The organism is Streptomyces atratus (assembly GCF_040655115.1).
Taxonomy (GTDB): domain Bacteria; phylum Actinomycetota; class Actinomycetes; order Streptomycetales; family Streptomycetaceae; genus Streptomyces; species Streptomyces atratus_D.
The window spans coordinates 168,513-226,183 of sequence record NZ_JBFAJH010000005.1; the positions used below are offsets into that span (position 1 = coordinate 168,513).

16 protein-coding genes (1 of these 16 only partly in view) are annotated in these 57,671 nt (G+C 69.5%); 9 read left to right on the top strand and 7 right to left on the bottom strand.

The genetic code is table 11. The features are described 5' to 3' along the window. Positions 1 to 8 precede the first annotated feature (8 nt). The 3 genes from AB0I23_RS09210 to AB0I23_RS09220 all read right to left on the bottom strand — a co-directional run bounded on the left by AB0I23_RS09210 (position 9) and on the right by AB0I23_RS09220 (position 6,373). Positions 9 to 2,909, bottom strand: a complete 2,901-nt coding sequence (locus tag AB0I23_RS09210; protein ID WP_359108314.1) for an ATP-binding protein — start codon at positions 2,907 to 2,909, stop codon at positions 9 to 11. Positions 2,910 to 3,291: 382 nt separating this feature from the next. Continuing rightward, positions 3,292 to 3,975 (bottom strand): alpha/beta fold hydrolase, encoded by a 684-nt coding sequence (locus AB0I23_RS09215; protein ID WP_359108316.1) that lies wholly within the window; start codon positions 3,973 to 3,975, stop codon positions 3,292 to 3,294. A 130-nt stretch (positions 3,976 to 4,105) separates the two neighbouring features. Continuing rightward, positions 4,106 to 6,373: a helix-turn-helix domain-containing protein gene (locus AB0I23_RS09220; RefSeq protein WP_359108318.1), complete on the bottom strand. Its 2,268-nt coding sequence runs from the start codon at positions 6,371 to 6,373 to the stop codon at positions 4,106 to 4,108. Between the two features lie 589 nt (positions 6,374 to 6,962). On the opposite strand from AB0I23_RS09220, the gene AB0I23_RS09225 reads away from it, so the two are divergent. Next, entirely contained in the window at positions 6,963 to 7,499 is a 537-nt protein-coding gene (locus tag AB0I23_RS09225; RefSeq protein WP_359108319.1) for a RidA family protein, read from the top strand. Positions 7,500 to 7,793: 294 nt separating this feature from the next. Here the strand turns inward: AB0I23_RS09225 and AB0I23_RS09230 are convergent, their stop codons facing one another. Continuing rightward, on the bottom strand, positions 7,794 to 8,555 hold the full coding sequence (locus tag AB0I23_RS09230) for a DeoR/GlpR family DNA-binding transcription regulator (RefSeq protein WP_436846900.1): 762 nt from the start codon (positions 8,553 to 8,555) through the stop codon (positions 7,794 to 7,796). A 385-nt stretch (positions 8,556 to 8,940) separates the two neighbouring features. Between AB0I23_RS09230 and AB0I23_RS09235 the strand changes: the two genes are divergently transcribed. From AB0I23_RS09235 to AB0I23_RS09265, 7 genes are all read left to right on the top strand, one after another. Further along, the gene (locus AB0I23_RS09235; RefSeq protein ID WP_359108324.1) at positions 8,941 to 9,702 is read left to right on the top strand and encodes a DeoR/GlpR family DNA-binding transcription regulator; all 762 of its coding nucleotides are present in this window, start codon (positions 8,941 to 8,943) and stop codon (positions 9,700 to 9,702) included. A gap of 128 nt (positions 9,703 to 9,830) precedes the next feature. After that, the gene (locus AB0I23_RS09240) at positions 9,831 to 11,156 is read left to right on the top strand and encodes an ABC transporter substrate-binding protein (protein ID WP_359108444.1); all 1,326 of its coding nucleotides are present in this window, start codon (positions 9,831 to 9,833) and stop codon (positions 11,154 to 11,156) included. Then, complete coding sequence (locus tag AB0I23_RS09245) at positions 11,153 to 12,139, top strand: carbohydrate ABC transporter permease (protein WP_359108326.1); 987 nt, start codon at positions 11,153 to 11,155, stop codon at positions 12,137 to 12,139. Before AB0I23_RS09240 ends, AB0I23_RS09245 begins: the two co-directional genes overlap by 4 nt. Then, positions 12,136 to 13,023, top strand: coding sequence for a carbohydrate ABC transporter permease (locus AB0I23_RS09250; RefSeq protein ID WP_266988873.1), 888 nt, complete (start codon positions 12,136 to 12,138; stop codon positions 13,021 to 13,023). Before AB0I23_RS09245 ends, AB0I23_RS09250 begins: the two co-directional genes overlap by 4 nt. Then, positions 13,020 to 14,009 carry a zinc-dependent alcohol dehydrogenase family protein gene (locus AB0I23_RS09255; protein WP_359108328.1) on the top strand — a complete coding sequence of 330 codons (990 nt, stop codon included), beginning with the start codon at positions 13,020 to 13,022 and terminating at the stop codon, positions 14,007 to 14,009. Before AB0I23_RS09250 ends, AB0I23_RS09255 begins: the two co-directional genes overlap by 4 nt. Beyond that, the gene (locus AB0I23_RS09260) at positions 14,006 to 14,959 is read left to right on the top strand and encodes a carbohydrate kinase family protein (RefSeq protein ID WP_359108330.1); all 954 of its coding nucleotides are present in this window, start codon (positions 14,006 to 14,008) and stop codon (positions 14,957 to 14,959) included. Before AB0I23_RS09255 ends, AB0I23_RS09260 begins: the two co-directional genes overlap by 4 nt. 309 nt (positions 14,960 to 15,268) lie before the next feature. Beyond that, positions 15,269 to 17,584: a helix-turn-helix domain-containing protein gene (locus tag AB0I23_RS09265; RefSeq protein ID WP_359108332.1), complete on the top strand. Its 2,316-nt coding sequence runs from the start codon at positions 15,269 to 15,271 to the stop codon at positions 17,582 to 17,584. Positions 17,585 to 18,177: 593 nt separating this feature from the next. On the opposite strand, the gene AB0I23_RS09270 is transcribed toward AB0I23_RS09265, so the two are convergent. Then, entirely contained in the window at positions 18,178 to 18,543 is a 366-nt protein-coding gene (locus tag AB0I23_RS09270) for a hypothetical protein (RefSeq protein WP_359108334.1), read from the bottom strand. A gap of 542 nt (positions 18,544 to 19,085) precedes the next feature. On the opposite strand from AB0I23_RS09270, the gene AB0I23_RS09275 reads away from it, so the two are divergent. Then, complete coding sequence (locus AB0I23_RS09275; RefSeq protein WP_359108336.1) at positions 19,086 to 20,057, top strand: helix-turn-helix domain-containing protein; 972 nt, start codon at positions 19,086 to 19,088, stop codon at positions 20,055 to 20,057. Here AB0I23_RS09275 and AB0I23_RS09280 read toward each other — a convergent pair. Both AB0I23_RS09280 and AB0I23_RS09285 read right to left on the bottom strand, forming a co-directional pair. Next, on the bottom strand, positions 20,033 to 21,010 hold the full coding sequence (locus tag AB0I23_RS09280; RefSeq protein WP_359108337.1) for a phosphotriesterase family protein: 978 nt from the start codon (positions 21,008 to 21,010) through the stop codon (positions 20,033 to 20,035). The genes AB0I23_RS09275 and AB0I23_RS09280 overlap by 25 nt on opposite strands. An 80-nt stretch (positions 21,011 to 21,090) precedes the next feature. Next, positions 21,091 to 57,671, bottom strand: the 3' portion of a protein-coding gene (locus AB0I23_RS09285; protein ID WP_359108339.1) for a hypothetical protein. 15,595 nt of this gene lie beyond the right edge of the window; 36,581 of the gene's 52,176 nt are visible here — the last part of the coding sequence; its start codon lies off the right edge, out of view; the stop codon is at positions 21,091 to 21,093.

Genomic DNA, 57,671 nt, shown 5'->3' on the forward strand with positions numbered 1-57,671 from the left:
AAAGATACTCAGACGGCCCGACGTTCGGGGCTGTCCACGGGCAGCTGATCAAGGACGGTCAGCGCGTCGCGCAACCCGCCGCGGGAGGCGATGTCCAGCTTGCGGAAGGCGCCGCGCAGGTGGGCGGCCACGGTGCGGTGGGACAGGAAGAGCTGGGCGGCGATCTGCTTGTTGGTGAGCCCCGTGGCAGCGAGCTGGGCGGTCTGCCATTCCTGCGGAGTCAGCGGCGATTCGACACCCGCTACGGACATGACAGGGACCGGGTCCTGGCCGCTTGCCCGCAGCTCGCCGGCCGCGCGTGCGCTCCACGGGGCGGCTCCGAGGCGTTCGAAGGTGCTCAGGGCGGCCTCGAGGTGGGGGCGTGCCGCGACGTTCGCCTGGGCTCTGCGGAGTCGTTCGCCGTAAGCCAGGCGGATCCGGGCCAGATCGAAGGGCCAGTGCTCTGCGCCGGGTGTGGCGATGGCCTTGTCGAAGAGATCGCGATCGACGACGTACGGGGCGGCCAGGGCGGTCGCCGCCTCCGTGATCATGGCCAGACGTGGTGAGATGGAGGGGATGCCGGCGTCCCGGACGGCCGCCAGATGTGCGGCTGCCTCGTCGTGGTGACCGGTGCGGGTCGCTGCCTCGGTGAAGTCCCAGATGAGCCACAGTGCGTGTGGGACATGCGGCGCCGGCCGGCTCGCCGGGCTGACGGATGTCACATGCCGGTAGGCGCTCTCGAAGTCGGCGCGTCCCAGCGCGGACAGGGCCTTGATGTGGGACGAGTAGACACGCAGCGTGCCCAGGCCGCGGGGGTTGCTCCAGGAGTCGAGGCGGTCCGCGATGCTCCGGGCGACTTCGTCGTCACCGCGTGCGGCGGCCAGCAGGCCCTGCAACAGACGGCCTCGCCAGGCCTGGAGCCGGTAGTCGTGGGACGCGCACCACTGCAGGGCCTCGTCGGTCAGTTCGGCGACATCGTCCCACCGTCCCCTGGCGTAGGCGTCGTCGGCCAGAAGGAGCAGGGCCGGTATGGCCGAGGCCACGGCTCCTCCGCCGCGGCCGTCCTCGACGACGCGCAGCAATGCGCTGTGGCAGCCCGGTAGGCGGTCGACGTAGGCGGCGCAGGCGGCCGTACGGACGATGCGAGTGGGGTCGGTCTGCCGGTGGAGTCCGGAGATCAGCTCGTCAAGGCGGGGCAGTACCGGCAGCGCCGAGTGCGCCGGGTCGCCCAGGGCGCCGCGCAGAACCAGTAGCAGCGGGTCGGGCACGTGCGGACGTAGTCGCGCCAGGATCACGTCGAAGGACTGCCACAGTTCCGGCCGCCCGCTGTATGAACACACCGTGAGCAGGGTGTGGAGTGCCTCGCGAAGCATGATGTCATCGGCCGGGCGCCCGGGGGCGTGGTCGGTGATCGCTTCGGCCAGCAGCCGGTGAGCACCGTCCACGTCACCGTCCCAGTTGAGGAGCTCCCCGGCTGCCGCCGTGGCGGCAGCCGGGGACGTAACGCCCAACGGATCGACGGCCGCGGCATCGTCGAGAAGTGCGCGTACGTTGCGCAGGTCGCCGGTGACGTTGCCGCTCAGGCAGGCAGCCTCAGCGAGTCTCCTCCCCCTGGCTGTACCTGAGCTGCTGAGCTCCGAGGCGCGTAGCAGGGCGGAGACAGCGCCGACGGCGTCGCCGCGACGTAGGGTGGTGTAGGCGGCCTCGTGCAGCAGAGCGGCCACCTCGTCGTCCGGCCCCACGGTGGCGCGGGCCAGGTGCAGGGCTCGGCGTTCGGATCCTTCCGGAAGTACGTCGGCGAGCGTCCGGTGCGCCCAGCGGCGCTCGGCGCCGGTCGACAGCTCCATGATGGCCGAACGGGTCAGCGGGTGCCGGAAGAACAGGCGACCGGTGCGGGCGTCGACCCGCACCAGCCCGGCACGCTCGGCAGGAGAGAGCTCGGTGAGAGTCCTTCGTGCGTCGCTGGTCCGCGACAGGAGGTGCAGGTCGCCCGTGTCGTCCAGAACCGCCAGCAGGAGCAGTTTCCGTGTGGCGTCCGGCAGGGCCCTGACCCGCTCGGAGAAGGCCGTCCGCAGGCGCTCGGTTAGCGGAAGGACTGTCGGCAGAGAACGTCGCTGCGTCTGCTGCGCGAGACTGAGCGAGACAGGCAGCTCCAGCAACGCGAGGGGGTTTCCTTTGGCCTCCGCGAGCAGCCGTCGGCGAACCATGGAGGTCATGGCCGGAAAACGCTCCGCCACCAGCTTCATCGCCGACTTCGCGTCGAGGGGCCGCACTTCGTGTACCTGAGTGCCCATGTCGGGGAGAAAGGCCTCGTCCCGCCGGAAGGCAGCCAGCAGCGCCACGCGCCCGGTGCCGGCTTGGCGGGCTACCGTGTCCAGCACCGCCGCGCTGGGCCGATCCAGCCGTGCGTAGTCGTCGATGACCAGCGCCAGGGGGCTGCTCGCGGTACTGATCCGGAACAGCAGCCCCCGCACCGCGTACGCGACAGCCGCCAGTTCCTCCGGTTCACCCGCCGAAAGGCCAAGAATCACCTGAAGGGTGCGCGCCTGCCGCGCCGGCAGGGAAGCGAGCTCTGCCGCCAACGGCAGCAGGATCTGATTCAGCCCCGCGAAACCGACATGCTGATCGAACTGCGCTCCGGCAGCCCGCACCACACGGAATCCACGTTGCTCCGCCCGTCGCGCCGCGACATTGAGCAGCGCGCTCTTGCCCACTCCGGCCGCACCGGTCAGGAACAGCGCGGCACTCCGTGTTGCCGCCTCGGCGAAGAGCGCGTCGACGAGCGCCAGCTCCGCCGATCGCCCGACGAGACCGCCTGTGCCGCCATGGGGCCCGCTCTGAGCGATGACGTGCTCGGCCAGGGGGACGACGCTGGATGTGCCGGCCGTCGTGGAAGCGCTGGTAGAAGGCGTCTGAAGAAGATTGATCATCACTATCACCTGCAAGCGGCGGTCGGGGATGCGAGATGCGCCGCGACAGCCGAAGGGCGGGAGTCGGCGGCGGCCCACGTTTGCGTGGCTGGTACGGGAGAAGTCGGTGAGCGTGGTCCGGGCCGATGCCGAACCGGTCGCCTCGGGATCGGCGGGAGCGGTGTGCCGGGCGGCGGTCGGCGGGTCGGCGGGTCGGCGATCAGCGTGCCGACCGACTCACCCCGGTCGGGGGCGGACACAACGACCTGGGCGTTCTTGCCGCCCAGGTGTTACCGTGCCGCCGTTGCCCGGAGGGACGGACCCGGCGCTGCCGGGCCATCCGCGCCGTGGCGACGGACCGGGGGCAGACTCACAGCGCGGAGCGCCGCGTCCGCTCCTCCGGTCAGGCGGTGGCGGCCTCGCGGATGAGGCCGGCCACTGCGCCGGGCTGCGAGACGTAGACGGCGTGGCTGCCGATGGCCTCGACGACGGTCGAGCCCGCGCGCTCGGCCATGGCCCTCTGGGCCGCCGGCGGGATCATGCGGTCCTCGGTGGCGACGAGGTACCAGCTGGGCTTGTGCTGCCAGGCCGGTTCGGTGACCGCCCCGCTGAGGGCGTCCACGCCCCAGGGGACCTGAGCGTCGGCCATGAACGCGGTCTGTTCTTCGGGTAGATCGGCGGCGAAGGCGTCGTGGAACCTGTCGCGGTCCAGGAAGAGGAAGCCGTCCTGCGGAGGCAGGATGGGCGGCACCGGCGCCCCGGGCGCCGGGTCGGCGATGAGCGTGCCGACCGACTCGCCCTTGTCCGGGGCGAAAGCAGCGATGTATGCCAGCGCCGCGACGTTGGGGTGCATACCGGCCTCGCTGACGACGACCCCGCCGTAGGAGTGGCCGACCAGCACGGCCGGGCCATCGAGCGTGTCCAGCACCTGGCGGGTCGCGGCGACGTCACCCTCGAGCGACAGCGTCGGGTTCTGCACGATCCGGACGCGGAAGCCGTCCCCGGCGAGGTCGTCGTAGACGCCCTGCCAGCCGGATCCGTCCACGAAGCCACCGTGCACGAGCACGATGTTCCCGATGGTCGACATGCTCTCTCCCAGGGTGGATGGACAGACCCCCACAGGCCCGTCGGACTGGCTCCAGTCAACGCGCCTGGAAGTGGTGAGGCCACGCAGAACAGCACGCAGAAGTTCTGCGCACCGAACACGGCTCGACGCGTCAGGGTGCGGTGGACACCAGGTCGCGGCAGCGGCGGCTGGCATTGGCGTCACCGACCGCCTCGAACACCTCGGCCGCCCTCGCGTAAGCACGGCTGCTCTCGTCCTTGCGGCCCTCGTCGGCCAGCAAGGACCCCAATGTCTCCAGGGCGTGGGCCTGCGGGACGTGCGACTGAGCCTGCTCCATGAGTCCGATCGCCTCGACGAGCTTGGTGATCGCTTCGGGCCGACGGCCGAGCAGTCCGAGACATTCGCCGGCACGGGCCAGCGCGATGGGACGGGCGAACGCCGCCACGCTCGGCGTCACCCCCGACCCGGCGTCGTTCAGGAACGCCCACAGGTCGAGGTACCGCTCCAGGGCCTCGGCGTGATGCCCGGCGTCACGAAGGCAGGTGCCAAGGGCGCCGAGGCAATGGCAGTACGCGTCGAAATCGCCGTTGGCCTTGAACATCTCCGCCGCCCGGGTCTCCGACGCGGTGGCCTCGTCAAGCCGTCCGAGGCTACGCAGCGCGCCTCCCGCGTGGTGGAGGGCGGAGGCGATTTCTGCCGTGGAGCCACTGCGCGTGGCGAGGTCCATCGCCTCGGTGGTGTACCGCAGTGCGGTCTCCGGGTCGTCGCGCGGCAGCAGATGGACCCAGGCCAACGAGTTGAGCTGGCCGGCCTGTCGGACCGGATCGCCCAGGCCGGCAGCGGCCTCGACACCGAGGGAGAAGACCTCGTGCCAGTGCGGCGCGTGCATCCAGCGGTCGGAGAACCAGTCCAACGACTCCACGCAGTCGAGGACTGCGGAGTGCCGGCCGTCGCTCGCTGCCGTCCCCAACGCACCCAGCCAGTTGCCCACATTCACGCGCAGCCAGTGATCGGCCTCCTCCTCCGAAGACAGGTCGGCGAGGTCGGCGTCAGGCTGGTCGGGGTGGCCGTAAGCCGGTTCGAACCATCGCCCGGCGGTGGTGGCCATCCGCAGCAGCCAGGACGTCATCGTCCCCCCGATCGCCTCCCGCTCAGCCGCCGGGTCCTCGGCCTTGAGCCGCTCGCGGGCGAACAGCCTGACCAGGTCGTGGAAGCGGTAGCGGCCCGCCCCGCTGTCCTGGAGCAGGCCGAGGTCGATCAGCTCATCGAGCACGTCCCAGGCGTCCTCGACGGAGATCTCGCCGACCACCGCGGCGAGGGTGGCGTCGAAGTCGTGGCCGGTCACCAGAGCGAGCCGGCGGAAGACCTTGCGTGCGGACGGCGCGAGTTGCTCGTACGACATACGGAACGCGTTGGCGATCTTGAGGTCCCCTGCCTTGAGCTGGTCGAGACGGCGCTCGTCGTCAGCCAGCCGGGTGACGAGTTCGGCGGCGCTCCATGCGGGGCGGCTGACCAGCCGATTGCCGATGATCCGCACTGCCAGGGGCAGGCCGCCGCACAGCTGCGCGAGCTGAGTGAGCACTGACTCGCCGTCCGAGGCGCCGCGGTCCCTCGTGATCCCGGTCAGCAGGAGGGTGGTGTCCAGCAGGGGCAGGGGGCCCAGGTTCAGGCGGCGCACGCCCTCCAGGCCGGCCAGCAGCCGACGACTGGTCACCAACGCTCTGCCCAGGCCTCCACCCGGCAGCAGTGGGCGGATCTGCTCTTCCGAGGCGGCGTTGTCGAGCACGACCAGCACGCGTCTGTCCCTCAGCAGCGATCGGTACAACGAAGCACACTCGGCAATGTCAGGAGGGATCTGCTGGTCCGGGACACCCAATGCACGGAGCAGCTGCGCCAGGGCCTGGTCAACGGGCAGAGGGCGCGAGGACATGCCGAACAGATCAAGGAAGAACACCCCGTCCGGAAAGTCCGGGCGCAGGGTGTGACCGGCATGAATGGCGAACGCGGTTTTGCCCAGACCGGCAGGACCGGTGATCAGTCCCACAGCGGCGACGGCCGCCGAGCCCTCGTCGCGGACGAGGTTCTTCGTCCAGGCCAGTTCCGCGGCCCGGCCCGCGAAGTCATCTATGTTTCGCGGGAGTTCGCACAGGCCGGTCGGGCGCTTCCAGTGATCCCGCAGGCGGCCGTCGCGTGCCAGCTCGATGAGTTGTTTGCGGTCGGCCCCTTCCAGTGCGAGTGCGTCTGCGAGGGCGGTGACTGTACGGTGCTGAGGCCCCCTGCTGCGTCCCCGCTCCATGTCCGACAGGGTGCGGCCACTGACGCCCGAAAGTTCGGCGAGTTGCTCCAGCGTCAGGCGCGCCGCATGCCGATGACGACGAAGCAGTTCCGCGAACGGGGGTATGGCAGTGATGAGGAGCACTCCTTCTCCGCTGTATCACACCTGGTCCGTCGGGGCCCAGCCGCAGGCCAGCTTACTCAACAAAAAGGAAAATTCCAGGAGTTCAGGCAAAGAATGAGCGCGTTCGACGGCGACGATGACCCTGGCGGCACCGACTTTCGCCGCAACTACCCAGCCACCACAGCAAGACAGGAGCGGAATTGACGAACCCACCCCTGCCCGCGCCTCAGCTCCGGGGGCATATACGCAAGCGTGGCATCGTCCCAGCCAACGCCCATCGCGGGACCTGGCACGAGGCTGGACATCCTCGATAGGCGATCGAGGGTACCGGGCGCGCACGATGAGGTCGCGGTAGTCCCACCAGGTGAAGCCCTTCGGCTCTCCCTTGCGAACCCCGGAATCCAGTTGAGGAGCGAAAAAACACACCCAATGCCTTGACGGGCCTCACACAGGCGATCTACGCTCCGCATCGCCGGAGTGAAAACTCTCGGCCCAATCGCCTTCCGCAGCGAATTCGGCATGCCAGCGCCCGCCAATTCAACACGCCCGCATGCCAACTCGCCGGCAGGGGCTGATCTGTATCAACCCTCATAACAGGAGAGAAGCAGGGATGAGTGCCCGAGGTGAGTCTATTCCAAACGAGTCCACCAATAACAGCCTTGTCCGCCGCCGCCTCCTCGCTGGCGCCTGCGTCACAGGAGTGGCCGCCGTTGCCAGCCAACTTGCCGCACCCGAGGCATCCGCAGCGCCCAGCAGAACCGATCTCTTCCACTACTGGGAATCCCAGCAGAGATCCCTCGGATATTCCCAAGGGATCCGGGTGGACAACACCGTCTGGCTGTCGGGCACAGCGGCCCTTGACAAGGACTTCAACTGCGTTTCCCCCGGCGATCTGCCCGCCCAGATGACCTTCATCTACCAGCGCATCAAGGAGAGCCTGGGCAAGTACGCTCTCGATTTCCGGCATGTTGTCCGCGAGAATATGTATGTAACTGACATGAATGCCCTGGTCGGCGCATTGCCGTACCGCAAGGGTATTTATGCCAACGGCCCCTTCCCGACCTCCACGACAATCCAAGTCAACCAACTGCTCGTTCCCGGACTCATGATTGAGATCGAGGTGACCGCCTGCCGAGCCCTGCCATAGGCGCGAGCTCGTTCCTTCCAGCGATTTTCTGACGACAGTTCGACCATAGTTCGCGAATTGCCTGCGGCGTCCCGGACCGGCAAGACAGTTTCGGACGCCGCTGCTGAACTTGAATGCGTGATGTCGGCTTGATCGCGGTCAGGTGCCTGTGATCAGGCCGGTTCCCGTGAGGCATCTGTCGACCAGATGCGGTCGGTACTGGATCTGCTTGAGGCCGCACTTCACGCCCTTGGCCGTCTGGTCGAGGTTCGCGGCGGCCAGGGTGCCGACGGTCCCTGCACCCTGACGAGGGTGCTATACGCGGATGACCTGAGGCCCGAGCAGCGAGTACCGATGTGCCTCCGCCGAGGGCAGCGAGGTGTCGGTCACGATCGCCTCGAACTCCCGCACCTCGGCGAACCGGCAGAAGCTGACGGCTCCGAACTTGGTGTGGATCCCGGAGAGGATCCGGCGTCGCGCCGAACGCACCGCCTGCGCCTTCACCTCGCCCACCGCGGGGTCGGGGGTGGTGAGCCCGTACTCACGGGAGATCCCGTTGGCCCCGACGTACGCCAGGTCGATGACGAAGCCGGCCAGCATCTCCGTGGCCCAGTGGTCGACCGTGGCGAGCGTGCCGCCCCGCACCCGCCCCCCGAGCAGCAGCACTTGGACCTGATCCCGCGCGGCCATCACGGAAGCGGTCGCAAGCGACGCGGTGATGACGGTGAGCGGACGGTCCCGGGGCAGGGCCTCCGCTATCAGCTGAGGCGTGAAGCCCTCGTCGACGAAGACGGTCTCCGCCTCGCCGAGCAGCTCGGCGGCCGCCTGCGCGATCCGGGCCTTCTGCGGTACGTAGCGCACGGTACGGGCCTCGAGGGTCGTCTCGAACCCGGCACTCTCCACCGGGTAGGCGCCTCCGTGCGTGCGACGTACGAGCCCGTGCTCCTCGAGGACCCGCAGATCGCGGCGGACGGTCTCCAGGGAAACCGCCAACTCCTCTGCCAGAGCGACGACTTCCACTGCTCCCTCACGGCGGGCGACCGTGAGAATCGCATGGCGACGGTCTTCGGCTGTCACAGCCCTCACCACTTCGACGCTAGGGAGGCCCCGGGTCGGCGTCCGGGGCCTCGCTGGATGCCTGAACGGCCCAACCACGACCCATGATGTGGCACGCGCCACACGGTGAACATCGGCAGGATGACCGGAACTTGCGGCACGTCAGAGAGATCTCACCAAGATCGAACGGGCAGGGAGTGGGCCCCGCCCTTACCTCCAACGGGCAGCGATATTGCCCGCTCCAACCGCCGCCAGCCACCTGATCAGCGGAAACGGTGGCCGGCAATCGGGCATGAACGGGCAGCATGCGCACGGCGAACTGTCTGGTCACCGCTGTCAAAGCACTAGTACAAACATCCCACAGGCCCGAACGGGCAGTGACACAGCTCCGGTTGGAAGGTGTGGCGTGGACACCCATGAACGCCGACGGAGGATCCTGCGCATCACTCGAAACTCGGGATCCGTGGAAGTAGCGGAGCTGGCAGCAGAGTTCACCGTCGCCAGGGAGACGATCCGCCGTGACCTGCACGCGCTGGAACGGAAAGGACTGATCCGCCGCAACCATGGCGGCGCCCGGCCCGTGGAGAGCGCCGGCTTCGAGACGACCCTCGTGGAGCGGACCACCCGCAATGTTCCGCAGAAAACCAGAATCGCCGCGGCGGCCGCCCAGTTGCTCGGCGAGGCGGAGACGGTCTTCATCGACGAGGGCTTCACCCCGCAGCTGATCGCCGCCGCGCTTCCCCGCGACCGTCCGCTGACCGTGGTCACCGCCTCCCTGGCGGTGGCCCACACCCTGACCGACGCGGAGCAGACGACCGTGCTGTTGCTCGGCGGCCGGGTGCGGCCCTCGACACTGGCCACGGTCGACCACTGGGCCTCCCGGATGCTCGCCGGCCTCGTCCTCGACCTGTGCTTCATCGGCGCCAACGGCATCTCGCGCGAATACGGTCTGACCACCCCCGACCCGGCCGTCAGCGAGGTCAAGAGCCAGGCGGTACGCGGCTCTCGGCGCCGGGTGTTCGTGGGCGCGCACACCAAGTTCGGCGCCGTCAGCTTCTGCCGCTTCGCCGATGTCCGGGACGTCGAGGCGATCGTCACCGACACCGGCCTGCAGTCGGCCGAGGCCCAGCGCTACTCCTTGCTCGGCCCCCAGGTCATCCGGGTGTGAACACACCCGCCCAGTACTCCACTTCAACCCGCAGCAGTCACCCGCAGGAGGCCGCCATGCCTGTCCAGAATCGTCCCCACGTCCCGCGTCCCCAGGTCACGCCCCGAAGCCGACGCCATGCCATCGGCATGCGCATCGCGGCGGCCGGCGCCGCCGGCGCGCTCCTCGCCGCCTGCAGCGGTGCAGGCGGCACCGCCTCCTCCGGCGGCGACACCATCAACGTACTGATGGTGAACAACCCACAGATGGTGGAGCTGCAGAAGCTCACTGCGGCGCACTTCACCAAGGACACCGGAATCAAGGTCAACTTCACGGTGCTGCCGGAGAACGACGTCCGCGACAAGATAAGCCAGGATTTCTCCAACCAGGCGGGCCAGTACGACGTCGCGACCATCAGCAACTACGAGGTCCCCATCTACGCCAAGAACGACTGGCTGCACGCCCTGGACGAACACGTCGCGAAGGACACCGCCTTCAACCAGAAGGACATCCTGGAACCGCTCACGAAGTCCCTCACCGCGGCCGACGGCAAGCTGTACGCCGAGCCCTTCTACGGCGAATCGTCCTTCCTCATGTACCGCAAGGACGTCTTCGCCGAGAAGGGCCTGACGATGCCGGAGCGCCCCACCTGGCAGCAGGTCGCTGACCTCGCGGCCCAGGCCGACGGCGCGAAGCCGGGGATGAAGGGCATCTGTCTGCGCGGACTGCCCGGCTGGGGCGAGGTCATGGCCCCGCTGACGACCGTCGTGAACACCATGGGTGGCACCTGGTTCACCAAGGACTGGAAGGCGCAGTTGACCGCGCCCGAGTTCAAGAAGGCCACCACGTTCTATGTGGACCTGGTGCGCGAGCACGGCGAGGCGGGCGCTCCGCAGGCCGGCTACGCCGAGTGTCTCAACAACCTCACCCAGAGCAAGACCGCCATGTGGTACGACGCCACCGCGGCCGCCGGGTCCCTGGAGGCCAAGGACTCCCCCGTCAAGGGCAAGATCGGGTACGTCCAGGCCCCGGTGGACAAGACCGAGAGCTCGGGCTGGCTCTACACGTGGGCCTGGGGCATCCAGAAGGCCTCCAAGAACACCGACAACGCCTGGAAGTTCATCTCCTGGGCGTCGAGCCAGAAGTATGAGGAGTTGGTCGGCGAGCAGATCGGCTGGGCCAACGTTCCGGCCGGCAAGCGGGCTTCGACGTACCAGAACCCCCAGTACAAGAAGGAATCCGCGGCCTTCTCGGACGTGACCCTGCAGGCCATCGACTCCGCGCGGCCCGACGACCCCGGTGTCCAGGACCGCCCCGCACCCGGCATCCAGTTCGTCGGCATCCCGGAGTTCACCGATCTGGGCACGAAGGTCTCGCAGGAGGTCAGTGCGGCGATCGCCGGCCGCCAGTCCGTCGACGAGGCCTTGGAGAAGAGCCAGGCGCTCGCCGAGAAGGTCGCGAAGGAGTACCAGTGACCACATCGGTCAGCGCATCCCCACCGGCGGCTGCGACGCACCGGCGCACCGCGCAGGCGAAGCACTCCAAGAGGAATGGGCAGCCGTCCGCCGCCCGCGCCTGGGCGACCCGCGCACCACTGCTGCCCGCCCTGGTGTTCCTCATCGCGGTCACCCAACTGCCATTCGTGGCAACCCTGGTGATCTCATTGTTCGACTGGAACTCCCTGAACCCCGACGCCCGCAGTCTCAGCTGGTTCGAGAACTACAAGACGGTCGCCACCGACCCCGCCATGCGCGAGTCGGTCCTCACCACCATGCTGCTCACCGCCTCCGTGGTCGTGGCGTCCGTGGTCCTCGGGCTGCTGCTCGCGCTGCTCATGGACCGCACGTTCCGTGGCAGGGGCTTCGTACGCACCCTGCTGATCACACCATTCCTGCTGGTCCCGGTCTCCGCGGCGCTGCTGTGGAAACACGTCCTCTACAACCCCGAGTACGGGCTGTTCAACGGGGCGTGGACGTGGATCGCCGGGCTGTTCGGCGACGACACTCCCACACAGCCGGACTGGATCTCGAACTCGCCACTGCTCGCCGTCGAGGGCGCGCTGGTGTGGCAGTGGACGCCGTTCATGATGCTGATCCTGCTGGCCGGGCTGCAGAGCCGGCCGCCGGACGTGATGGAGGCGGCCCGTCTCGACGGGGCCTCCGACTGGCAGATGTTCCGGTACGTCACCTTGCCGCATCTGCGCCGCTATCTCGAACTCGGTGTGCTGCTCGGCTCGATCTACATCGTGCAGAACTTCGATGCCGTGTTCACCATCACCTCGGGCGGCCTCGGCACCGCCAACCTGCCATACACCATCTACCAGACCTTCTACCAGGCCCACGAGTACGGACTGGCCTCGGCGGCCGGGGTGCTCGTCGTGATCGGCACGATCGTGATCGCGACGTTCGCGCTGCGGGTGGTCTCGTCCCTGTTCAACGAAGAGGTGAACCGCCGATGACCGCGCTCACCACCGCACGTCCTTCCGGCCGCGAGGCACCGCTCCCGCCCGCCGCCCGCAAGGCACGGCGCCGCTCGGCCCGGCTCGGTGTGGTCGCCTGGTGCGCCGGCATCGTCTTCTGTCTGCCGGTCGCCTGGATGGTGCTGACCTCGCTGCACTCCGAGCCGGACGCGGCGACCAACCCGCCCTCGCTCGGCGCCGCGCTCACGCTGGACGGCTACAAGAGGTTCTTCGGCGCCGGTGGGGGCGCCGACCCGTGGCCCTCGCTGATCAACTCGACCACGGCGAGCCTGTGTTCCACGGCTCTCGTCCTGGCCCTGGCCCTGCCGGCAGCCTACGCCCTGTCCATCCGGCCGGTCCGCAAGTGGACGGATGTGATGTTCTTCTTCCTCTCCACGAAGATGCTGCCGGTGGTGGCGGGGCTGCTGCCGATCTACCTGTTCGCCAAGAACGCCGGGATGCTGGACAACATCTGGCTCCTGGTCATCCTCTACACGTCGATGAACCTGCCGATCGCGGTCTGGATGCTGCAGTCCTTCCTCGCCGATGTGCCGGTGTCCATCATCGAGGCCGCCCAGGTGGACGGGGCCAGGCTGCCCACGATCCTCACCCGGATCGTCGCACCCATCGCCGCGCCGGGGATCGCGGCCACCGCGCTGATCTGCTTCATCTTCAGCTGGAACGAGATGCTGTTCGCCCGCGTACTGACCGGAGTCACCGCGCAGACGGCGCCCGTGTTCCTGACCGGATTCGTCACCAGTCAGGGCCTGTTCCTCGCTCAGCTCTGTGCCGCTTCGGTCGTCGTGTCCTTGCCGGTGCTCGCCGCCGGTTTCGCCGCCCAGGACAAGCTTGTCCAGGGCCTCTCCCTTGGAGCCGTCAAATGAGGGCAGCGATCGTCGAGGCGCCCGGCAAGGTGTCGGTCACCTCGCTCCCCGACCCCACGCCAGGGCCCCGTGAAGTGGTCGTCGATGTGGCCGCGTGCGGGCTGTGCGGGACCGATCTGCACATCCTGCAGGGCGAGTTCGCCCCTACGCTGCCCATCGTCCCAGGCCACGAGTTCGCGGGCGAGGTGGTCGGCATCGGCGCCGAGGTGACCGAACTGTCGATCGGCGACCAGGTCGCCGTCGATCCCTCCCTGCACTGCCACGAGTGCCGCTCCTGCCGCGCAGGACGCGGCAACCTCTGCGACCGGTGGGCGGCGATCGGGGTCACCGTTCCGGGCGGCGCTGCCGAGTACGCCCTGGCGCCGGTGGCCAACTGCGTGCGGCTGCCCGAGCACATCGACGCACACGATGCCGCGCTCATCGAGCCGCTGTCCTGCGCGGTACGCGGCTACGATGTGCTCAGCGGCACACTCGGGGCCCAGGTGCTGATCTACGGCTCGGGCACCATGGGCCTGATGATGCTGGAGCTGGCCAAGCACACCGGTGCCGCCACGGTCGACGTCGTCGACGTCAACCCCGAACGCCTCGCCACAGCACGGCAGTTGGGCGTCTCTGGTTCCGCCTCGGCGGCGGCCGAGCTGGAGCGGCCGGGCGGCTGGGACGTGGTGATCGACGCGACAGGCAATACGGCCGCCATCCAGGACGGTCTTCGCCGCGTCGCCAAGGGGGGTACGTTCCTGCAGTTCGGGGTCGCCGACTATGCGACGACCGCGATCATCGAGCCGTACAAGATCTACAACCAGGAGATCACCATCACCGGCTCGATGGCCGTCCTGCACAGCTTCGAGCGGGCCGCGGCCCTCTTCGCCACCGGCATCCTCGACCCCGGCGTCTTCATCAGCGACCGACTGCCGCTGGAGCAGTACCCCCAAGCGATCGACCGCTTCAAGGCGGGCCAGGGACGCAAGATCGTGGTGCAGCCGTGAGCGGCCTCAACCACGAGCCTGTGCCGGTCCCCGACCAGGCGGCCGCGCCGCACCGCGAAGGAACGGTCCTCGTCATGGGCGAGGCACTGACCGATCTCGTGCCGACCACGGACGGCACCCTGCGCCCGCAGCCCGGCGGCGCACCCGCCAACGTGGCCACACATCTGGCCCGCCTGGGCGTCCGTACGGCTTTCGCCGGCACGCTGGGCGATGACGGCTTCGGCCGCCGGAGCGAGCACCGGCTCCGCACCGCCGGCGTGGAGCTCGACCTCTGCGCGCGCTCCAGCCTACCCACGGCCCTCGCCGTGGCGGACCCAAGCCCGGAGGGGACGCGCTACCACTTCCACCTCCAGAACACGGCGACCTTCGAACTGACCCATCTCTCAGACCAGTTGGGTGACTTTCACGCCGTGTACGTAGGCGGCCTCGCCTCCGTCGTACCCCCGGCATCCGAGGCCGTGCTCGCCACCGCCCGCGCGGCAGCACGCCACTCGGTGCTCGCGGTGGACCCCAACGTCCGAACGGACCGCACACTCGACCCGGCGAGCAGCCTGCGCCGCCTGCGCGAGCTGTGCGCGCTGGGCCACATCGTCAAGGTCAGCGACGAGGATGCCCGCCAACTCTGGCCCGGCGACACCCCCGAGGCACCCTGCCGCAAGCTGGCGGCCGAGGGGCGCCTGGTGCTCCTGACCCACGGCGCGCAGGGCAGCTCGGCCTTCTTGCCGGGCGACATCCACGTCTCCGTACCGGCCGTGCCGGTGACTGTGGCCAGCACCATCGGGGCGGGCGACGCCTTCATGGCGGCGGTCCTGGCGCGGCTCGTCGACAGCGGGGCCCTGCGGGGCGACGGCCCTGCCGCCCTGACCGCCGCACAGGCCGGGGAGGCACTGCAGTACGCGGCGTCGGTCGCGGCGGCCGTGTGCGGCCGGGCGGGAGTGGACGTGGAGTGATCGACGGGTGCCTCTATGTGTTTGATCAAGGTCGGAGACCAGTAGGTCATCGACATACCGGCCACGGGCTGACCACAGGGCGGCGTCCCGTTCAGGGGTGCAGGGGAATTTGACGACGGTGATCTCCGGCGCGCAGTCCGCACCGGTGGCCTATGCGGACGTCGCCGACGTGTGCGTCGGCAGTTTCATGACTGGTCGGGGGACGGTACGAAGCGATGTGTCCGGTGGCATGGGGTGCAGGCGAACAGTTGCCGATACTGTTCCCCGGTATGGGTCGTTGGTGGTAGAACGTGCGCGGCCAAAGTCGTTATGTGCAAGATTGCGGCGAGTGGGTTGCCTTCGCCGCTGAGGGGGTGTGGCGCCATCACCGGACGTCTCGGTTTCGGGGAGGTTTTACGCAGTCATCGGCGCGCGGCCCGTCTGACGTTGGAGAAGTTGGCCGAGGTGTCGGGGGTGAGTGCTCGGACTCTGTCGGACATGGAGCGCGGCCGCAGCAGGGGACCTCAGCATCGGACCGTGACCGCATTGGCGGACGCGCTCGCGCTGGAGGGCGATGCCCGTAAGCGGCTGTTCGAGTTGGCGCGCGAGGGCCGGCTACGGGATCACTGGACGCGTCCGACGGGTCTGTGTGAACTTCCCCGGTCGGTCGACGACTTCACCGGCCGTGCCGCTGAACTGGTCTGGGTGGGCGAGCTGGTGTACGCCGAGAGTTCGCCGGGTGTCGGCGTGGTGGGGCTCATCTCCGGCTCCGCGGGCCTGGGGAAGACCACGTTCGCCGTCCGTGCCGCTCATTCGGTACGGCCGAGCTTTCCCGACGGGGTGTTCTTTCTCGACCTGTTCGGCATGTCCCAGCGGCCTCTGGCCGCCGATGACGCCTTGCAGTTGCTGCTGCGTGCGCTCGGTGTCGCGGACCAGCAGATCCCGGGGGACATCCAGGGGCGCGCCTCCTTGTACCGGTCGCTGCTGAGGGACAGGCGTGTCCTTGTCGTCCTCGACAACGCCGCGTCGGAGAAGCAGGTGCGCCCGCTGCTGCCGGGAGAGGGCGCGGGCAGGGCGCTGATCACCACCCGGCGGTTGCTGTCGGGTCTGGAGGGCGTCCGCAGGCTCATCCTCGGGCCCCTGCCGCTGCAGGAGTCCACGCAACTGCTGACCGGGATTCTGGGCGACCGTTCCGCATCCGACGGGGAATCGGCCCTCGCGCGGCTCTCCGAGTTGTGTGGCGGTCTGCCTCTGGCGCTGCGGATCATCGGGAACCGCCTGGTCAGCCGGCCCGGATGGGACGCCGCCGAACTCGCTGCCCGGCTGGCGAACGAGGAGCGCCGACTGGACCAGTTCAAGGCCGGCGATCTCAAGATCGCCAACGCGTTCGGGATGTCGTACGAGCAACTCGCCGATTCCGCGCGGCGGATGTTCCGGCGACTCGCTGTGGTACCGGGACAGGACTTCGACGCCGCCCTGGCGGCCGTCGCCGGAGGGGTTCCGAACGAGGATGCCTGGGAGGCTCTCGACGACCTCGTCGACCTCGGCCTGCTTCACGACAGCGCCGCGGGCCGTTACCGCTTCCACGACCTGGTCCGCCTGTTCGCCCGCGGCCGGCTCCACGAGGAGGAGGCCGCGGCCGAGTGCGAGGCGCTGACGGGCCAGGTGACGTCGTGGCTGCTGCGGATGGCCACGCTGTCCGGGCGGTGGTTCGAACCCGGCTACGGCCGTCCCGACGGGCCCGACCCCGATCTCGCCGTCCCGTCCTCCGCCGAGGAGGCCGACTGGTGGCTGCGGGTGAACGTGCACAACTGGCTGGGGGCGATGCGGGCTGCGGCCGGCAGCGGCCGGCACACCCTCGTCCTCGACTGCGCGGAGTCGATGCACTGGTTCTCCGAACGGTGGGCGCACAGCCCGCACTGGCAGGAGGTCTTCACACGGGGAGCGGAGGCCGCCGCCGCCCTCGGCGACCTGGCGCAGCAGGCGACCCAGCTGAACTATCTGGCCTGGGTTCATTCGGTGCCGCCCAGCGACCCGGAGGCTGTACTGCGGTATGCGGCCGAGGCGCTGGAGTTGGCCACCCGGGGCGGTGCCACGGCGCAGATCGCCTGGGCACACGAGTACACCGCTTCGGCACTGCTCATGCTCGGCCGACTGGAGGAGGCCGTCGCGTCGTCTTCCCAGGCAGCGGAGATGTTCAAGACCATCGGCGACATCGACTCCTACGTCCAGAGCCTCGCCTGCATCGCCAACTGCCTTCTCGACGAAGGGCGCTACACCGAAGCGTTGGAGCAATACCTCGGACTGCTCACTCTGTTGGACGACCCGGAGTCGGGGATGACACCGAGCGTCGCAACGCACAGCCAGCCATTTGCGCTGATGCGAATCGGCTTTTGCCTCGGACACCTCGGCCGCCGTGCGGAGGCGATCACCACGCTCAGCGAGGGAATCGACCTCATGGACACGCTCCAGATGTCCGACTACCGGCAGGCCGGGGCCCTGGAAACACTGGCTGCTCTTCTGGCCGGCGAAGGCCGGACCGGCGAGAGCAGCCGCGCCTACGCGCGGGCGGCGCAGGTCTTCGAAGCGATCGGTGACACCGGGGCGAGCAGCCGCTGCCACGCTCTGGCGACCGCCGCCCCCTGACCTCGTCCAAGGTGCTGCCCGCGGAGATCGGGCGGGTACTTCGGCGTGCTGTTCTGCGTGGCCCGGCCGCGTCTTTTCGACTTGGCTCGTGTGCACCGGGACAGACGTCAAGGCGCTGTCCCTCCAGGTCAGGAGTGACCATGGCAACTATCAGGACCATCGTTCTCGTACACGGTGGCTTCGTGGACTGATCGGGCTGGCAGGGTGTCTACGATCACCTGAGCGCCGACGGCGCGACGGGGCTCGAGCCGGTCCCGGCGAAGATCGAAGGAGCGAGGTCGAAGGCGAAGGCGAAGCGGCTGGCCGTGCGGGGCCGGCTCGTCGAGAACGCCCCGGGCGCCTTTGACGCGAAGCGCGACCGGGCCGGCCTGTGGTGGGTCCGGCCCGAGTGGGCGACCTCGTCGCCGGCCCCTCGGGTGCCGTCTGTGCGAGCGGGACGCCGATCCGGGCCGGCCGGGGCCTTGCGCCGCCAGGCGCGCATGCCCACGCCCAGCGGGTCCGGCCGAGCCGCGGCGCCGGGGGACCGGATCCACGTCAGCTCGGTCCAAGCGGTCGGGTCCCCCGGGGAAGCCCACCCCCGGCGGCACAACCGGTCAGCCGAAGGTGAGGTAGGGGCTGGTCGTGGTGCCCCCGGCGTAGAAGGTGGTCGAACCCGGATTCTGGGGGTGCCCGGTGCCGACGTAGAACATGCCGGGGTTGGTGTTCCAGTAGCCCCAGATCTTGACGTAGCTGGTACCGGACTGCAGCGGGACGACCTGGCACACTCCCCGGGAAACGTCGCCGGAGGTGCCCTGTTGGGGGAACTCGAAGTGGACCCTGTAATTGCCGGACGCGCAGATGGTGCTCGTGCCGGTGGCGGCGGACGCCGGGGCCGCCACCCCCATCACCATTCCTGCGGCGGCGACAGCTGTGGCTCCGGCGGCGGCTGCGGCACGCTTCATGCGGGGGGCCAGATTCATGGGGATACCTTTCTCGGGAGGTCGTCGCGGAAGCCGATGCCGACGGGTCGGCTCACGGGCCACCCAGGCTTCCACCGTCGTACAGTTCGTCAGATCGAGGACGTCCACTGGGACGGCATGGCCGGAGATCCGACACCTCTTGGAGCCGGCTTCCCCGTGCAGTTCATGATTGCCGCGGTCGTCGGCCGCAGGACCAAAACCTGTTGGAGCTTGCCCGTTCAACGGCGTCCTCTGCCCCGACGGGAAGAATCCCCCCGGGGCAGGTCAGTTCCGCCGATCGATCGCGGCCGGTGGCGCGGCGCGCCAGGAGCCGTCGGTCGCTGCGGTCCGTATGGCCGGACCGGATCCGCGCACGATGCGGTCCGGTCCGCGACCAAGCGATCGAAAATCCCCCACCGGCGGAGTGGTACGGGTGAGCGCGGCGTCCTCGGCCCGTGCGTGTACATCCGCGTCCAGATCCATGGGTTCGCCTTCCGGCGCGGTCCAACGGCCGGGCTCCACAACGGGTTACGCTGCCCGGCCCCATGGGCGAGGATGTTCGCATGTACCAGTTGACTGCGGTCGGTCCCGTTCCCTCGGTCAGCGATTGGAACGACGCGTTCACCGGTCTGCACGGAGCGAGCCGCGTCGCGGTGGCGGATCGTACCGCCCCGTGGACCGGGCGGCTCGACTGCCAGCATTCGCAGAGCTACGCCATCGCCCTGTGCACCGGTGGACAGCAGACGGTCACCCGGACGTCCCGGCACATCGGGAGCGATCCGCGGGACACGTACGAACTGCTCGTCCCACTGGCCGGGACCGCCTGGGTGGAACAGGGGCCGGCCTCGGGCGAGATCGCGCCCCGCGCCATGGCCCTGTGCTCCATCGACCGGCCGATGGCCTTCGCGCACAACGCCGACCTCCGCTCGATCTCACTGATCGTGCCGGGTCGGGAGGTCCTCGCCCGCAGCCCGGCGGTCTCGCGCGAGCCGCAACTGTTCAGCGGGGCCAGTGGTCTGGGCCGGGTGATCCGGACCATGGTGACCGCGCTGCAGGAGGAGCGGGAGCAGCTCTCGGAGGTGACGTTCGACCTCGCCTGCGAGCGGCTGCTCGACCTGGTGTGCCTGGCCGCGGAGGGCGCCGTCGACTCGGCTCCCTCCGGGCAGCGGGCGACGATCGAGGCCGACATCCGCCGGTACGTCCGCCGCCACGCCGGCGACGACGGCCTGGACGTCGCGGGCATCGCGCGCGCACTGGGCTGGTCGACCCGATACATCCAGCAAGTGCTGCGGGAGGCGGGAACGACCTCGCGCGACCTCATCCGCCGGGAACGGCTGCTCCTGGCCCGGACGCGGCTGTCCAGTCCGGGCTGGGCGGGGCAGTCGATCGCGGGGATCGCGCACGCCTGCGGTTTCGGCAGCCACGCGTCGTTCAGTACCGCGTTCCGGCAGGAGTTCGGCATGACGCCGCGCGAAGCCCGGCACGGCGCCCTCCCGCCGTCGGCGGCGGGTCAGGCGCCCGGCGGGGTGAAGTAGCGGCGCGGGTTGTCGACCAGCATGGTGGTGATCTCCTCCTCGGTGACGCCGGACCAGCGCAGCGCGGGGAGCACCTGGTCGTGCAGGTGGGTGTGGTGCCAGTCCGGGGCGATCTCCTCGCGCACGCCCGGCGGGAACCAGTCGATGTGGCACGAGGCGTCGTGCGACAGGACCATCCGGTCGGCCAGTCCCTCGTGGGCGAGGGCCGCGACGGTCGCCACCCGCTGGTCGGCGGGGAGCAGGACGTCGAGGCCGAGGCGGTCCATGCCGACGTACGAGCCGTTGTCGATGAGCTGGTGCAGGTAGTCCAGGTCGGCGGTGTCGCCGCTGTGCCCGATGACGACCGCGCCGAGGTCCACGCCCTCGCTGCGCAGGACCTCCTGCGCGGTCAGTCCGGTACGGGCGGCCGCGTTGGTGTGCACGGTGATCGGCGCTCCGGTGCGCAGGTGGGCCTGGGCCACCGCCCGCATCACCCGCTCCACGCCCGGGGTGAGTTCGTCCTCGATCGCGCACTTGAGGAGCGAGGCCCTGATGCCGGTGCCGGCGATGCCCTCGGTGAGTTCGCGGACGAACAGGTCGGTCATGCCCTCGGGGCCCCCGAGCATCGTCCCCGGCCCGTGGTAGCGGAAGAAGTCCGGTACGTCGGCCAGGGTGTAGAGGCCGGTGGCGGCGATGATGTGCAGATCGACCTGCTCGTTGATCAGGGCGACGCGACGGACGTCCCGCCCCAGCCCGATCACGGTGGGGTCCACGATCGTGGTGACGCCCGTGGCGGCCAGGGCCTTCAGCCGGGTCACGGCGTCGGCGACGCGCTCCTCCTCGTCCCAGGTCTCCGGCATGCTCCGCCGGAATTCCTCGCTCAGGACGAAGACGTGCTCGTGCATCAGGACGGTGCCGAGGTCGTCGGCCGCCACGGTCCCGCGGACGGTGTGCACGGTGGAGGACGAGATCACGGGAGTGGCCCTTCGGGCTCTCGCTAGAGCCCGAAGGACTGCGGCGCGGTTGCCGTTGCAACTCCCGTCGCCGTCGCCGTCTAGGAGACTTTGGTGAGGTTGAGGAGGTGGTGTTTGAGTTCGGTGGGCACCCAGACGCTGACTCGGCGTGGCAGGTCGTTCTCGAAGATTTCGCGGTTTTTGGGTTGGTAGGTGTGAGGGTTGAGCCAGTTGCCGGGGTTCCACCAGGCGGTGGGGTTGTGTGGGGTGAGTGCGGCTTTCCAGTTGACGTCGAGGTGGAGGAGGGTGAGGTCGCGGCCGGTGGTCTTCAGGCCGGTGGCTTCGGTGTTCTGGGCGCTGAAGGGGGCTTCTTCGGTTCCCCAGGCGAGGTGGTCCAGGCCCAGCATGGGGCCGACGTTGTCGTGTCCGCCGAAGGGCTCGAGCTGTCCCGCGAGCTGGAGCCAGGTTCCCACGTAGAAGCCCTCGATGACCTCGGTGTTGAAGCTGGCTTTGGAGGAGTTGGCGAGGGAGCTCTTCAGCATCGCCTCGTTGACGGTGCGGTTGCCCTCGTGGACTTCGGTGACGTCCATCATCAGCTCGAGGTCGGCCTTGAGGGTGGAGAAGCGGCCGGGCACCTCGATCTCGACGGCGACGCCGTCGGTGACCAGCTGTTTGAAGTGGGGGCCGAGGAAGGGCTTGTTGACGACCGCGCCGGCCTGCCGGAGCAGGTTCATTCTCGGGTTGAACCAGCTTGAGCCGGGGGGTGGGTTGGAGACGTAGTTCTGCCACAGGGCGGAGACGTAGGAGGAGAAGTCTCCCGTTCCGTGAATCTTGGCGGGGTAGAGCGCAGCGGGTGGCAGGACGAGTCGGGAGATCTTCTTGCGCAGGTCCGGCAGGCCGGAGAAGCCGAGCGGCTGGACGACGTTGAGCAGCCCTGGCCTCGTCTCCTCGGCGCGGGCGAAGTCCAGGCCCTCGCGTACGGAGGACAGAGGCGCGTTCACATCGAGCGGCCTGGTGGTGATCTGGGGGAGCTTGGGGTCCCAACTGGGCGCGACGAGCTCGTCGCCGTCGGGGGTGTAGGTCGGCGCGGTGTTCTCGGCGGTCGGGGTGTCGGGGTTCTGTGTCGGGTCGGTCGTGGGTCGTGCGAGCCCGGCTTCGAGGTCGGGCGCGTCCTGGGCGGTTTCGGTCGGGTCGGCGGCGACGGGCGGCGCCAAGGCGGTGTCGACAGCGGTCTGCGGTTCGGGGGCCGCGACCGGTTCGGGAGCGCCTTTGAGTCGGAGCATGTTCAGGTCGTGGCGGGTGATCAGCGTGCCGGTCTGGTCGGGGTTGACGTGGTAGGCGCGCACCCCCTGAAGGGCTCCGAGGGTGGCGGCGTCGATCATCGCGCTCGGTGCGCTCTCCTCGGTGATCTTCGCGGACCAGGTGACCGTGCGGGTGAACTCGCCGGTCCTGAAGTCGGCCAGGTCCAGCGTGGTGCCGATGCTGGCCTCTTGGCCCTCGGTGAGCGCGGCTTTGCGGGCGGTCTGGCCGTAGTGGGTGAGGTTGAAGCTGTTCCACCAGCTGTTGACGGTCTTGGCGTACGGCATGTAGCCGTACCAGAACCGCACGAAGTCCACGCCGTGGCGGGCGGCCCGTTTGCTGTTCTCTCCCTGCCAGGTCTCGGCGCCGTGCCGCAGGCCGTGTCGGTTGTGGGGCACCAGGCCCGTGAACTTCGGGTCGGACAGCTCAGCCTTCAGCTCGACGTGGAACGTGCGGTTGACGGGGAGGAAGGTCGGCACGTCGATGCCGGCGCGTTCGACGACGATATGCGCCCGGTGGGTGACCGGGACGGTGATGGTGTGGCCGTCGGGCAGCAGCTCCATGGCGGCCGCGGTGTTCAACGGGCCGAGGACCTTCCCGACCTCGTCCAGCACCACCTCGGCGGTGTGCTCGTCGTACTCCGCCTTGATCCTCTCGTGGACGGCGTCGGTGAGCACACCGATGTCCGGGGCCCGGTAGATCGACTCGGCCTGGAGCGAGCCGACCTGCTCCTCGGGCAGCTCGTAGGCAACGGAGGTGTCACGGTGCACCTGCAGGTGCTCGGGCATGAGCCCGAGCTCGGTGGCCTGCAGCGCGGTCATCACCGCCCTGCCGTGGCCCACGACCTCGCCGGTGGCCTCCTGCTCCCCGTAGGTCTGCAGCCGGTTGGTGTGCCAGAGCTTGACCGTGGCTGTGAAGCGGACCGTCGCCCGCCCGACCGCCATCGGGGAGACCTCCGTGTTGCCGCGGCCGATGTTGCCGCCCCGGCCCGTGACCTGCCCGGTGGTGTTCTCCTGCCGGTAGGTGAGCTGCGGCTGCAACATCAGCTCCCACGGCTGGTACGGCTCCGGCGCATGGGACTCCTCACCGCCATGGCCCTGCTCCGACTCCTCGCCGCTCACAGTGTGCGCGTCGGGTTCTTGGTGGGGCATGACCGGCTCGCCGAGCGAGAACGGCAGGCGCAGGCGCAGTCCGGAGAAGAAGCCGGTGGTGGTCTCCGCGGAAACCTCGGCGGCGGTGATCGCGCCCATGTCGTTGTAGGTGCCGAAGCTTCTCGGCACGGCGATGGTCTTGACCTGCTCCACCACGGCCTGGAGCTCGACGGAGCCGTGCACCTTGTGGCCGGTGGTCGCCCATTCGAGGGTCAGCTGGTGTGCGAGCTCGCCCTTCCAGATCTTCGTCGGGCGCTGCCGGAGGGTGGGCATCGCCACCACAGCGGCTGCCACGGCCTGCTCGATGCTGGTACGGGTGTGCGGCGAGATGTGGAGATGGAAGTCCTTGCCCAGCTCCTGGAACGTGGAGACGATCTCGGCGGTCACGCCGTCACCGGTCGCCTCGACGAAGATCTCGAGCGGAAACTCCTGCGCGCCCTCTTCCGAGCTCTGCCCCGTGCCCTCCCCGGCGTTGTCGGCCGCAGGCCAGACCAGTTCCTCCGCCCCCAAGTCGTCGGCACCGTAGGGAACCCACACCTGCTCACGTGTGAACGGGTCGATCACCTTCTTGGAGGTGATGTCGGCGGGGACGATGACCTTGTAGGAGGCCTGGACCGGCTGGCCGGCATGCACTTCCGGGAGCGCGGGCGGCAGCGGCTTGTAAAGATCCTCACTGCCCGGCCACGTGCCGGGCATGGCCTCCACCCGGCCCTGCCCATCCTGCGGATCCTGCGTGTCCTGCGGATCTTGCGTGTTCTGCACGTTCTGCAGCTGCGGATCCGTCGACCGGTCGACGACGACGTGTGATACGGGCTGGTCCACAATCCGCGTCCCGTCCTCCACCTGGGCGTCGTTCCCCTCCTGCGCCGGGGTGGTGTCGGCGGTCGCAGGTTCGTCGGCCGGTGGGTGTACGCCTTCGACGGTGAGGAGCAGGACGGTTTTGCCGGTGAATTCGGCGAGTCCGTCCAGGGCGAATCCCTGGAGACCGTAGGTGGCCTGGCCGGCGGTGATGCCCTTGGTGTTGACGTACCGTCCGTGGAGCATCGGCCTGGTGTCGAACCCCTGCAGGGGACCGCTGGCGGCCTTGCTGATGCGGTACGTGGCCTGGGGGCCGGCCCACAGGCCCAGGATGGTCGCGACGCTGAGCAGGTTGTCCTGCTCTTCGGTGTGGTTGACGTCCAGCTCGGAGTCGGGCAACCACGCGGACATCTCGGGGACGTTGACGCCGATGGTCCCGTCTTCAAGCACCTCGCCCTGCACGGCTCGGACGCGGACCATGACGTCCTCGCCGAACCGCCCGAAGGCGCTCTGCTTCGACAACGGGAAGGAGTAGCCGCCGGAGGAGAACATCTCGTGCTGGTGGGTGCGCAGCGTCTCCGGGTGCAGCCCCTTCTTGAGCTGCTGTTCATTGGTCCCGGCGAACTTGTTGTCCACCAGATAGCCCAGGGCGCCCTCGGTCCAGCCCTCCCGCGACGTCTCCTGGTTCGGCAGGATCCCCGGGAACTGCTCCCGCAGGAGGGTGGTGGCCTGTTCCAGCAGGCCGTCCGCGCCCTCCAGCTCGGAGAAGCGGTGCAGCGCGCCGAACTCCAGGCCGACGCCCTCGTCCAGCCGCAGCTCCGGATCCGCTTCCCTGCCCTGCGTCTCGGGCTCAGGGAGCTCCGCCCACTGCGTGGCGTCCTTGCGCAGCGTTCGCAGCCACAGCGGGCCCAGCTGCGCGTCGACCGGGGCGTCTTGCGGTCGGTCGCTCCGGCTGAGCTGGGCCTCGACCGCGAATTCGGTGACGGCGGTCGGCTCACCGGTGTACCGGATGCCGTGCATCGCGGTGGTGGTCATCCCCATACCGCTGTGGGCCGCCTCGGCGTCCAGGCTGGCCCAGAACCACAGCCAAGGCGTGAGCGAGTCGCTGGCCAGCACGTGGAAGTCGAGGGCGAACAGCGTCAGGCTCGGCGGGATGTCCATGGAGTCCTCGTGCGCCAACGCCCACTCCACCAGACGCGTCACCCGGTCGTCGACGTCCATCCACGTTGCCGTGTCACTCTCGATCACCACCTGCGGCCGCTTGGGCTTCAGCTTGACGTTGATCGAGACCGGCGTGCGCCCGTCGTGGTCGCCGAAAGTGAGGTCGTACCCCTGCCTGCGGGCAGCCAGGTGCACGATGTTCTTCAAACCGACGTAGCCGATCTGCGCCTCAAGGCGGCGGCGGGCCGCCGAGCCGGGCTGCGCCAGGTCACCCGCCAGATCCAGGATCCGCGACTTCAGCCCACGCGCCCCGGGGAACGCCTCGACGGCCGAATTCGACGGCAACGCCACCGTGGGATGCGTCCCCGTCACAAGGTCTGGCGCGTACTCCGCCCGCACCCGTACCGGCACGTCCTGATCCACCACGTGTCGTGATTTCTGTCCGGCTGCGGCCGCGTCGTTGAGGGGACGCGCGCTCTCCACCGAGGAGAAGATGTTGATCGCGTCGGCCACCGTCGGCGGGGTCTCATTGCGCCACACCCGAGGCTCCGGGTCACCGCCGCGCAGCCGCGAGAACCAGATCTTCTGCTGCGACTCCTCCACCCGCACGTTCACCGCCGCGTCGTAGGCGAACAGCAGCGACTGGTAGGAGGAGTTCTTGACGGTCTTCTCCTCCGTGGCGGTCACCTTGATGTTGTTGGTCTCGACGTGCTCACCGGTGACGATCGTCAGGAAGCCGGAGTAGTCCTCGATCGCGTCCATCTGGAACGGCTCGCGGCCCGCCATCTCCTCCACCGCCCAGGCGACGTTGAGGTTGGCGTCCGCGAAGTAGCCGTGCCCGTAATTGCGCCCCATCGCCCCACGCCGCTGGCCGGTCTCCCTCAGCCGGATCTCGATGGCGTCCGACAGCTGCCGCCACGTCTTCAACCCGAGGCCGACGTGGACCTTGTGGCCCTGCACGGTGAAGCTGTAACTGTCGTTGATCAGCTGGGTGCCGTTGCGCATCAGCGCTTCACGCGTGGTGTGCTGATCGATCAGCTTCCTGTTGGCGTCGCTCTGCACATGCTTCGGCAGCGTCCTCCAGATCTCGGAGCGGATCTGCTCGATCGTCTCCGCCCTGATCCACTGCGACACCTCCGTGCCCAGCACGGCATCGTCGCCCGTCATGTGCTTCGGAGGCGCGTACATCGCCTCCGGCGCCCAATCCTGGCGCACGCCCGCGTCATCCCACGCCGTGAGCCCCTGACGGGCGACGACCTGCTCGCCCACCTCCTCCAGCAGTCCCTCCAACGCCTCCTTGGCCTCCCTCAGGTGCTCGACCGATCGCTCGAACGACGCCCGCTGCCCGGCGTCCAGGGAGAGCGACGCCGCATCCTGGCCCAACGGGTCGGCGGAGGTGATGTAATCGCTGCCCGTGGCAGCGGCGACCTGGCCCGCCGCCTGCGCATACGCCGCCGCCGCCTTGTTCATCGCCGCGTTCAGCGCCTCGCGGGCCTGCAGCCGGTACCCCCGCGGGGCATCGCCGTCGCCGCCGGCCGTCCCTGCATGCGCCCTGGACGGCAGTGACGTCAGGCCCGGCAACGTCTCGACGACACGGGCCACCAGATCGACGTACCACCGCGGCCGGTCCAGCAACTCGCTGGGCAACGCCGTCTGCCCGGCCATCTGCGACGGATGTGCCTTACGCGCGTCCCGCCACGCCTCCACCGTGGAAAACAGCTGCCCCAGCCGCGACTCAACGGCATCCAGATCCGCCTGCGTGCTCGCCTGCTCCAGCGCCTCGACCTGCTCGGCGATCGCCTCCTGCAGGTGGATCCGGCGCACGGCGGAGTCAGCGGGGACGAGCTCCGTCACGGTGCCGTTCAACGAACCGAACGCCGCGCCGAGTCGCTCGGCCCGCTCCGTGTACGTCGCGTCGACGTACGTCGCGTCGACCTGGTCGGCCGCGGCTACGGATACCTCGGCCTCGGGGTCCGGAGCGACGCCGCGCGCCGCGACCCGGGCCTGCGTCGGCATCCGCTCAGTGGTGACGGGCGGGGCGAAGCCCAACCGGTCCTGCAGCCTCGCGGCCACCTGTTCGGCGATGTACGCGCCGTAGGCGTGGACGGCGTGGAGCACCCATGGCCGGGCCCATTCCCGTCGAGCAGCGGCCGAGGGGCCGTCCGGGAACTGCCTTTCGAGGATGAGGCCGGCCTCCGCCGACATCTCGGTGAAGACGTCCGGCTCCGTGTCCCGCAACCGCTGCTGCGCGTCGCGCACGCTATCCCCGGAAAGCTGGTCGGCGATGGAGATCGCGGCGCGGTGCGCGGGCTGGTACTGCGGATTGGGGAGGAACGTGACCGGCGTCGTGTACCTGCCCGTCGTGCTGTCCAGCTCCGCGCCGTTCACGATCTCCGCGCCGACGATGAACTGCGGCGCGATGCTGTCCGGGTGGAGCACGGTGTCCTCGTGGCCCTCCGACGCCATCTCGGGGAAGGTCGCCGCGACGTCGAAACCGCCGGGGACGTCGATGAGCAGTCGGACGCCCACGCCCTGCGGCACGGTGCGGACGCTGTCGGAGCGGGTGGTGGCGATATAGCCCGTGGAGTCGGGGTCGAGCAGATACGTCTGGAGGTCTGGCAGGGATCCCTCGTTCAGCGCCGGGAGCCCGTTGACGAAGATGTGGTTCAGGATGTCCTGATCGTCGCTCTCCAGGTCGAAGAAGAGCAGGCTGTCGTCCTGGCGGTATTGGGGGACGACGGTGGCGTCCGTGTTGGCCCGGATCGTCGTGAAGTCGATCTCCGTCAGGGTGGCGTATTCGAACGAGAAGTCGTACTCGGGGTCCGCGGACCGCTGTCCGGGCAGGGGGATGAAGCCAGCTGCCGGCGGTGCCGCGTTCTCGTCGAGGTGCACGTTTCGGCTGTGCAGCAACCCGGCCGACCCGGGGTCGAGCCGAGGCGGTCCCTGCGGCGGAATGAACGCCGGCGCGGAGTCCTGGGACCGGCTGGTGGGCGGCGCGAGCGGCGGTGGCGGAGCCACCCAGCCGTCACCCTCGGGCAGGAAGACCTGCCAGGGGCGCCAGTCCCTGTTGCCGGTCCGTACCACATCGCCCGGGGGGTCCACTGCGATCACCGGCTGCATCTCGGCGTCGGGATCGCCCTGGTGTATCCGGCCCCAGGGACCGAAGACGGGAACGTTCAGCTCCGAAACGAGACGCTCCGCCATGCTCGGCGTCCATTCCAGCACCTCTCCGGCGTTGTCAGCCCCCTCCGGCGCCACCTCGGCCACATCGCCCATGCCCGCGTTGTCCCAGAGCAGCAGAACGGGCTGACCCTCGGCGTACAGACGCCCCTCGATGTCCGGGGTCTCGCGGATCCAGCGCGCCAACTGGCTCTCATCGATGTATTCGCCGTAGTTGTCCGTCTCAGGGTCATGGACCTGCACGTGCGGACCGGAGCCCTTGGCGTGAACGATGAACGGCCTGCCACCCGGAGTCCGCTCCTCGACTAGATCCTCAAGCATGCCGTCCGGAACGAACGGGAAACGCATCCGGGAATTCCCGGGCCCGTCCAACGAGATCGCCCCCGAGAACAGGGGGGACCCCACGGATACCTGCTTCCGTCCCGGCGGAGCCGCCGAGAATTGAATGAACGGCTCATCAGCCACATCCGGGGCATCCGTGATGACGGTGACCTGGCCCGCATGATGGAGCCCCACGAGGTAGGGCGCCGCGTAGGTCTTCGGGCTGTTCAGGGCGTCGGCGACCGCCTGCGCCGCGAGGGTCGCCGCGTACGTCTGCCGGCCTGCCCGGCAACCCAAGATGACGATGTTGGGCTCGATGCCCCGCGCCCTCCAGGATTCCACGAAATGCGTGAACTTCGGCATCCGCGCCAGCAGGTTGGTGATCGTCTCGGGCGGTACCCAAACGTCTCCGTGTTCGTACGTCGCAGGATTGAAGCTCTCCGGATCCGCGTGCACGTCTATATAGGCAGTGGGGCCCCGCCACTGCTGCCGCTTGTGGCCGAGAACGGCGCGTTTACCCGTCTCGGGGTCGGCCTTCACGGACACCTGAGTGACAACGGCATCCGGCTTGTCGGGGTTGTGCCTCGCCCATAGGTCAGGCTCGTACGCGGAGTCGTTGGTGTCATGGAACGCGAACACTCTGGCATGCGAGACAGCCGTGGGCAGCACCCGCACCTGGAACGTCTCGGTCGTCAGCGATCCGGAATGCTCCGCATCCCACCCTGCCGCGCGGTCGAAGGCGGCGTTCGAAGTGGTACCGGGATCCTGCAGATCGTTCGCGATCTGCATCAGCTTCTGGTGCCGCTCGGTCTCACTGAGGTTCAGCGCCGACCATCCCGCGTAATGCTCCTCGATGATCTCGTACGCGGTCCCCAACTCGGCCTTGAGCAGCGCCGGCTCCGGCAGCGACGTCCGCAGCGCCTCCTCGTGCCGCAACTGGTCGGCCAGCTTCGCCGCCGCCGCCAGGCCCCGCGACCAGTGCTCGTGGGCCACCAACTCCACCGCGGCGTCCTGCCGCCCCTCACTGACCTGCTCCCACAACAGATCCTCGGAGAGCGCCTCGCGGACCTTCGCCCTCAGCTCGGCGAGCCCGTCAGGGGTGAGGTAGAGGTCCGTCAGGCCCTCCTCCGCGAGGGTCCGCGGCGTCTTCTCCTCCGCCAGCCTCTGCGCCAGCTTCTTCAACGCCTCCGGCCCCTCGGCCGCGGCCTGCTCCATCGCCGCCCTCGCCTTCACCGCCCCCGGCGGAAGTTCCCGCCCGTGCTCGCCGATCGTCTTCAGAGCGAAACCGACCACGCCGTCCTTCGTCGGCGGCCCAAACTTCCTGAAGCCAACGGCGTCACCGTCCGCGAACCCCGCCGAACTCGGTACGTCGAGATCCTCCTCATCCTCCTCTACGAGGGCGTAATCAACCGCAGGGCCGTCCTCATCCCGCCACGCCTCCACGGTGGAATACAGCTGCCCCAGCCGCGACTCAACGGCATCCAGATCCGCCTGCGTGCTCGCCTGCTCCAGCGCCTCGACCTGCTCGGCGATCGCCTCCTGCACGTGGATCCGGCGCACGGCGGAGTCGGTGGGGACGAGCTCCGTCACAGTGCCGTTCAACGTACCGAACGCCGCGCGAAGCCGCTCGGCCCGCTCCGTGAAGGCCTGCTCCCCGAGGGACTCGGGGCCGCCCCGGTGGATGTGGGGGGTGAGGTCGTCGGTGGTCTGCCGCAGGTGGCCGTCGCTGAGGGCGAAAAGCTGTTCCGAGGACGCCTCCACGCTCCTGGAGGCCAGTGCCTCCGTGTGGCCCGCCTGGCTCCGCACGGGCTCCTGGGGCGCGGCCAAGGTGTCCCCTGGGGGCAGGGGATCGTCGGGGGCAGGGGCGGTGCCGGAGTCCGCCTGCGGCGGGGCGGGCGTCGGCATGGTGGCGTCCGCGAGCTGCCGCAGCACCATGTTCATCGGGTTGCTGCGCCCGGCCTCGGTGGCGTCCCGGGCCAGCAGGGAAACCACGTACTCGTGCATGACCGCGGTGGTGAGCGGACGGCCGGCGAACTCCGGGTCCGTCGCGCGCCGGGCCTCCAGGATCGCGTACAGGGTCAGCGCTCTCACGTGGACGCCCTCTTGGTCCTCGATGCCGACCCCGTTGACGTGCCGCGCCAGACGGACCAGGCGGAGCGCGGTCTCCGCGTCGGGGATCTGAGACGCGTCCATCAGCTGCTGCAGCCGAGCCTGATCGGGTTCCGGCCGCCGTTCGATCCACCGTGGGTCGGGGACATCGCTGCGGAGGTTCAGGGACGGGTCGCGGAGGTCCCCGCCGGGCGCTCGCCACTGGTGGGTGAGTGTCACCGTGGCGTTCGAGGCGTATACCCGGCGACCGACGTCGTTGGCTAGCTGCCCGCCGACGGTGAGGTGGGTGAGCGGATCCTCACCGGGGAGCAGGAGCTCGGCGTTGCAGGCGAGAAGGACGACCGGGTCGGCCGCCGGCCGTGCGGACAAACTGGGCCGACGGCGCAGCATCTGCCCGAAGCCGAGGCGGTCGAGCGGACGTTCGACGCCGTCGCTGCGCCGTACGTGCACCGCCTGGTTGCCGGCGTGGGCGCTGAAGAAGTACGGCTGCTCGCCACGCTGCGCCCAGGGCAGCGGTACGCCGGAGCGTACGACCGCGTCAGCCGCGGCATTGATGACGCGGTGGGTGCGCCAGGAGTTCAGCGTTCGGAAGGAGCGCTCGGTCCGGGCCCAGAAGTCCGGGGCCAGCGAGGCGCGGCCGATCGGGTGTCCGTCGCCGTCCACGATGGGTTCGCTGATCAGCCCGTCGGACTGGCTGGTCGCACCGGGGAACAGATAGCTGTCGCCGACGTCGGACCTGACCCACACTCCGGCCGGCAGGTTCCGGCGGTCGTCACGGTGCGCCCCGAAGTGCTGACGGGCGACGTCCTCGCCGTCCGCGTGCGCCTGGATCACCTCACGCCGGAAGAGCGTGCTCGTGTACGACCAGGTGGGCCTGCCCACGGCGTTCGCGACCGCGCGCGGGGCCACCATCGGGCCGCTTCCCGTGCCGGATCCGGCGAGCACCACATGCACCCCGTCGGGCCGGTCCGCCAGCAGTGGATCACGAGCCAGCAACTGCGCCAGTTCCTGGTCGCCCAGGTAGTAGTCGGTGCCCGCGTGGTGCAGCACAGGGCCGGACGGGTCGCGTCGCAGCAGGACGGGGTAGGCGCTGCCACCCGCGCGGACCCACGGCGCGGGCGTCAGCACGTCGAGCTCGATCCGGTCGGGGGCGGGGTCGGGGACCAGTACCGAGCCGGTGATCAGCTCGCCCCGGCTCGTCGCGGGGTCGTGGAGATCCCAGTCGCGGCCGGGTCGGCCGTGGGCGTCGTGGAAGACGGAGTCCTCGCCGAGCAGCGGCGCCAGGTGGTGGAGGGACAGGTCGCGCAGGGACGTCAACTCGTCCGCCTGGTCCGCCCGGAGGATGTCGTCGACCAGGTCGAGCAACTCGATGTGGTGGGAGGCGTCAACCGTGCTGCCGGGCCGCAGGTGCAGTACGGCGCCGGCCACCAGGTCCAGGTCCAGCGGACCTCGGAACTCCCGCTGCCACAGGGCTTCCAGGAGGTCCACCGCTTCGTCCTCGCCCGTCGGGTCCGACGCCTCGGGCGTGGCGACGGCGTCACCGGGCGGGACGGGGAGGGCCGAGGGACCCGCGAGTCCACCAGGGGCCGGTTGCCCCTGCTCATAGGGAGTGCCGGCGAACGTGCGGAGGGCTTCTCGGACGGCCGACGCAGCCTGCTCGAAACTCGTCCGGACCGGGGAGGAGGGGCTGGATTGCAGGGCGTCCAGCCCCTGCTGGAGCGTCATGTGGAGGGCATTCAGCCGGTGACCGACGTCCGGCGACAGGGGTTCGGCGCGCCCGGCGTGGGCGGACACGTTCGTGACCAGCAGGGCTTTGTCGAGGGCGGGCAGCACGTGATGCCTGTTGCCCTCGGCGTCGGACAGCGTCAGATTGCCGGTGCGTTCGAAGACGTCCGCGATCTGGACGACCAGGGAGTGCTGGAGGACGTCCGCGGCCGATTCGGGGTCCGGCCTCGTGCGTGTGGCCTGTTCGTAGGCGTCGACGGCGAGTTCACTGATCTCGTCGAAAACCCCGTGGAGGACGGCGTCCGTCAGGTACCGGCGGTCCTGGCCGGGGCCGGGCACGACGGAGTCCACGCTGTAGTCGCGCAGTTCTATCAGGGCCAGTGGGTGGGTGATGCGCCCGCCGTTGGTGTCCAGATCAGGGTAGTCCTCCATCCCGAGCAAGGCATGCTGAGTGACCTCGGCGCCGGAGCGGGCAGAGCCGATCAGAGCCGTCTCCAGGTAGTCCCGCGTGGATATCGTCCCCTCCTTCCATCGCTCCTCCAGGATGTGCTGCGTGTCGCCCACGAAATCGGGGGCGCCCCTGAGGAACTCCTCCACGAGGTCGCGCACATGGTTCTCGAACAAGGTCGTGATAGTGCCCTCGTGGTCCACCAGGAAGTCCTTGACCTCTTCGTCCAGTGAACCGCGCAGGACATCGAGGGGTGTCCGGGACGCGGCCGGGAGCACGTTCTTCGCCAGCACCCTGTACCCGCTCCTCTTCCACAGGGGAAGCGCGGCGACGTGGTTGAAGGCCAGCCATGCGTAGCCGCGCAGTGCGTCCAGACCGACGAGATCGGTCAGGAACAGCGCCTCGTTCGGTGTCACCGGCCGTTCGAGCAGCCGCTGCGCGTACTCCGCGGCCAGATGGTCCGCGAAGTCACGTCCCGCATCGAGCAGCACGCCCAACCACGGGCTGTCCAGGTGGGAGCGCACCAGCTCGAGCAGGGGGGCGAGTCCGGCGGCGGGAACGCCGACGGTGAACTGGGTGTAGGCGGCATGGCCCGCTCCCGAGACAGACGGAAGGACCTCGATGGGCGCCTTGTACTCGATCTCCCAGCCGCCGTCCTCCTCGGTCAGGAGCTCCGACAGAAGGAACGAGCGACCTTCTCGGTCCGTTCTCTCCAGGAGCCGGCGGGTGCGCATGTGCTGCTCGAACCCGTCCTCCCCATCCACCCACCCGGCGTCCTCCTCCAGCACCGCCAGGGGCGAGGTGACCAGCTCGGCGATCAGACGCACTTCCGACCGCGGTTCTCCCCCCGCCTTCTCGACTGCCTCGTCCCGCGTCAGGTACAGCTTGTCGTCCTGGCCGCGGAAGAACTCGCGTTCGTCGGTGACGATCTCGAACCCGGTATCAGGGTGCCTGGCCACAACCTTCTTGGGAAGAAGTCCTTCCGCGACGAGTATGTATTCGAGCTCGGCTTCCCAGCCGATCTTGCCCAATTGGTGACTGAGGGCAGGGTCGACGAGCGCGTGTTCCGGTGAGGCGGATTCGATGTGGTCGGGGAGGGCGTGGGCCGCGACCCGGGCGGTGGCGTCGACGATGACCGCGCGCGCCTCGGACGGCGCGATGAGCGGCGGGACGTCACTGACCCGGGAGGCTTGAACGTCGACCCAGACGACCCTCGTCTTCGCCTTGCCGTCGTCACCGGCGGGGTTCTCGCCGGTGTCGCCGACGGGAAGCGCGTACGCGGCGAACGCGTGTCCCATGCGGTCGAGGCGCCGGGCGAGAACGAACGCGACGCTGCCAGGACCTGTCTTCGCGACCGCGGTCTCCACCGTTCCCCAGGAGCCGACTCGTTTCCAGCCTTCGCCGAGAGCCAAGGGGCCTTCCTGCGGACGCACATCCAGCACGCTGTCGTCCACGCCACGACCGGAGGGGGCGACGCCCTCCGGGAACAGCCTGTTCCGCAGCGAGTGCAGCAGGACCAGACATTCCTGCGCCGACATGTCGTCCGCGGACAGCCGTGCCGCCGGCCCGGAATCGTCCCGGTCGCGCGTTCCCGCGCCGCTCTGTCCCTGGTGAGCGGCCAGAACATCCGCGACCGCCCGCTCCAGGTCCTGCCGGTCCGGCACGCGGCGTACGCGCGGCCCCACCTTCCGCCGCACTTCCTCCGCGATCTCCGCTTGTCTGTGAGTGGTCTGCAGGAAGTGGTCGCGTTCGGGGTGGGTGATGTCGTCGTCGGACCCGGTCTCGCTCGGAGACAGGAGACGTGGCCGTTGGGCAGGGTTCGGCTCGATGCCAGGAGTCGCGATCTGCTCGGGCATCGGCATCTGCTCAGCGGTGACGGGAGGGGCGAGGCTCAGCCGGTCCTTCAGCCGTGCGGCCACCTGCTCGGCGATGTCCGCGCCGTAGGTGTGGAGGGCGTGGAGTACCCATGGCTGCGCCCAGTCCCGTTGAGCAGTCGCTGAGGGCCCGTCCGGGAAGTGCCTCTCGAGGACGAGCCCGGCCTCCGCCCACTTCTCGGTGAAGACGTCCGGCTCTGTTTCCTGCAACCGAAGCTGTTTGTCGAGCACGCTGCTGGCGGAAAGCTGGTCAGCGATGGTGATCGCCGGGCGGTGCGTGGGCTGGTAGTGCGGATTGGGTACGAACGTGACCGGCGTCGTGTACCTGCCTGTCGTCCTGTCCAGCTCCGCGCCGTTCAGGATCTCCGCGCCGACGATGAACTGCGGCGCGATGCTGTCCGGGTGGAGCACGGTGTTCTCGTGGCCCGCCGACGCCATCTCGGGGAAAGTCGCCGCGACGTCGAAGCCGCCGAGGACATCGATGAGCAGTCGGACGCCCACGCCCTGCGGAATGTTGCGGATGCTGTCGGAGCGGGTGGTGGCCATATAGCCCGTGGCGTTGCTGCCGAGCAGATACGCCTCGAGGTCTGGCAGGGGTCCCTTGTTCGGTGCCGGGAGCCCCTTGGTGAAGAGGAGGTTCAGGAGCTTCGGGTTGTCGGTGTTGAGGTCGAAGAAGAGCAGGCTGTCGTCATAGCGGTACTGGGGCGCGACGGTGCCGTTCGCGTTGGCCTGGATCGTCGTGAAGTCGATTTTCGCATTGGAGGCGTAGCCGAACCAGGGGTTGTACTGGGGGTGTGCGGAACGCTGTCCGGGCAGGGGGATGAAGCCCGTTGTGGGCGGTGCCGCGTTCTCGTCGAGGTGCACGTTTCGGCTCTGCAGCAACTCGGCCGACCCGGGGTCAAGCGGAGGTGGCCCCTGCGGCGGAGTGAACGCCGGGGTGGAGTCCTGGGACTGGCTGGTGGGCGGCGCAAGGTATTCCGGGCGTAGGCCCGTCGTCTGCGCCGTGGTCGATCCCGTGCTCGACGCCGTCGTCGGTACGGGCAACGGCTGCGGACTTACCCAACCGTCACCGGCCGGCTGGAAGACCTTCCAAGGTCGCCAGTCCGTGTTGCCGGTCCGTACCACGTCGCCCGGGCGGTCCACTGCGATCACCGGCTGGAACTGGGCGTTGTAATCGCCCTGGTGTATCCGGCCCCAGGGACCGAAGACGGGAGTGTTCAGCTCCGGGACGAGGCGCTCCGCCATGCTCGGCGTCCATTCGAGCACCTCTCCCGCGTTGTCAGCCCCCTCCGGCGCCACCTCGGCCACATCGCCCATGCCCGCGTTGTCCCAGAGCAACAGAACGGGCTGACCCTCGACATACAGCTGCCCGTAGACGTCCGGGGTCTCGCGGATCCACCGCGCCAACTGCTTCTCATCGATGTCTTGGCTGTAATTGTCCGTGCCGGGGTCATAGACCTGCATGTGCGGACCGAAGCCCTTGGCGTGAACGATGAACGGCCTGCCACCCGGAGTCCGGGCCTCGATGAGCTCCTTGAGTGTGTCGTCCGGAACGAACGGGAAACGCATCCGGGAATTCCCCGGCCCGTCCAGCGAGATCGCCCCCGAGAACAGGTGCGACCCCACGGACACCTGCTTCCGTCCCGGCGGAGCGGACGAGAACTGGGTGAAGGGCTCATCGGGCACATCCGTCGCATCCGTGAGGACGGCGATCTGGCCCGACGGATAAATGCCCACGAGGTAAGGCGCAGCGTAGGTCTTCGGGCTGTTCAGAGCGTCGGCGACGGCTTGCGCCACAAGGGTCGCCTCGAAAGTCTGCTGGCCTGCCTCGCAACCGATGATGACGATGTTGGGCTCGATTTCGTGCGCCCTATAGAAGTCCACGAATTGCGTGAACTCCGGCATCCGCTCCAGCAGGTTGGTGATCGTCTCAGGCGGTACCCGAACCTTTCCGTGTTCGTACGTCGCAGGCTCGAAGCTCTCCGGAAACGCGTGCAGGTCAAGATAGGCAGTGGGGCCCCGCCACTGCTGCCGCTTGTTGTCAAGGATGTCGTTCATCCCCGTCTCGGGGTTGGCCTCCGCGGACATCTGAGGGACCACGGCGTTCAGCGCGTCGGGGTTGTGCCTCGCCCATCGGTCAGGCTGGTATGCGGTGTCGTCGGTGCCGAAGAACGCGAACACTCTGGCATGCGGGACAGCGGTGGGCAGCACCCGCACCTGGAATGTCTCGATCGTCAGCGATCCGGGATGGTCCGCATCCCACCTTCGTGCGCGATCGACGGCGGCGTCCGAAGAGTTCCCGGACTCATGCAGATCGTTCGCGATCTGCATCAGCTTCTGGTGCCGCTCGGCCTCACTGAGATTGAGCCTCGACCATCCCGCGTAGTGCTGCTCGATGACCTCGTACGCGATCTCCAACCCGGTCTTGAGCAGCGTCGGATCCGACAGGGACGTCCGCAGGACCTCCTCGTGCCGCAGTTGGTCGGCCAGCTTCGCCGCCGCCGCGAGGCCATGCGACCAGTGCTCGTGGGTCACCAGCTCCACCGCGGCGTTCTGGCGCCCCGCACTGACCTGTTCCCACAACGGATCCTGGGAGAGCGCCTCGCGGACCATCGCCCTCAACTCAGTGAGATGGTCAGGGGTGAGGTAGAGGTTCGCCAGGCCCTCCTCCGCCAGGCTCCGCGGCGGAGTCTCCTGCGCCAGCCTCTGCGCCAACGCCTTCAGCGCGCTCGGCCCCTCCGCAGCGGTCTGATCCAGCTCCGCCTTCGCCTTCATCGCCCGCGGCTGAAGATCCAGCGCATGCTCGCCGATCGCCTTCAAAGCGAAGCCGACGACGCCGTCCTTCGTCGGCGGCCCAAACTTCCTGAAGCCAACGGCGTCACCGTCCGCGAACCCCGCCGAGCTCAGTTCGACGAAATCGGCGTCGCCCACATCAGTCGCTTCTGAAGGGAACGGGTACTCAGAGGCGGACCCGGACTCGCTCGGAGACAGGAGACGTGGCCGTTCGGCAGGGTTCGACTCGGTGACATGTTCAACCGACTCACCTTCGGTGAAAACAACCGCCGGCGCCTTGGCAGAAGAACGCCATAGGATCTCCCCGCCCGCCGATCTCGGTACGACGAAATCCTCCTCTAGGAGGGCGTAATCAATTGCAGGGCCGTCCTCATCCCGCCACGCCTCCACCGTGGAATACAGCTGCCCCAGCCGCGACTCAACGGCATCCAGATCCGCCTGCGTGCTCGCCTGCTCCAGCGCCTCGACCTGCTCGGCGATCGCCTCCTGCAGCTGAATCCGGCGCACGGCGGAGTCGGTGGGAACGAGCTCCGTCACGGTGCCGTTCAACGTACCGAACGCCGCGCCAAGCCGCTCGGCCCGCTCCGTGAAGGCCTGCTCCCCGAGGGACCCGGGCCGTGGGGGGTCGACGCGGATCCACTCGGCGTCCGCTTCGGTGCGGACGCGGGCGATCCCGTCGGCGCCTGCCTCCAGGCGTGACGGCGTCTCGGCGACCCATACTCGTGTACGCATCCGGTGGGACAGGTGGTCGGCGAGGTCCCGCCGGCCGTCCTCGCCCCCCGCTCCGACCAGGACGAATGCCTCCGGGACCACTCCGGCTTCGCGGTCGAGTCGGAGGATTTCCGCGATGAGGTCCGCCGCCTGGTCGGGGGCGTACGGCTCCGGTATCCCGTCCGGGCCGCGGAGCAGCAGGGCGCCGCCGTCGGCCTCGACGAGGAGGAAGCGCACCCGGTCGGCCGCCCAGGGCGCCGGAGCGGGCTCGGATACTCCGTCCGCTGCCGGGTGCAGGTGCCGGGTTCCCACCCGGGTTCCTACCTCCTCGTGGTCGTCCGGGCGCAGGTCGGTCAGGGCTTCGGCGGCGAGCAGGTTCAACTCGGCCGGACTGGTGGCAGGTTCGGGGAGCGGCGCGGGGGCCTGCGCGGTGGCCGTCCTCGGCTCCTGCTCCTGCCCCGTGTCCGACTCGTCGTCGCTGTCCGCGCCCGGCTGCCAGCCGCCCGGCATCAGCCGCTGGAGGCCTCGCGCCGGAGGCTCCGCGCCCACGAGGGGCTCGCGGATGGCTGTCGGGGCGAGGTTGAGGAGCAACTCGGCCCGTTCCACGGGCGCGAAGAAGGTGAGGGCATCCTGCTCCACCGTGACCTGAACGCCGGCCCCGGTTCCGCCCGACCGCTCCAGGCCGATGTTCCAGCGGGCCCGCCCCACGGACAGGTGTGCGTACCTGCGCTGGTCCGGGTCGGCCAGTTCCTCGCCCAGGGTGCCCATCGACTTGTCGCCGCTCTCCAGCATGCTGGAGAGACCCCCGCCGCTCTGTCCGGTCCCCCGGCCCCGCCCGACGTCCACACCGATACCGGGCCGCAGGACGTCCGGACCCTCCGTGGCCAGACCGGAACGCAGCGATGCCGAGCCCGTCAGACGCAAAGCGGCATCGACGACACCGCCGACCGAGCGGTGCGAACGCCGGAAGTCCTTGACGATGGTCCCGGTAATGGTCCCCGCGCCCTCGCCGTGCGTCGACGTAACGCTCAGGTCGTCGTGGTCGAGGGACAGGACAAGGGTGAGCTGCTCGTTGATGAACATGCCCGGGACGGTCAGCGGGACACGCAGCGTGCCGCCGCCCAGCAGGTGGACGGCCCGCTGGTGCATAAAGGCCATGCTGAACACGGCGGCCAGACGGCTTTCGAGATGGGCGCGGGCACCGTGCCAGGTGTTGCTGCCCAGCGCCGCGGAGACGTTGTGCTCCAGCAGGTTCTCGGCCTGGGTCAAAAGTTCGCGCAGTCCGCCGATGGTGCCGATGAACGATTCGGTCAGGTCCTCGGGGTCGGGCCGCAGACCGGTGCGCTGCCCGGCCCTGTGCGCGAGGGTCGTCCGCGGCGCCGGCCGGCCGGGGCCCGTGGGAGGTTCGGGCTGCATCAGCTGCTGCGAATGCGCCAGCGTCAGCGCCCCCGGCATGTCCTCAGCGGCGAGTTGGTGCCGGGTGTGCTTGCCGACCAGGGAGAGCACCGGGCCGATCACGCCGGTCGAGGCGGTCGCCCCCCAGTAGTGGTCGAGGGAGATCGTGACCCGGACGTCATACGCCACCAGGGCGGGCTTGTCCACGTGCAGCATGCCGGAACTGCGCGTCTGACCGAGGGAGGAACCCAGGGAACGTCCCTGCCCGTAGGCGGCACCGAAACCGACACCACCGCCCCCGTCCACCACAGGCTGGGTCGGGTCGTGCAGCGTGTGCCCGTAGTTCCAGCCGGCGTTGCCCGAATGCGACCACGAATACGAGGTCGAGTACGACACATTGTCCCGGCGGACGTTCTTGCCCTCGAGGACATGGAGCGTGTCCGCATCTCCCGTGTGGACGGGGTTGGACAGGTCGACCCGGGCCGTGACCACGGCGAGCGCCGTGGACACAGCACCCCGGTACGGCACCACGATCCGGAACACACCCGAAGCCATCGGCTCCATAGCGGCCTTGGTGCCCTGCCGGGTGGCCAGAGCGGCACGCAGACGCGTCAGCACAAGCTCAGCATGATCGGCATCCAGCTGCCGGAAAAGCGTGTCCCGGGTCCTCTCGACCACCGGCACGAAGTCAGGGATGTCGTGCAACACCGCATGCCCCAGACCATCGGCCGGATGAGTGGTGGGGAACGGACCATCGGCACCCGTACTCGAGGGCACCGGGGAAAGTCGCGAGGGCCCTGGCTCGGCGGCACCCGTGATGGAGGGCTCCGGGGACTGGCGCGAGGGCCCCGCCTGGGCGGCCGGCTCGGCCGCGGGCCCGTGGCCCTGCCCGCGCATCCGCTCCGCGAGCCCGGCCGGCATCACGAGCAGGGCATGGGCATCCTCGATCGTACGGCGAGCCGTGCGCTCCCCGTAGGTTCGCGCGGTCGCCGGATCGCCTCCGAGGGGTACGGGGCTGCGGGACGACAGGCTAGCGACGAGCCGGTACTCCATCCGGGCGTAGATGTGCTCCTGGGCACCGAGGACGATATCGACCCGGTCACTCTGCCCCTCGGCACTCACCGTCAGAGTACGCGGCGCCCCTCTTCCATAGCGGTAACCAGCCGTGGGGGTGTGCGAGTTGTCGGTGGCCGCGTTGCGTTCCTCGGCAGTGCCCCCGTAACCCTCGGGGCGGGTGTCGGAGGTGAAGGAGGCGTTCACACCGACAGATCCACTCACGCTGATCAGATCGCGGGTGGCGCTGTCACTCACCGAGGCCGTCGTCAGCGTGTGGTCGTACTGATACGACGTCTGGCTGACTCCCCTGGTCGTCATTTCTGCGACGACCGAACGGAGTTGGAGTTCGAGCCGGACCGGCATGCCGAAGTTGTCCCGGCCGACCGTGCGGGTCCAGAACGGGCGGCTGCCGCCGATGAAGTCCTCGACACGCGAGCCCATGGCGTTAAGCGCCGTATGCAGACCAACCCGCTCCGAAGGCTCCAAGTCCACGTTCAGATCGGTGAGGAGTTCCTCCACCGCGGTGTGCATCCGGCTGGTGTCCGCCAGGAACAGGGTGTGCAACGGCGGGCGTTCGTTCTCGCCGGGCACATAGACAAGCTCCTGCCGGTCCGGGTCGAGTTCCCGGCTGGCAATCCGCGTGTCGGGGTCGAGGTGCGAGCGCATACCGACCGAGTCGTGCCACCGCCCGTCCGGCCCCCACTCCTCCAGAAGATCGTCGGCAACCATCAGACGCACGTTCAACGTGACCGGCCCGGCGGTGTCCTCTCCGGCCCGGCCCTCCTCCACGGCGCCCAGATCCGTCCCCTGCGCCGGCGCGCCGGTCGCGGACCGGATCGTCGTCAACTCGATGACGTTGCCGCCGTCCGTGACAGCCACGGGCGGCTGAGCCGGCGCGGGCGCGGGCGGGCGGGACCAGGTCACCGTGACATGGACGTCGACCGCACCCTCGAAGCCGGCCATGAACCGCGACCCGCCACCCGAGGCACCACCCACGGAGAAACCGCCGCCGGTGGTCGTCACCCAGCCGGTCCCCACCCGCGGCGCGATACGGCCGCCCGCACCACGGAACCTGAACTGGTCAGGCGTCGTGCTGTAGTTCAACGGCACATCGAAACCGCCCTCCAAGGAGGAAGCGGTGGACCGGTCGCCCTGCAGCTCGTAGAAACCGCCGTAATACGTCTCGCTGTTGCCGTCCCACATCCCCCGTTTAGCGAAACGGCCCGGGTCGAGCGTGCCCGACAGAGTCAGGACCACCTCCTGCGGGCCCGTCAGCCCGGGCCTGCTCAGCACGACAGAAATCCCGCCGTTGACGATGTCATGCAGCCGCGCCGCGAGCGGTTCGGGACGCACCAGGTTGGCGATCGTCATGAGGTTGGTGTGCTCATGCGCCTTCACCCCACGCACCGGGCCGTCCGGCGGCAGCATGTCCGGCGCCGCCGCACGCACCGCACGCAACACCCGCTCCATCAGACGCCGGGCATCATCATGCTCCACAGAGTCGACCCGACTCAGCTGCGGCAGCCAACTACCCAGCACCGGAGCGAAACGCAGCCGCCGGCCGGGAGAAGTACGGGCGTGCAGTTCGACGTTCCCGGCATGCGGCCCCTCCACGACGGCACGGGGAGCGTGTCGTGGGTCGATCAGCCCCAGCCGCACAGCCTCCTGCGAGAGAATACGCAGCCGGGCCGTGCCCTCCACGGTCACCGCCCGGCCACGGCCCCGGACCGTGGTACGGGTGCGCCCGGCGACCACCACAGTCGGCTCTTCCAACTTGACCTTGTGCAGGGTCACCGAACCCGCCTGCTGCCCGGGATCCGACACCCCCACCGAACGGCTGCCCCCCAGCGCCGGAACGGAGACGGTCGACCCGAACTCCCCCGCGCCCGTACCCAACAACGCCGTCGCGGACAACGACAAAGCGTCACTCCCGCTGTGACGATGAGCGACGTTGTCGACGTTCACATCCTCAGTATCGATATGGATCATCCAGTCGACCCGGGGCGTACCGTCCTCCTCGGTCACCAGCTCCGCACCATGGAAGACAGTGCTCAGCTCGACGAACTCGGTCGCTCCGCCGCCGGTGTTGAAGGGGACGGACAGATAACCACCCGCCATGGCCCGGTGAAGAGCGCCAGCAATCGAATGGACAGCCGTGAACGCGTCGACCGCGTTCTTCTCCGGCGTCCCGACCCGTGACATCGACTCGGGCAACACTGAGAACACCGCCCGACGCAGCTCCTCGGTGTGATCGAACGACTCAACAACCGAAGTACGAGGCACACGCAACGGAGCATGCAACTGATCCGGGCCCACCTCCGTCCCGGCCGGGTCCGTATCGCTGCCCGCTTCCTCCACCTCCGGCCGGCCCAACGGCCACCAGTCCTGGTAGACCGTGGTGTCCCGGGCGGCGCGCGCCCGGTGCTGCCCCAAATTCTCCAGAGCGTTGCGGAGCAGGGCAGTGCCCGCATCCCCGCGGAACGGCATGGCCGGGACACCCACATCGGAGACTGCCGAAGGGCCCGCCCCGCCGATGGCCGGCACAGACGCATGCCACCACTCCGACGTCGCGTGGGTGATCCCTTGCGACGGCTTGGGCCGGCTCTGCAGCAATCGCCGGTCGTGCCGGCCCGCCAATGCCCCTTCCAGGACGGCCTGGTGCTGCCCCGGCGCCATCGATCCGCCGACGGCCTGCACGGTGACGTCGTACAGCACGTCATAGAGGAAATCGACAGCCCGGTAGGTGCCCTTGGTATAGCGGGCCGTGGTCGCTCCGGAGGAGACCGTGCTCGTCGACGCCGCGCTGTAACCGGCAAGCACCGAACTGAACACCGCCGCCGCCGAACTGAGATGCGGAATCGCATCAAGCGTGTAATTGAGCAATATCGCGGCAGGCAGCGCAATGCCATGGGCCCGGGTCCGGCTGCTGCCCACCGACTCACCCGACTCCAGGAGCTGACGAGTACGCGGCTCCCGCTTCCAGGACACCGTCAGCGGCAGATACTCCTCAGTTCCAGGCAGACGACGACCATGCGGATCGGTGATCTGACGCCAGTCACCCACCCGCACCCGCACAGCCGCCTCGAAATACCTGCCGTCCACATGCAGACCCAGGACGAGCCGGTCACCGATCGCCTGTGGCAACTCACTGATGAAACTCTCCACCGAGAACCGGTCATCCAGCGCCCGCCGCACACCCTCACGCACGCCCTCGGGGACCGCCTGCACAATCGCCTCACGGATCGCCCCGTGAAGACGCCCATCAGGCAAATCGAACGTACCCGCCCCGCCATACTGCCTCAGACTCGCGGAGGTGAACGCCGCAGGCGGCGCGAACAAAAGCCCCTCGTCCTGGGCGTCCCGGTCACGTATCCAATCCGTCGGGGACATATCAGGAACCGGAACCGGACCGGCACCAGCAAGCGGATCGGAGCCGGAGCCTGAGGCGCCCGGGGTGAAGATGCCCTCGTACGCCGGGTCGGTGACCGGACGCGAGCCGCCCTTGCGGGGGCTCTCGCCCACGGGCAGGTCCTGGAGCACCTCGTGCAGGGCCGTCAGGAGAACGGTTTCCCGGGCGGGCGGCTCACCCTTGTCAAGGTTCCGGGAACCGTGATGGTCGAGGAGGGCCGCCGTCTCATTCGGAGTGTCATACAGGGCCGCGGCGGTCAGCACCGTCGCCTCATGCTGCGCGACCTGTTCTTCCGCCGTCACCGCCCAGGGCAGCGCGAGGAGACGGGAAGCCTTGCCCAACTGCTCCTGCCAGGAATCGGGAAGCTCGCGGCGCAACCGGGCCAGGGCCCTCGCAGCCAGCCGGCTCAGCTCCTCCGCCCCCTCGAACTCCGCATCCTCCACGAGGGTGTCGCGATCCGACCCGGTCGTGGACACGGCGTCAGGCACCGCTTCGGGTTCCACAAAGGACTCCGTGACCGGACGGACCGGAGCGGGGTCGTCGAGCAGTTCAAGGGCCCGGGCCAGGGCCTCGTCGCGCCGGGCGGGGTCCCGGTAGAGACCGCTGTCGCCGTGGAAGACGGCTGCGAGGCGGCGGGCGGCGCGGCCGTCGGCGGGGAGTGCGGAGAACGGCGTGGAGGTGAGCGGGTCGGTGAACCGGCCCTGCTCGGCGAGCAGCGACCGCGCCGCGGCGGCAGCCCGTACGAAGCCGACCGTGTCCATGGGGAGGTGGTCCCAGTAGGCCTGGAAGGCTTCGTCCGGCATCCGGGCGGGATCGGGTGCCGCGGCCAGCCACCGGCCGCGGTCGTTGCGCTCCTCGTCGGTGGACAGGTTCGGCTCGGTCGGCGCGGCGACCGGTTCCGAGGTCGGCGCGTCGGCCGTCCGCTGCGCCTGCCCCGTGTCCGACTCCGTGTCGCTGTCCGACTCCGTGTCGCTGTCCGGGCCGGTCTGCCAGCCGCCCGGCATCAGCCCCCGGAGGCCGCGTGAGGGGGGCTGCGCGCCCACGAGGGGCTCGGTGATGAGCGTCGGGTGGAGCGTGAGGAGCTGCTGGGCCCGTTCCACGGGCGCGAAGAAGGTGAGGGCGTCCTGCTCCACGGTGACCTGGATACCGGCCCCGGTTCCACTCGAGCGTTCCAGGCCGATGTTCCAGCGGGCCCGGCCGACGGAGAGGTGTGCGTACTTGCGCTGGTCCGGGTCGGCCAGGTCCTCGCCCAGAGTGCCCATCGACTTGTCGCCGCTCTCCAGCATGCTGGAGAGGCCCCCGCCGCTCTGTCCGGTCCCCCGGCCCCGCCCGACGTCCACACCGATACCGGGCCGCAGGACGTCCGGACCCTCCGTGGCCAGACCGGAACGCAGCGATGCCGAGCCCGTCAGACGCAAAGCGGCATCGACGGCACCGCCGACCGAGCGGTGCGAACGCCGGAAGTCCTTGACGATGGTCCCGGTGATGGTCCCATCGCCCGTGCCGTGCATCGACGTAACACTCAAGCCGTCGTGGTCCAGGGACAGGACAAGAGTGAGCTGCTCGTTGATGAACATGCCCGGAACGGTCAGCGGGACACGCAGCGTGCCGCCGCCCAGCAAGTGAACGGCCCGCTGATGCATAAAGGCCATGCTGAACACGACGGCCAGACGGCTTTCGAGGTGAGCACGGGCACCGTGCCAGGTGTTGCTCCCGAGTGCCGGGGACACGTTCTCCTCCAGCAGGTTCTCCGCCTGGGCCAGGATGTCACGCAGTCCGCCGATGGTGCCGATGAACGACTCCGTCAGATGCTCGGGGTCGGGCCGCAGACCAGTACGCGGCCCGGCCCTGTGCGCGGGGATCGCCCGCGGCCTGGGCCGGCCGGCGCCCGCGGGAGGTTCGGGCTGCATCAGCTGCTGCGCATGCGCCAAGGTCAGCGCCCCGGACAGGGTGGTGTCGACGAGCTGGTGCCGGGTGTGCTTGCCGACCAGGGAGAGCACCGGACCGATCACGCCGGTCGACGCGGTGGCCCCCCAGTAGTGGTCGAGGGAAATGGTGACCCGCACGTCGTAGGCCACCAGAGCGGGAGTGTCCACGTGCAGCATGCCGGAACTGCGCGTCTGACCGAGCGAGGAACCCAGGGAACGTCCCTGCCCGTAGGCGGCACCGAAACCGACACCGCCACCGCCGTCCACCACAGGCTGGGTCGGGTCATGCAACGCGCGCCCATAATTCCAGCCGGCATTGCCCGAATGCGACCACGAATACGAGGCCGAGTACGACACGTCGTCCCGGCGGACGTTCTTGCCCTCGAGGACATGGAGAGAGTCCGCGTCGCCCGTGTGGACGGGGTTGGACAGGTCGACCCGGGCCGTGACCACAGCGAGCGCCGTGGACACAGCACCCCGGTACGGCACCACAATCCGGAACACACCAGAGGCCATGGGCTCCATAGCGGCCTTGGTGCCCTGCCGGGTGGCCAGAGCGGCACGCAGACGCGTCAGCACAAGCTCAGCATGATCGGCATCCAGCTGCTGGAAAAGCGTGTTCCGGGCCCCCTCGACCACCGGCCTGAGATCAGGAATGTCGTGCAGCACCGCATGCCCCAGACCATCAGCCGGGTGAGTGGTGGGGAACGGGCCGACACCCGTGACCGAGGGCACCGGGGAGAGTCGCGAGGGCCCCGCCGGGGCGGCCGACTCGGCCGACGCGCGGCCCTGACCCTGCTCACGCATCCGCTCCGCGAGCCCGGCCGGCATCACAAGCAGAGCATGGGCGTCCTCGATCGTGCGGCGGGCCGTGCGCTGCCCGTAGGTACGCGCGGTGACCGGATCGGCTCCCAGCGGTACCGGACTCCGGGACGACAGCGTGGCGACGAGCCGGTACTCCATCCGGGCGTAGATGTGCTCCTGGGCACCGAGGACGATATCGACCCGGTCACTCTGCCCCTCGGCACTCACCGTCAGAGTGCGCGGCGCTCCCATTCCGTAGCGGTAACCCGCCGTCGGAGTGTGCGAGTTGTCGGTCGCCGCATTCCGCTCCTCGGCCGTGCCGCCGTAACCCTCGGGACGCGGATCGGACGTGAAAGAAGCGTTCACACCAACAGATCCACTCAAGCTGATCAGGTCACGGGTGGCACTGTCACTCACCGAGGCCGTCGTCAGAGTGTGGTCGTACTGATACGAAGTCTGGCTGACCCCCCTGGTCGTCATCTCCCTCACGACCGCCCGGAGTTGAAGTTCGAGCCGGACCGGCATACCGAAGGAGTCCCGGCCCACCGTGCGGGTCCAGAACGGGTGACTGCCCCCGATGAAGTCCTCGACACGCGAGCCCATGGCATTCAGCGCCGTGTGCAGACCGACCCGCTCCGAGGGCTCCAGACCCACGTTCAGTTCGGTGAGGAGTTCGTCCGCGGCGGTGTGCATCCGGCTGGTGTCCGCCAGGAACAGGGTGTGCAACGGCGGCCGTTCATCCGCACCGGGCACATAGACGAGCGGCGGCTGCGCCGGGTTCGCGCCGAGCACTCGGCTGGCAATCCGCGTGTCGGGGTCGAGGTGCGAGCGCATACCGACCGAGTCGTGCCACCGCCCGTCCGGCCCCCACTCCTCCAGGAGATCGTCGGCAACCATCAGACGCACGTTCAACGTGACCGGCGCCGTGGTGTCCTCACCGACCCGGCCCTCCTCCACGGCGCCCAGATCCGTCCCCCGCGCCGGCGCGCCAGTCGTCGTCAGCTCGATGACGTTCCCGCCGTCCGTGACGGCTGCGGCGGCCTGGGGCGTCGCGGGCACGGGCCGGTGGGACCGGGTCACCGTGACACGGACGTCGACCGAGCCCTCGAAGCCGGCCATGAACCGCGACCCGCCACCCGAGGCACCACCCACCGAGAAACCGCCACCCGTGGTCGCCACCCAGCCGGTCCCCACCCGCGGCGCAATACGGCCACCCGCGCCACGGAAAGTGAACTGGTCAGGAGTCGAGCTGTAGTTCAACGGAACATCAAAGCCGCCCTCCAAGGAGGAGGCGGTGGAGCGGTCACCCTGAAGCTCGTAGAAACCGCCGTAATACGTCTCACTGTTGCCGTCCCACATCCCCCGGTGAGCGAAACGACCCGGATCGAGAGTGCCGGACAGGGTCAGGACCACCTCCTGCGGACCCGTCAGCCCGGGCCTGCTCAACACAACCGAGATCCCGCCATTGACGATGTCGTGCAACCGCGCCGCCAGCGGCTCGGGACGCACCAGGTTGGCGATGGTCATGAAGTTGGTGTGCTCATGCGCCTTCACCCCACGCACCGGGCCGTCCGGCGGCAGCACGTCCGGCGCCGCCGCACGCACCGCACGCAACACCCGCTCCATCAGACGCCGGGCATCATCATGCTCCACAGAGTCGACCCGACTCAGCTGCGGCAGCCAACTACCCAGCACCGGAGCGAAACGCAGCCGCCGGTTGGGAGAGGTACGGGCGTGCAGTTCGACATTCCCCGCGTGCGGTCCGTCCACGGTGGCCCGGGGAGCGGATCGTCCGTCCACCAGCCCCAGCCGTATCGCATCCTGCAGAAGAATCCGCACCCGGGCCGTGCCCTCCACGGTCTCCGCCCGGCCGCGGCCCTGGACCGTGGTACGGGTGCGCCCAGCGAGCACCACGGTCGGCTCTTCCAGCTTGACCTTGTGCAGGGTCACCGAACCCGCCTGCTGCCCCGGGTCCGACACCCCCACCGAACGGCTGCCCCCCAGCGCCGGAACGGAAAGCGTCGACCCGAACTGCCCCGTGCCCATGCCCCACAACGCCGCCGCGGACAGCGACAGAGCATCACTGCCACTGTGACGGTGAGCGACGTTATCGACGTTCACATCCTCAGTATCGATATGGATCATCCAGTCGACCTGGGCCGTGCCGTTCTCCTCCGTCACCAGCTCCACGTCGTGGAAGACGGTATTCAGCTCGACAGACTCGATCGCCCCGCCACCAGTGCTGAACGGAACAGACAGATAGCCACCCGCCATGGCCCGATGCAGGGCACCAGCGATCGAATGGACAGCCGTGAACGCATCGACCGCGCTCTTCTCCGGCGTCCCCACCCGCGACATCGACTCCGGCAGCACCGAGAACACAGCCCGGCGCAACTCCTCGGTGTGATCGAAAGACTCAACCACCGAAGTACGCGGCACACGCAACGGACCACGCAACTGATCCGGAACCACGATCGGGTCGGGACCGCCCTGCTCCTCCGGCCGACCCAACGGCCACCACTCCTGATAGGCGATGGCGTCCCGGGCGGCGCGCCCCCGGTGCTGCCCCAGAGTCTCCACGGCGTCACGGAGCAGGCCGGTATCCGCCCCCCTACTGGACGGCGGCACGGGTGCATGCCACCACCCCGAGGTCGCGTGAGTGACCCCTTGCGACGGCCTGGGCCGGCTCCGCAGCAACCGCCGGTCGTGCCGCCCCACCAGCGCCCCCTCCAGGACGGCCTGGTGCTGCCTCGGCGCCACAGACCCGCCCACGCCCTGCACGGTCACGTCATACAGCACGTCATAGAGGAAATCGACAGCCCGGTAAGTGCCCTTGGTGTAACGGGCAGTGGTCGCCCCGGAAGAGACCGTGCTCGTCGAAGCCGCGCTGTAACCGGCAAGCACCGAACTGAACACCGCCGCCGCCGAACTCAGATGCGGAATCGCATCAAGCGAGTGATTGAGCAACATCGCAGCAGGCAGCGCAATGCCATGAGCCCGGGTCCGGCTGCTCCCCACCGACTCACCCGACTCAAGAAGCTGACGAGTACGCGGCTCCCGCTTCCAGGACACCGTCAGCGGGAGGAACCGTTCGGTTCCGAGCAGACGACGACCATGCGGATCAGTGACCTGACGCCAGTCACCCACCCGCACCCGCACAGCCGCCTCGAAATACCTGCCCTCCACATGCAGACCCAGAACAAGACGGTCACCGATCGCCTGCGGCAACTCACTGATGAAACTCTCCACCGAGAACCGCTCATCCAGCGCCCGCCGCACACCCTCACGCACGCCCTCAGGAACCACCCCCACAATCGCCTCACGGATCGCCCCGTGAAGACGCCCATCAGGCAGATCGAACGTACCGGCCCCGCCATACTGCCTCAGACTCGCCGAGGTGAACGCCGCAGGCGGCGCGAACAAAAGCCCCTCGTCCTGGGCATCCCGGTCACGTATCCAGTCCGTCGGGGACATATCAGGAACCGGAACCGGACCGGCAACAGCAAGCGGGTCGGAGAGCGAGGCGGGGACGGACTCGGAAGGGGACGCAGGAGCCGGATCCTGGTGCACCGGGGTCTGCTCCGGCCGGGGCACCGGGCCCAGCTCGGCCGCCAGGTCATCGGGTTCGCTGCTCATGAGCGCGCCGATCACGGAGCTCGGCGGGAGCGCCACGTTCTCGGGCTCCGGCTGCTCCTGGGAGCGGAGGCCGGAGCCTGAGGCGCCCGGGGTGGCGATGCCGTCCTCTTCCGGGGCGCCTGCCGGCTGCGAGCCACCCTTGCGGGGGCTCTGGCCCACGGGCAGGTCGTGGAGCGCCTCGTGCAGGGCCGTGAGGAGGACGGTTCCCCGGGCGGGCGGCTCGCCCTTGTCAGAGTTCCGGGAGCCGTGGTGGTCGAGGAGGGCCAGCGTCTCACGCGGAGTCTCGTACAGGGCCGCGGCGGTCAGCACCGCCGCCTCATGCAGCGCGACCTGTTCTTCCTCCGTCTCCGCCCAGGGCAGCGCGAGGAGCCTGGAGGCGTCGCCCAACTGCTCCTGCCAGGAGTCGGGAAGCTCACGGCGCAGCCGGGTGAGAGCCGCCACGGCCTGCGGGCTCAGCTCGTCCGCTCCCTTGAACTCCGCCTCCTCGTCGGCCGCATCCCGCTCTACGTCAGCGCCGGACTCTTCGGTGCCGGGCTCGTCAGTGGACCGGCGCTTGCCGAGGGACTTCTCGGAGGGCGGCCGGGACAGGCCGTCCTGCCCGACCCCGTCGGTCAGGGCCGACAGCAGGTCGTCAACGGTCTCGTCGACCATCCGGCCCGCGCCGTCGAGCCGGATCAGCATGTGCAGACCGGCGGGGACGTCGAAGCGCAGCACTCCCCCGACGGTGACGGTGAGGTCCGCCTCCAGTCCGCCGTAGACGGCCTGGGAGACCGCGTTGGTCTCCTCCGTACGGCTCTGCCCGCCGGAGGTGTCCTCGCCGACCGTCCGGCCGTAGGAGCCCACGAGCCGCTCGAAGAGCCGTACGCCGTCCGAGTCGCCGCCGCCGTCGGGCCCCAGGGTGGTCTCCACACCGGAAGAGGAGTGGGTGGAGGCCTCGGCGGCGCTGTCGGCCTGCTGGTAGCGCCGGGCCGTGAGATCGGTACCCTCCGACGGCCCGAACGGCCGGACGCGGGAGAGTTCGAAGCGGACCGTCCGGGTGGTGTTCCCCACGGGGACCTCGTAGCTGCCGCGCAGCAGGTCCTCCAGCCGAGGCCGCATCACCTCGGCACTGGTGGCGTGCGCGTACCGCAGACCGGCCATCGTCGTCAGCTCGGACGGGGTCGGCCCGGATTCCTCGTCCGCCGCGATCCTGGCGAGGTCGGGGCGCCGGCCCACGGGTGCGGGGGCGTACCTCGCCCACTGGCGCACGGCGTGGGCCGCGGGCATGTCGAGCGGGATGACGTGCTCCGCGAGCAGGTCGGCGATGTCGTCGGCCGTCCGTGCCGGGGTCTGGCCGGCGCCCGCCGGTGCGGGATCGACCCAGCGTGGGTTGTCGCCCTTGGGCCGGTGGATCAGCGGCAGCGGCGCGGCCGTATGCGGATTCGGCTCGGTGAACGACGTGGGGACCAGGATGCGCATCGAGCCTTCGGTGGTCCCGGACCGGTGCCATTCCGCGTACCTGCCGAGGCCGGTCCCCAGGGTCGGGCTGAAGGGCACACCAAGGCCCTTGGCCAGTACGGGCGTGTCCATCGCCGCGCCGAACGCGCCGGTGATCAGGCGGACGGGCGCCGAGACGAGCTCCATGGGCTGCTTCGACATACTGATGTCGACGCGCAGGGTGAAGGCGTGGGTGAAGGCCGTGGCGCCGCCCACCGTCATCCGGTGGATGTCCAGCTCGGAGGCCGAGTTCGTGGTGCCGGCGCCGCGGCTGCGCGAGTATCCGATGCTCGCTTCGAGACCGCCGTTCCTGTGACTCCCGCCGGAACCCTGGTCGGCGATCCGGAGCTTGATCCCGGCCTCGCCTCCCAGGGAGTATCCGGTCGTCGTGCCGTCCGCCACTTCCGAAGAACCCTGGGCGCGGCCCGTGAGCTCGACGTCGGGGTGGTCGGCCTGCTCGTGGGCGGCCGCCACCGACTCCATGCGTACGTTGACGGCCAGGTATTCGGTCGTGCCGAACGGCGAGGGCTTCGGGATCACCCGCAGGACGCCCGAGCCGAGCAGCGCCGGGACCTGCGCGGCCAGGGCGCGCGGGGAGAACGCCGAGCGGACGGCGTCGAGCACGCCGGGGGAGGTGACCCCGCGGGCGGCCAGCAGCCGCTGGATCACACCGAGCACGCCGTCCGCGCGGAACACCTCGGGGTGGGCGACGCCGACGCGCAGCAACTGCCCGGCGTAGGTGTGCGTCGGGGCGTCCGGAGCCGGGGTCACCGGCCGCGATTCCGCGGAGCCGGTTCCGTCGGAGGGCCCCGCCAGCGACTCCGACTCCGACTCCGACTCCGAAGAGGGTGCGGGGGCCGGCCGGAGGATCTCCGCCGCGCGCCACGACGGCATCAGCATCTCCAGCCCGCCGTCGACCCGCAGCCACCGCTCCCCGGTCTCGGTACGGGACCCCTTGCCGCGTTCGAGCCGCACGTGGAACACGGGGTCGGCGGTGAGCCGGTCCTTCGTGCCCCCGTAGGTGGCGCGGCTGATGCTCATCATGCCCTCGGCCGTCTTCCGCGAGGTACCGCGCGCCACGTCGGCCGACACCTGGAGGACCCCGGCCACGCGGCTCTTCGCGGCTCCGCCGCCGTTCTGCTGGTCCGAAGAGCCGTGGCCCTCTTCCTCGTCCATCGGCGTGTTCGCGTCCTGGCCCCAGCTCCCCTGCGGACCAAGCTGGAACGCCAGGGTCCCGGTGACGGCGCTGCCGTTCTCGACGGCACGGCGCGAGGTGAGCTGGCTGTACTGCTCGATCTCCACCGGTTCCGAAGTCGAGCCCTGATGACGGGTGTTGTAGGCGGCCATGCGCAGCGTCAGGCGCTGCTTCCAGCCGTCGCGGTCCGGGAGGGCGACCTCGAAGCCCTCGTCGGAGGTCAGCGCGCCGAAGTGCGCGGCCAGGGTGTCGGGGCCGGTCGCCTCCAGGAACTCCTCGGGCCACAGGGTGGAGTCGGCGAGCCACTCCCCCTTCATCCCGTTCAGCCCCTGGTAGACCTCCGCGATGTGCCGCCCGAGGGCCCGCACCGCGAGGAACGAGGGGCGTACGCCGGAGGAGCCGCTGGTGGTGAAATCGGCGCGGACCTCCCCCGCCACGTCCGCCGGCTGCTCCTTGTGGTGGGTGACCGTGCCGATGGTCGCCAGTTCGGAGGGCGCGAAGGCGGTGGGGGGTGCGAACACCTTCGGCAGCAGGACCTGCGCGGAGGTTCCTCCCGGCTTCTCCAGCGCCCAGACCTTGCTCTGGCGGACCGTGCCCGTCGAGGACATCCGGTGGACCGCCAGCTCCCAGCGGAGCTGGTAGTTCCCCTGGTGGACCAGGCCGTTCGTCTCATGCCGGTTGGTCTCCTTGACCGTACCGACGAGTTCGTTGCCCAGTTCCCTGCCGTACTGCAAGCGGCCCCGGAACGCGCCCAGTTGCAGGCGCAGCCGGGAGCCCACGGGGACCCGGAGGGCGGCGCCCAGGCTCCCGGAGGCGTTCCACCCGGTCGACATGCTGCCGGTGAGCCCCCAGGCCGCCGTGGCCCGGGTGTTGACCGACATCGAGTAGTCGGCGCCGCCCAGCCGCCGTCCGAGCGTCGCCCGGAGGCCCAGCCGGTACTGCTTGCCGTTCAGGTGCAGTACGTGCGTGCGCCCGACCAGCAGGTCGGCCAGGGAGGCCTCCAGAGCGGGCGTGCCGAAAAAGACGGAGAGCCGGCGCAGGACGGGAGCGGTCACCTGGCTCGGGCCCGCCATGGTCCGAAGGGCGTTGGCGAACTCCTCCAGCACGGACTCCGATCCCGGCAGCGCGAGGAGCGTGCTGAAGCCGAGACCCTGCGCTTCCTGCCGCCGGGCCGCGAGGGGCAGCGGCTCCGAGGGGTGCGGCGGGGCCGGGGTCTGCCGGCGCGGCCCGCCGCCGCTCGGGAGGCCCGCGACCTGCATGAGGGCGGCCACCTCCGGCGAGAAAACGAACTCGGGCTGCGGATCCGGGGCCGGTTCCGTGTCCCGGACGGCCTGGGGCTCGGGGTTGGCGTGGGTTTCGAGTCCCGGCGTGTGGATGGCGCCGAGGGTGCGCGTCTCCCAGTCGGCCGCGCCTTGCCCGTACCGCCACGGCACGCCGATCTCGCCGTACGTCTCCAGGACCACCGGCTTGATGCCCGGGTGGGTGTCGGAGTCGATGGTGACCGTGAGCCGGACCTTCGCGTCGTAGCGCGCGTACTCCTGCGCGGCCGTGTTGAGCACGGTGTGGCTCTGGGCCTTGGTGGAGGTGGCGAAGCCGTCGCTCCGGGTGGCTCCGAGGGTGACCATGGCCAGCGGCAGGACACCGCGCGGCTGGTCCTTGACCGGGGCACTGGTGAGTCCGAGTACCGAGTTCCCGAGGGAGATCGAGGCTCCGCTCGAACCGGTGCGGGACTGCCCGCGGGTGGCGCCCAGGCCGAGGTCGGCCCGGGTGCGCAGGGCCTCGGTCACCTCGCGCAGCGTGGCACCGGTGACCTCGGCGCGGATCCCGACGTGGCCCCGGAACTCCGCGAGCCTGCTGAGCTTGTGCCGGACGGGCGCGCTGCGGTCCCCGCTGGTGAACCAGAAGCGGCTGCGGTCCAGGGCCGCGGCCTCGCTGACCACCTTCTGGATCTCGGCGGACACCGTGGCCACGGCGTCGGGCCGCAGTCCCGCCGCGCGCAGCCTGGCCTGGATCCCGGCGACGACGGGGACGAGGTCGAGGGCGTGCAGCGTGCCCTGGGTGTGGTCGGCCGCGTTCTCCCGGCCGGCCGGGATGTCCGCGGGCGAGCTGACCTCGTCGAGGCGCAGGGGCACCGGCGGCGCCGAGAAGATCTTGGGGAATTCGACCCCGATGCCGCGGGGCACCACGACCGAGTGCTGGTGGTGGACGCCGTCCAGGAAGACGTGGATCCGCAGCTGGCTGACGAAGGTGGCCGTCCCCCTGATGAGGGGCTTCATGCCGGAGATGACCTCCTGCTCCCAGCCGCGGGACCGGCCGCGTGCGAAGGACAGGCCGAGGTGCGGCACGCCCGCGGTGGCGGCCGAGGCGAAGGTGGAGGCCAGCTGGAAGCCGAACTGAAGCATCGACTCCAGGCCGGTGGTGGTCTCCGTCGACCGCTCCCCGCTGTCGCTGGTGGAGCCGAAGGCGATGCGGTAGCGGGTCGGTGCGCCCGGGGCCGGCCCGGAGCCGGGGACCGGGGCCACGAGGTCGGCGGGGGTGGGGAGCAGCCAGACGAGCTTGTCCCCGACGGCCAGCCGGGTGCCGTCGCGGAACAGGGCCGACCACGCCTCCGGAGTGTTGGTGAGGAGGAGTCGGACCAGCGCCTGCTCCACCTCCGGCCGGATCGACGCGTCCAGGTGGAGGGCGGTCACCGCGGCCCACAGCCGGGCGCGCTGCTCGGTCCAGACCGGTACCGTCTCCACGGTCATGGAGCCGACGGCGCCGCCCCGGACGAAGGCGGGCGCCACGACCTCGGGGGTCTGCTCCGGGGACCAGGAGGGCTCCGGCTGCTCCGGCTGCTCCGAGGACCAGGAGGGCTCCGGCTGCTCCGGCTGCTCCCGGTGCACCGGGGCGGGCGGCTCCTCCCCGGTCGGCGGTTCCTTCCCCGCCTGGCCGTCAGCGATCGGCTCCTCCGCGACCTGTCCCTCCTCGGGGACGGTCGCCAGGGCCGGTCCGGCGGAGGTGGTGGCCGACGGGACCGGGGTCAGGTCGTACGGCTGCGGGGCCGGGGTGATCGGCCGGAGTACGGTCAGGGCGCGGGCCGCGGCGGTGGGGCTGTAGAGGACCGCCCCGTCGGGGACCACGACCTGCACGGTGCCTGGCGCCCCGTTCTCGGGCCGCCAGGTGAGCGTCCACACCACGTCGCCGGTCCGCAGCAGCCGGTACGTGCGCTTGCTGCGCTTCTCGCCGGTGTCCGCGGTGTTGCGGTCGCCGCCGGTCTCCGCGAGCCAGGTCGTCTGGAGGGTGCCGGTGCCGGTGACCCCCTCATGCACGTTCCCGGTCGGGCCGGTCGTGTCCTGGTCGGTCACCCGCTGGTTGAGACGGAAAGCGAGGTCTCCCCGGACCGAGAGCCCGTGGTACTGGTTGCTCCACGCCTTCTTTCCCGACCGGGTGAACGTCCGGCTCGTCGCACCCGAGATGGTGATGTCGCCGGGCTTCACGGCATGGACGCTCTGGACGTCCGCGGAGACGGTGAGCGCCCCGGACGTGTCGCCGACGACGCCCGGGATCGTCAGCCCGACCTCCAGGCCCCGCTGCGTCATCGACAGGAAGCGCGCCGGCATGGACGCCGGGCCGAAGACCGCTTCCAGGGTCTCGGTGGCGGAAATGGGCATGCCATGCCAGGAGTGGGCCGCCGGGGAGAGGTCACGCAGCAGTCCGTGGGCCGCCTCCCGCAGCGTCCCGAGCCCGGAGACCGAGGAGACCATGGTGTCCCTGAGCAGCAGCGGAGTGAGCGGCAGCCCGGTACGCGCCGGGGCTTCGGTGACCTGGGTGATCCGGGGCGCGGGACGGGGTCGGCGCGCACCGGTGCCGGACGGTACGCCGATCTCCTTCGGGAACGCGAGCTGCAGCTGCCCGGAGAGGTCGGTCGGGCCGACGCGATGGGTCAGGACTCGGCCGACGGAGGGGGCGAGCGCCGGGAGGACCATCCCGGGCAGCGAGCCCAGGACCGGCACCCCCGCCGTCAGGGCGCGGTGGACCCGGATGTCGACCGACATGCTGACCGTGTGCCCGCTCAGCCCGAGCACGCCCACGCCGCGCAGCGCGTTCAGCACGGTGTGCTCGGTCGACACCGACTGCCGGAAGCCGCTGGTACGGGTGCCGCTTCCCTGGAGGGTGGTTGTCGCGTCCTGGTTGACGTCCCATGGCGCGAAGGAGGCGCTGGCCAGGGAGA

Excerpts from the sequence above, each read along its gene's own strand:
- AB0I23_RS09250 (WP_266988873.1), top strand. The coding sequence starts at position 12,136 with ATGACCGCGCTCACCACCGCACGTCCTTCCGGCCGCGAGGCACCGCTC.
- AB0I23_RS09215 (WP_359108316.1), bottom strand. The coding sequence starts at position 3,975 with ATGTCGACCATCGGGAACATCGTGCTCGTGCACGGTGGCTTCGTGGAC.
- AB0I23_RS09270 (WP_359108334.1), bottom strand. The coding sequence starts at position 18,543 with ATGAATCTGGCCCCCCGCATGAAGCGTGCCGCAGCCGCCGCCGGAGCC.
- AB0I23_RS09210 (WP_359108314.1), bottom strand. The coding sequence starts at position 2,909 with ATGATCAATCTTCTTCAGACGCCTTCTACCAGCGCTTCCACGACGGCC.
- AB0I23_RS09240 (WP_359108444.1), top strand. The coding sequence starts at position 9,831 with ATGCGCATCGCGGCGGCCGGCGCCGCCGGCGCGCTCCTCGCCGCCTGC.
- AB0I23_RS09275 (WP_359108336.1), top strand. The coding sequence starts at position 19,086 with ATGTACCAGTTGACTGCGGTCGGTCCCGTTCCCTCGGTCAGCGATTGG.
- AB0I23_RS09225 (WP_359108319.1), top strand. The coding sequence starts at position 6,963 with ATGAGTGCCCGAGGTGAGTCTATTCCAAACGAGTCCACCAATAACAGC.
- AB0I23_RS09265 (WP_359108332.1), top strand. The coding sequence starts at position 15,269 with ATGTGCAAGATTGCGGCGAGTGGGTTGCCTTCGCCGCTGAGGGGGTGT.
- AB0I23_RS09255 (WP_359108328.1), top strand. The coding sequence starts at position 13,020 with ATGAGGGCAGCGATCGTCGAGGCGCCCGGCAAGGTGTCGGTCACCTCG.